The organism is Paraburkholderia sp. BL6669N2 (genome assembly GCF_003387275.1).
Lineage (GTDB): Bacteria > Pseudomonadota > Gammaproteobacteria > Burkholderiales > Burkholderiaceae > Paraburkholderia.
In genome coordinates, this window is the sequence record NZ_QUNA01000002.1 from 2,358,643 (window position 1) to 2,416,004 (window position 57,362).

At 63.1% G+C, this 57,362-nt stretch carries 52 protein-coding genes and 2 pseudogenes (2 of these 54 only partly in view); 26 read left to right on the plus strand and 28 right to left on the minus strand.

Annotated elements, in window-relative coordinates:
* From B0G80_RS33065 to B0G80_RS33075, 3 genes are all read left to right on the plus strand, one after another.
* On the plus strand, positions 1-121 hold the 3' portion of the coding sequence (locus tag B0G80_RS33065) for an acyltransferase (protein ID WP_258879104.1). The gene continues 1,037 nt to the left of window position 1, outside the view; 121 of the gene's 1,158 nt are visible here — the last part of the coding sequence; its start codon lies off the left edge, out of view; the stop codon is at positions 119-121.
* Positions 122-255: 134 nt separating this feature from the next.
* A complete protein-coding gene (locus B0G80_RS33070; RefSeq protein WP_408968734.1) occupies positions 256-390 on the plus strand; it encodes a hypothetical protein in 135 nt (44 codons plus the stop codon).
* A gap of 97 nt (positions 391-487) precedes the next feature.
* Positions 488-739, plus strand: coding sequence for a hypothetical protein (locus tag B0G80_RS33075; RefSeq protein ID WP_116122049.1), 252 nt, complete (start codon positions 488-490; stop codon positions 737-739).
* 88 nt (positions 740-827) lie between these two features.
* On the opposite strand, the gene B0G80_RS33080 is transcribed toward B0G80_RS33075, so the two are convergent.
* A complete protein-coding gene (locus B0G80_RS33080) occupies positions 828-2,732 on the minus strand; it encodes an AAA family ATPase (RefSeq protein WP_116122050.1) in 1,905 nt (634 codons plus the stop codon).
* A gap of 533 nt (positions 2,733-3,265) precedes the next feature.
* Between B0G80_RS33080 and B0G80_RS33085 the strand changes: the two genes are divergently transcribed.
* Together B0G80_RS33085 and B0G80_RS33090 are read left to right on the plus strand one after the other, a co-directional pair.
* Positions 3,266-4,291 (plus strand): nitronate monooxygenase family protein, encoded by a 1,026-nt coding sequence (locus B0G80_RS33085; protein ID WP_116122051.1) that lies wholly within the window; start codon positions 3,266-3,268, stop codon positions 4,289-4,291.
* 364 nt (positions 4,292-4,655) lie between these two features.
* Entirely contained in the window at positions 4,656-5,696 is a 1,041-nt protein-coding gene (locus B0G80_RS33090; protein ID WP_116122052.1) for an AraC family transcriptional regulator, read from the plus strand.
* 4 nt (positions 5,697-5,700) lie between these two features.
* Here the strand turns inward: B0G80_RS33090 and B0G80_RS33095 are convergent, their stop codons facing one another.
* Positions 5,701-7,026 (minus strand): MFS transporter, encoded by a 1,326-nt coding sequence (locus tag B0G80_RS33095; RefSeq protein WP_258879105.1) that lies wholly within the window; start codon positions 7,024-7,026, stop codon positions 5,701-5,703.
* Between the two features lie 457 nt (positions 7,027-7,483).
* On the opposite strand from B0G80_RS33095, the gene B0G80_RS33100 reads away from it, so the two are divergent.
* On the plus strand, positions 7,484-8,326 hold the full coding sequence (locus B0G80_RS33100; RefSeq protein ID WP_116122053.1) for a shikimate dehydrogenase: 843 nt from the start codon (positions 7,484-7,486) through the stop codon (positions 8,324-8,326).
* A 123-nt stretch (positions 8,327-8,449) separates the two neighbouring features.
* Positions 8,450-9,073, plus strand: coding sequence for an ATP-binding cassette domain-containing protein (locus tag B0G80_RS33105; protein WP_116122054.1), 624 nt, complete (start codon positions 8,450-8,452; stop codon positions 9,071-9,073).
* Positions 9,074-9,175: 102 nt separating this feature from the next.
* Here B0G80_RS33105 and B0G80_RS33110 read toward each other — a convergent pair whose 3' ends face one another.
* The 9 genes from B0G80_RS33110 to B0G80_RS33150 all read right to left on the minus strand — a co-directional run bounded on the left by B0G80_RS33110 (position 9,176) and on the right by B0G80_RS33150 (position 17,619).
* Positions 9,176-10,183: an NAD(P)-dependent alcohol dehydrogenase gene (locus B0G80_RS33110; RefSeq protein WP_116122055.1), complete on the minus strand. Its 1,008-nt coding sequence runs from the start codon at positions 10,181-10,183 to the stop codon at positions 9,176-9,178.
* Between the two features lie 209 nt (positions 10,184-10,392).
* Positions 10,393-10,707 (minus strand): antibiotic biosynthesis monooxygenase, encoded by a 315-nt coding sequence (locus B0G80_RS33115; protein WP_012427906.1) that lies wholly within the window; start codon positions 10,705-10,707, stop codon positions 10,393-10,395.
* Positions 10,708-10,867: 160 nt separating this feature from the next.
* On the minus strand, positions 10,868-11,827 hold the full coding sequence (locus tag B0G80_RS33120) for a hypothetical protein (RefSeq protein WP_116122056.1): 960 nt from the start codon (positions 11,825-11,827) through the stop codon (positions 10,868-10,870).
* Between the two features lie 153 nt (positions 11,828-11,980).
* A complete protein-coding gene (locus B0G80_RS33125; RefSeq protein ID WP_181920110.1) occupies positions 11,981-13,537 on the minus strand; it encodes a tetratricopeptide repeat protein in 1,557 nt (518 codons plus the stop codon).
* Between the two features lie 136 nt (positions 13,538-13,673).
* Positions 13,674-14,009, minus strand: a complete 336-nt coding sequence (locus B0G80_RS33130) for a copper-binding protein (RefSeq protein ID WP_116122057.1) — start codon at positions 14,007-14,009, stop codon at positions 13,674-13,676.
* A gap of 55 nt (positions 14,010-14,064) precedes the next feature.
* Positions 14,065-15,360: a multicopper oxidase family protein gene (locus tag B0G80_RS33135; RefSeq protein ID WP_116122058.1), complete on the minus strand. Its 1,296-nt coding sequence runs from the start codon at positions 15,358-15,360 to the stop codon at positions 14,065-14,067.
* Between the two features lies 1 nt (position 15,361).
* Positions 15,362-16,774 carry a TolC family protein gene (locus B0G80_RS33140; RefSeq protein WP_116122059.1) on the minus strand — a complete coding sequence of 471 codons (1,413 nt, stop codon included), beginning with the start codon at positions 16,772-16,774 and terminating at the stop codon, positions 15,362-15,364.
* Complete coding sequence (locus B0G80_RS33145) at positions 16,771-17,070, minus strand: hypothetical protein (RefSeq protein WP_116122060.1); 300 nt, start codon at positions 17,068-17,070, stop codon at positions 16,771-16,773. Before B0G80_RS33145 ends, B0G80_RS33140 begins: the two co-directional genes overlap by 4 nt.
* Before the next feature lie 99 nt (positions 17,071-17,169).
* A complete protein-coding gene (locus tag B0G80_RS33150; protein ID WP_116122061.1) occupies positions 17,170-17,619 on the minus strand; it encodes a hypothetical protein in 450 nt (149 codons plus the stop codon).
* A gap of 151 nt (positions 17,620-17,770) precedes the next feature.
* Between B0G80_RS33150 and B0G80_RS33155 the strand changes: the two genes are divergently transcribed.
* Complete coding sequence (locus B0G80_RS33155; RefSeq protein WP_116122062.1) at positions 17,771-17,968, plus strand: heavy-metal-associated domain-containing protein; 198 nt, start codon at positions 17,771-17,773, stop codon at positions 17,966-17,968.
* 30 nt (positions 17,969-17,998) lie between these two features.
* Complete coding sequence (locus tag B0G80_RS33160; protein WP_116122063.1) at positions 17,999-18,394, plus strand: DUF305 domain-containing protein; 396 nt, start codon at positions 17,999-18,001, stop codon at positions 18,392-18,394.
* A gap of 31 nt (positions 18,395-18,425) precedes the next feature.
* Here B0G80_RS33160 and B0G80_RS33165 read toward each other — a convergent pair whose 3' ends face one another.
* A complete protein-coding gene (locus B0G80_RS33165; protein WP_116122064.1) occupies positions 18,426-19,475 on the minus strand; it encodes an AraC family transcriptional regulator in 1,050 nt (349 codons plus the stop codon).
* Between the two features lie 228 nt (positions 19,476-19,703).
* Here B0G80_RS33165 and B0G80_RS33170 point away from each other — a divergent pair, with 228 nt between their 5' ends.
* Positions 19,704-20,540: a class I SAM-dependent methyltransferase gene (locus B0G80_RS33170; protein WP_116122065.1), complete on the plus strand. Its 837-nt coding sequence runs from the start codon at positions 19,704-19,706 to the stop codon at positions 20,538-20,540.
* A gap of 241 nt (positions 20,541-20,781) precedes the next feature.
* Here B0G80_RS33170 and prpF read toward each other — a convergent pair whose 3' ends face one another.
* From prpF to prpC, 3 genes are all read right to left on the minus strand, one after another.
* Positions 20,782-21,969: a 2-methylaconitate cis-trans isomerase PrpF gene (prpF, locus tag B0G80_RS33175; RefSeq protein WP_116122066.1), complete on the minus strand. Its 1,188-nt coding sequence runs from the start codon at positions 21,967-21,969 to the stop codon at positions 20,782-20,784.
* Between the two features lie 111 nt (positions 21,970-22,080).
* Complete coding sequence (gene acnD, locus B0G80_RS33180) at positions 22,081-24,678, minus strand: Fe/S-dependent 2-methylisocitrate dehydratase AcnD (RefSeq protein WP_116122067.1); 2,598 nt, start codon at positions 24,676-24,678, stop codon at positions 22,081-22,083.
* 328 nt (positions 24,679-25,006) lie between these two features.
* Entirely contained in the window at positions 25,007-26,176 is a 1,170-nt protein-coding gene (gene prpC / locus B0G80_RS33185; RefSeq protein ID WP_106282512.1) for a 2-methylcitrate synthase, read from the minus strand.
* A gap of 219 nt (positions 26,177-26,395) precedes the next feature.
* Here prpC and prpR point away from each other — a divergent pair, with 219 nt between their 5' ends.
* Positions 26,396-28,381, plus strand: a complete 1,986-nt coding sequence (prpR, locus tag B0G80_RS33190) for a propionate catabolism operon regulatory protein PrpR (protein WP_116122068.1) — start codon at positions 26,396-26,398, stop codon at positions 28,379-28,381.
* On the opposite strand, the gene B0G80_RS33195 is transcribed toward prpR, so the two are convergent.
* From B0G80_RS33195 to B0G80_RS33245, 11 genes are all read right to left on the minus strand, one after another.
* On the minus strand, positions 28,338-28,793 hold the full coding sequence (locus B0G80_RS33195; protein WP_116122069.1) for an AraC family transcriptional regulator: 456 nt from the start codon (positions 28,791-28,793) through the stop codon (positions 28,338-28,340). The genes prpR and B0G80_RS33195 overlap by 44 nt on opposite strands.
* Positions 28,790-29,959, minus strand: a complete 1,170-nt coding sequence (locus tag B0G80_RS33200; RefSeq protein WP_116122070.1) for an FAD-binding oxidoreductase — start codon at positions 29,957-29,959, stop codon at positions 28,790-28,792. The genes B0G80_RS33195 and B0G80_RS33200 overlap by 4 nt, the downstream gene beginning before the upstream one ends.
* Positions 29,956-31,362, minus strand: coding sequence for an NAD(P)/FAD-dependent oxidoreductase (locus tag B0G80_RS33205; protein ID WP_116122071.1), 1,407 nt, complete (start codon positions 31,360-31,362; stop codon positions 29,956-29,958). The genes B0G80_RS33200 and B0G80_RS33205 overlap by 4 nt, the downstream gene beginning before the upstream one ends.
* A complete protein-coding gene (locus B0G80_RS33210) occupies positions 31,347-31,661 on the minus strand; it encodes a (2Fe-2S)-binding protein (protein WP_116122072.1) in 315 nt (104 codons plus the stop codon). Before B0G80_RS33210 ends, B0G80_RS33205 begins: the two co-directional genes overlap by 16 nt.
* Positions 31,658-33,502 carry an ABC transporter ATP-binding protein gene (locus B0G80_RS33215; RefSeq protein ID WP_116122073.1) on the minus strand — a complete coding sequence of 615 codons (1,845 nt, stop codon included), beginning with the start codon at positions 33,500-33,502 and terminating at the stop codon, positions 31,658-31,660. Before B0G80_RS33215 ends, B0G80_RS33210 begins: the two co-directional genes overlap by 4 nt.
* A complete protein-coding gene (locus B0G80_RS33220) occupies positions 33,502-34,452 on the minus strand; it encodes an ABC transporter permease (RefSeq protein WP_106282519.1) in 951 nt (316 codons plus the stop codon). The genes B0G80_RS33215 and B0G80_RS33220 overlap by 1 nt, the downstream gene beginning before the upstream one ends.
* A complete protein-coding gene (locus tag B0G80_RS33225; RefSeq protein WP_106282520.1) occupies positions 34,449-35,402 on the minus strand; it encodes an ABC transporter permease in 954 nt (317 codons plus the stop codon). The genes B0G80_RS33220 and B0G80_RS33225 overlap by 4 nt, the downstream gene beginning before the upstream one ends.
* Positions 35,403-35,484: 82 nt before the next feature.
* Positions 35,485-37,101 (minus strand): ABC transporter substrate-binding protein, encoded by a 1,617-nt coding sequence (locus tag B0G80_RS33230; protein WP_106282521.1) that lies wholly within the window; start codon positions 37,099-37,101, stop codon positions 35,485-35,487.
* Positions 37,102-37,195: 94 nt separating this feature from the next.
* Positions 37,196-38,470: an FAD-binding oxidoreductase gene (locus tag B0G80_RS33235; protein WP_116122074.1), complete on the minus strand. Its 1,275-nt coding sequence runs from the start codon at positions 38,468-38,470 to the stop codon at positions 37,196-37,198.
* Between the two features lie 44 nt (positions 38,471-38,514).
* Positions 38,515-39,183: a haloacid dehalogenase type II gene (locus tag B0G80_RS33240; RefSeq protein WP_116122075.1), complete on the minus strand. Its 669-nt coding sequence runs from the start codon at positions 39,181-39,183 to the stop codon at positions 38,515-38,517.
* A 281-nt stretch (positions 39,184-39,464) separates the two neighbouring features.
* Positions 39,465-39,653: a hypothetical protein gene (locus B0G80_RS33245; RefSeq protein ID WP_116122076.1), complete on the minus strand. Its 189-nt coding sequence runs from the start codon at positions 39,651-39,653 to the stop codon at positions 39,465-39,467.
* A 278-nt stretch (positions 39,654-39,931) separates the two neighbouring features.
* Between B0G80_RS33245 and B0G80_RS33250 the strand changes: the two genes are divergently transcribed.
* From B0G80_RS33250 to B0G80_RS33265, 4 genes are all read left to right on the plus strand, one after another.
* Complete coding sequence (locus B0G80_RS33250) at positions 39,932-40,804, plus strand: GNAT family N-acetyltransferase (RefSeq protein ID WP_116122077.1); 873 nt, start codon at positions 39,932-39,934, stop codon at positions 40,802-40,804.
* A 5-nt stretch (positions 40,805-40,809) separates the two neighbouring features.
* Complete coding sequence (locus B0G80_RS33255) at positions 40,810-41,736, plus strand: glyoxylate/hydroxypyruvate reductase A (RefSeq protein WP_116122078.1); 927 nt, start codon at positions 40,810-40,812, stop codon at positions 41,734-41,736.
* A gap of 183 nt (positions 41,737-41,919) precedes the next feature.
* The gene (locus B0G80_RS33260) at positions 41,920-43,317 is read left to right on the plus strand and encodes an aspartate aminotransferase family protein (RefSeq protein WP_116122079.1); all 1,398 of its coding nucleotides are present in this window, start codon (positions 41,920-41,922) and stop codon (positions 43,315-43,317) included.
* Between the two features lie 52 nt (positions 43,318-43,369).
* Positions 43,370-43,867, plus strand: a complete 498-nt coding sequence (locus tag B0G80_RS33265; RefSeq protein ID WP_011491802.1) for an Lrp/AsnC family transcriptional regulator — start codon at positions 43,370-43,372, stop codon at positions 43,865-43,867.
* A 52-nt stretch (positions 43,868-43,919) separates the two neighbouring features.
* Here the strand turns inward: B0G80_RS33265 and B0G80_RS33270 are convergent, their stop codons facing one another.
* Complete coding sequence (locus B0G80_RS33270; RefSeq protein ID WP_116122080.1) at positions 43,920-44,876, minus strand: LysR substrate-binding domain-containing protein; 957 nt, start codon at positions 44,874-44,876, stop codon at positions 43,920-43,922.
* A 147-nt stretch (positions 44,877-45,023) separates the two neighbouring features.
* On the opposite strand from B0G80_RS33270, the gene B0G80_RS33275 reads away from it, so the two are divergent.
* The 5 genes from B0G80_RS33275 to B0G80_RS33295 all read left to right on the plus strand — a co-directional run bounded on the left by B0G80_RS33275 (position 45,024) and on the right by B0G80_RS33295 (position 49,799).
* Positions 45,024-46,106, plus strand: coding sequence for a tartrate dehydrogenase (locus B0G80_RS33275; protein ID WP_116122081.1), 1,083 nt, complete (start codon positions 45,024-45,026; stop codon positions 46,104-46,106).
* Between the two features lie 33 nt (positions 46,107-46,139).
* Positions 46,140-47,129: a succinylglutamate desuccinylase/aspartoacylase family protein gene (locus B0G80_RS33280; protein WP_116122082.1), complete on the plus strand. Its 990-nt coding sequence runs from the start codon at positions 46,140-46,142 to the stop codon at positions 47,127-47,129.
* Between the two features lie 34 nt (positions 47,130-47,163).
* A complete protein-coding gene (locus B0G80_RS33285) occupies positions 47,164-47,508 on the plus strand; it encodes a cupin domain-containing protein (RefSeq protein ID WP_106282531.1) in 345 nt (114 codons plus the stop codon).
* 409 nt (positions 47,509-47,917) lie between these two features.
* A complete protein-coding gene (locus B0G80_RS33290; RefSeq protein WP_116122083.1) occupies positions 47,918-49,276 on the plus strand; it encodes an MFS transporter in 1,359 nt (452 codons plus the stop codon).
* A gap of 196 nt (positions 49,277-49,472) precedes the next feature.
* On the plus strand, positions 49,473-49,799 hold the full coding sequence (locus B0G80_RS33295) for a hypothetical protein (protein ID WP_116122084.1): 327 nt from the start codon (positions 49,473-49,475) through the stop codon (positions 49,797-49,799).
* A 126-nt stretch (positions 49,800-49,925) separates the two neighbouring features.
* Here the strand turns inward: B0G80_RS33295 and B0G80_RS33300 are convergent.
* Positions 49,926-50,362 (minus strand): annotated as a pseudogene (locus B0G80_RS33300) (beta-galactosidase); the annotation flags it as partial.
* 468 nt (positions 50,363-50,830) lie between these two features.
* Between B0G80_RS33300 and B0G80_RS47380 the strand changes: the two are divergent.
* The 6 genes and pseudogenes from B0G80_RS47380 to B0G80_RS33320 all read left to right on the plus strand — a co-directional run.
* A pseudogene (locus B0G80_RS47380) lies at positions 50,831-51,778 on the plus strand (contractile injection system protein, VgrG/Pvc8 family); the annotation flags it as partial.
* 113 nt (positions 51,779-51,891) lie between these two features.
* Positions 51,892-53,250 (plus strand): type VI secretion system Vgr family protein, encoded by a 1,359-nt coding sequence (gene vgrG / locus B0G80_RS47385; RefSeq protein ID WP_258879247.1) that lies wholly within the window; start codon positions 51,892-51,894, stop codon positions 53,248-53,250.
* Positions 53,251-53,272: 22 nt separating this feature from the next.
* Complete coding sequence (locus tag B0G80_RS33310; protein WP_181920111.1) at positions 53,273-54,769, plus strand: M23 family metallopeptidase; 1,497 nt, start codon at positions 53,273-53,275, stop codon at positions 54,767-54,769.
* A 906-nt stretch (positions 54,770-55,675) separates the two neighbouring features.
* Positions 55,676-56,065, plus strand: coding sequence for a hypothetical protein (locus B0G80_RS45495; RefSeq protein WP_147309949.1), 390 nt, complete (start codon positions 55,676-55,678; stop codon positions 56,063-56,065).
* 126 nt (positions 56,066-56,191) lie between these two features.
* The gene (locus B0G80_RS33315) at positions 56,192-57,160 is read left to right on the plus strand and encodes a hypothetical protein (protein ID WP_147309950.1); all 969 of its coding nucleotides are present in this window, start codon (positions 56,192-56,194) and stop codon (positions 57,158-57,160) included.
* Positions 57,157-57,362, plus strand: the beginning of a protein-coding gene (locus B0G80_RS33320) for a hypothetical protein (protein WP_116122087.1). Its footprint extends 463 nt past the window's final position; the window shows 206 of its 669 coding nt (coding positions 1-206); its start codon is at positions 57,157-57,159; its stop codon lies beyond the right edge, outside the window. Before B0G80_RS33315 ends, B0G80_RS33320 begins: the two co-directional genes overlap by 4 nt.

Genomic DNA, 57,362 nt, shown 5'->3' on the forward strand with positions numbered 1-57,362 from the left:
GCTGATCGAAGAGCCGATCCTTCGTTTGAAGACGCGGCCTGCGTCGGCGACGTCGCCTTCGCGTCGTGAGCGGACAGAGCATTCGTCGAGGAATGACAGCACCGCATCCGACGCAGCCTGATCCAGGCGCGACTTACGTTTTCAATTGCAAGCAGCGCAACTGGGGGCACGGTATCGTGCGGCCTCGGTTAGCAGGCAGCTTCGGATCTTGCGTGGCACGCGGGCACCGACCTGGCGATCTCCGCCTGGACGAGCGTGCCGGTGATCGCGGGCGTGCTGCTGGTGCGCCCCTCGCGCCATCGCTTGCCGCCCTCCGCATTCCGGATTCTGGTACTGATGTTCGTGGTGGCCGCCGCCGTGCAGATGATCTGGAAATCCGGCGGCCTATAGGTTTGCACGGTTAGCGCGCGTTCGAAATGGGCCGTGGTACGCGCATTGCTGCACAACGGTGTACCCCAATCAACCGGAGAGCCCGTCGTGGCAAACCATGGCCAATTCCCCGAACGAGCAAGAGCACGAGCCCGCGCGTCAGCCCGAGGAAGATCCCGGCAGGCCGCCCACCGAGGTTTCCAAGCCAATCGGCGACGCAATCCCCACGCCGGTCGAACCGGGTCTCGATCAACCGCTGCCGAAAAAAGGCGAGACGCCGCCGCCCGCTGACGAAGCCGATGGCGAGGCACTCGGCGACACCGAGACGCCTCCGGGCGTCCCAGAGCCCGGACCATCGGATTTCGCGTAGTCGTAGATAGTGCCGGTCAATAAAAAAGCGGCGCCATTAACTGGCGCCGCCCATTGATTGTGATCGAGGCAATCAGCCGATCATTCGTTCAAGCCGCTTCCGGCTCGTGAACGATTTTCAATGCGCTCTTGTGTTCCCTGATCAGCCGGTACACGGTTTCTCCAGGCACGGTCTCCTGCTCTAGCAATTCGTCCGCAATCGCGCGCAGCACCGGCTCGTACGCATGCAGCAAGCCGTAACACAGTTGGTTCAATTCCTTGAGCAGCACATTCGCGTGCTCGATAGCGCTCTTCATCTGCAGACCCGCGTACTGCGACGGCAGCGCCGCGAGGCTGAACAGATCGCCGTCGCTGTTGAAACCGAATTTCGACACCATGTCGAGGCTGATGCGCGACGCTTCCTGCAAATCCGAAGCGGCGCCGCTCGATGCTTCGGAGAACGTCAGAATTTCCGCGTTGCGGCCGCCGAGTAACACCTGGATTTCGTTACGGATCTCAGTCTCGCGATACAGGTGTTTGTCTTGCGCTTTTGTGATCAGCGCAACGCCGAGCGCACCGCCGCGCGGCAAAATCGTGACCTCTTCCAGCACGCCCGTGCCCAGCAACGCGGCGACGAGGCCATGCCCCGCTTCGTGCACGGCGATACGGGTGCGTTCGTCTTCGCTCAGCGCGCGCTCGGCGCCGCTCACGTCGCCGATCCGTGCGATCTTGATCGCTTCCATGAAATGCTTCGAGGTGATTTCGGTGTCGCCCACCTTGCGCGCGACGAGCCCCGCCTGATTCACCACCATCGCGACCGTTGCCGGCGACAGACCCGTGGTGAGGCGCGCCAGTTGATCGTAGTCGATGTCGGCGGCTTTCGACTTCAGCTTCTCCGCGTAGAAACGGAAAATCTTCGCGCGGTCTTCGCGATCGGGCAAACGGACCTGCACGGTGCGATCGAAGCGGCCCGGCCGGCGCAATGCCTCATCGAGATTGTCGGGGTGATTGGTCGCCGCGACGATAATCACGCCTTCGTTCGAAGCGAAGCCATCCATTTCGGCCAGCAGTTGATTGATGATGCGGTTGCTCTCGGCTTCCACCGGACCGCTGCCCGTATCCGTGCGCTTGGCGAGCCCGTCGGCTTCGTCGATGAAGATCACCGTGGGCGCATTCTTGCGCGCCAGTTCGAACAGATGCTTGACCTTCTGGATGCCGACGCCGTAGTACTTCGCGCTGAAATAGCTGCCCGTGATCGAGATGAAGTTCGCGCCGCACTCGCCGGCCAGCGCCTGCGCAAGCCGCGTCTTGCCGACGCCGGGGCCGCCCACCATCAGAATGCCGCACGGCGCGCGCACGCCCATCGACGTGAACTGCTTCGGGTCGGAGAGATAACCGCGAATGTCCGCGAGCGCCGCCTTTGCTTCGCCCGCGCCGATCACGTCGTCGAAACGCAGTGCGGGCGCCCTCGCGAGCAGCGTCGCGCCGCCACGCATTTCGCGGCGCATGAACCACACCATGCCGCCGACCAGCAATAACGGCAGCAGCACGCTGATGGCGTCGCGCACCTGATCGAACGCCTGCACCCAGCGCGCGCCGCCGGTTTGAATATCCGCATCGGGAAGCCAGACGAGTTGATAGGCGGCGGCTTCGTCCGTCTTCGGCTCGCCGAGCAGCAGCGCATGCGAGAACGTCGCGTTGTGGTCGGTGACGAAGTATTTCGTGCCGTCGCGCTTCGAGATCAGAATCGCGTTGGGACTCACGCCGATCGCGGCAACCTTGGCGTCGTGAATATCGCGCAGCATTTGCGAGGCGTCTTTCTCTTCATGCGTCCATGCCGAGGAATCGTGGCGCATCTGGCTCGCAACGCCGGTCAACGCAGGCGCGACCTGTGCCGCTCGCTGCTGGTAATGCCACACGCCGAAGGCGAGCAGCACTGCGATAAGCGCCGCCGCCACCGAGGTGGCGATCTTGCGCGTGCGTCTTTTACCAAGCGAATTGTTTCGCGGCTTCATGAGTCACTTCCAAAAACGGGCTCAAAGCGAGCCCCGATACTTGTCAAAGTTCAGATGGGCAGAGGTTGGCGGAGGGGAATCGACTGATGCGACACCATGCATGACTGGAAGACAGGACAGCCAACCATACGTCCCTTTTTAACGACGTGCCCACGGCCAGTATGCCGTGCCGCCGCTTCTTCCAAATCGCAGAAAAGGCCTAGTTCTACCGTCTATCCGGCGTTTTCGAGCCGCCAGATTTTGGGGAGCGAGCGCTATGTGCAGCGCGCGATGAGACTGCTCCCGGTGCACAGTTTATCAGCGCTAAATTCATTGCGTATTCCGCATATCTACTATTAACCGCTCCCTATTTAAAAGCGGTCAGAATTACTGAATATAGTCTCGTCATGCTCGCTTATCCTCCGACGAAAAATGCCCGCTGCCGCCGCGTTCATCTGCATCTACTCTAAAAAGACCGCTGCGGATGCAGGTTCGCCGCGGCGAGCTGCACAATCCTGTGCATCACCGCGACGCCACACGATGGGAGGACTGCCATGCACGACAACACGCCGGTATTCGACACAGCGCTGACCCGTTTGCTCGGTTGTCGGCATCCCATCATTTCGGCCGGTATGGGCGGCCCGGCGCGCGCGGAGTTAGCGGTGGCCGTTTCTGAAGCCGGCGGCTTCGGTCTGCTCGGCATGGTGGGAGAAGCGCCGGAAGTGATCGAGTGCGAAATCGCCGCCGTGCGCGCGACGACGAACCGGCCGTTCGGCGTCAATCTCATTCCTTTCCGGACGGAGCCCGCGCTGCTCGATGCGCAACTCGACGTGTGCCGCGCGGCGCAGGTGCCGGCCATGTGCTTCTTCTGGGACGTCATGCCTGACGTGGTGAAACGGGCTAAAGATGCCGGCGCGCTCGTCCTCTGGCAGGTCGGCTCGCTCGACGAAGCGCTCGCCGCGCAGCAGGCCGGCGTGGACGCAATCATCGCGCAAGGCGTGGAAGCCGGCGGCCATGTGCGCGGACGCATCGGCATCATGGCGCTGCTGCCGGAACTCACGCAGCGTTTGCGCGTGCCGGTGGTGGCCTCGGGCGGTTTCGCGACCGGTGGCGGCCTGGTTGCCGCGCTCGCGCTCGGCGCGGTGGGCATTCACTGCGGCACACTTTTCGTCGCCACGCATGAATCTTTCGCGCACGACTATCACAAGCAACGGATCGTCGACGCCCGAGCGGGCGACACCGTGCATACCGACATCTACGCGATCAACTGGCCGCCCGGCTCGCCGGTGCGCGTGCTGGCCAACAGCGTGACGCGCGAGGCCGGCGGCCATCTGTTCGGCAATCAACCGCACGTGTTGCCGCGCGAAGAAATCGCACACGACGACCAGGGGCCGATCTACAAATTCAGCACGGTCTCCCCGCTACGCGACACGGTGGGCGATCTGGAAAAAATGGCCTTGTTCGCGGGGGAATCGTCGGCGCTGGTCGAGCGGTGCGCGTCGGCGGCGGAAGTTATCGACCGGCTCATGAACGAGGCGGCGGACGCAGCGGAGCGGGTCCGCGCCGCAGGTGTGCATTGACAGTCAGGTGATGGGAAGGTGCGACGAGCCTCTTCGGGCCCGTTCGCATCGTCGCCACTTGCTCTCTCAGGTTCTGCTGTTTTTTATTGGCTTTTATTAGCTTTTGTTAGCGATACCGGCCTGCATCGATCTGGTTCTCCTCGGCTCGGCGCTATATCTGCGCGCAGTTTCGATTCCCATTCGGGCGGCGGCCGACTCCCTGCCACGCCGTCAGCGAAAACGATCTGCATCTGATCACGCAACATTAATGCAGGTTTTTTGTTAGGCTTGACCGTCCGTCTCACATTCGGACGTCGGCGCGTGAAATCCCGCATGCGCGCCGCAGCCCCACCGAAACACATTTCCCGCTTGCAGCAACCGATTAATGAACCAGCGTACTCCGCCGCACCATGTGGCCGCGGCCGCCGCGGCCAATTCGCGCTCCGCCACGTCGACGAGCCGTTTCAGCACGCACGGACTGGCGCCCGACGAACAATTCCTCGCCTGGCGCCGTCGCGTGGGGCATGTGGTCGACGCGCCGCCGTCGAAAGCGCAGATTGCGGGGGGATTTCGCGGCGAAATCGATTTATACGCGGTCGGCGGCATGGTTTTTACCGACTGCCGCACCGATTCGATGCTGCTGGAGCGCTCGGTAGCCCGCGTATCCACCGATTCGCGGCGCGACTACGTGTTTCAGCTCTTCGTGGAAGGGGAAATTGGTCACGTCACCGGCATGCACAAAAAGCGCAGCGCGCCGGGCTCGGTGGCAGGCATTGTCGCGTTCGATCTGAACCAGCCGTTTCGCGCCGAACGCCCGGACTGCCGCCTTCTGAGCCTGTTCGTACCGGCCGCGGTGGTGGACGAGGCATTGCGCGACGGCGCGTCGATTCACGGCCGCATCGTCCAGCAAGGCTCGCCGTTGACCGGCGTCGTGTTGGATCACATGACGGCGCTCGCCCGCGACATTGCGCGGCTCGATCCGGCCAGCGCCATCCATGCGTTGCAGGCGGGCACGCAATTGCTGATGGCCACGTTTCGCAAGGAAGCGCGCCTGAGCGGCGCCGGCCGCGCCGCGCTGCAGGCCGCGGTGATGGGCCGGGTACGCCGCTATATCGAGGCCAATCTGCACCAGGGCGACCTCGCGCCGACCAGCGTGGTTCAGGCGCTGCAACTCAAGCGCGCGACGATCTATCGCTGGTTCGAGCACGAAGGCGGACTCGGCGCCTATATCCGCAATCGACGTCTGCGCGAGGCGGCGGACGAACTAGTCCGTTATCCGCATCTGCAGGTCGCGGAAATTGCTTTTGGACTCGGCTTTCAGAGCGCGTCGGACTTCACCCGCGCGTTTCGCCGCGCATTCGGGATGAGCCCGCAGGACATGCGCGCCCATGCCTTCGTCCTGCAGCAGTTGCACGACGCGGCCTAGCGCGTCAGGCAGGCGACTGCGACGCGCTGGCAGCGCACGCGTCCGGCTCGGACTCCGCCTCTGGGAACGCCTCCGGGAACGCCTTCAGCGCGATCAGCGTTAGCGCGGCGGCGCCCATCAGATACCAGGCCGGGATCATCGGATCGCCTGTCCGGTTGATGAGCCACGTCACCAGAAACGGCGAAAATCCGCCGAACAGCACCACGCCAAAACTGTAGATCACCGACAGTCCGGCCGCGCGCCGGTGAGCTGGGAACGCCTCCATCATCAGCACGGAAGCGGCGCCGGCATTGTTCACCGCGAGCGCCACGTAAGCCGTGATGATGACGAGCGCCGCGAGATCGCCCGCACCGTGTGTCAGCGCCCAGAACGCGGGCCATGCCGCCGCCAGCGAGGCGAGAAGCGATGCGTACTGCAGCGTCTTGCGGCTCGCGAGCCGGTCGGCCGCGCGCGCGATCAGCGGCGTCACGAGCAGAATCACGACGCCCGAAAGGCACGCTGTCAAAAGACTGATGGTCGGCGGCCGGTGCAAGGTACGCACCAGATAGGCCGGCATGTAGAACACGGTGATATAGATGCTCACCGAAGGCGCGGCCATCATCAGAATGCCGCAAACGAGCGGGCGCGTATGCTCCGCGAACAGCCGCCGCGGACTGAGCCGGGTGCGCTCCTGCGGCGCGGCCGTCGGCATGCGGCGGCGCAGATACCAGCCGACCGGACCGATCAGGCCGCCCACCACGAACGGAATCCGCCAGCCCCATTCGTGCACGGCGGCGGGCGACAGGAGCGCCGTGGTGCCCGCCCCGACCAGCGCGGCGGCGAAAGCGGCCGCGCCCTGACTGGCGCCGCGCCAGCTCACCATGAAACAGCGGTGCTGATAGCCGGCCGATTCCATCAGCGAGGCCGACGCCGGGCCGATCTCGCCGCCCGCCGCGAGCCCTTGCATCAGGCGCGCGAGCACCATCAGCACCGTCGCCGCCGGGCCGATCGACGCATAGCCCGGCAGGCAGGCGATCAGCCACGTGCCGAGCGTCATCAAGGCGAGCGATACGGTGAGCCCGGCTTTACGGCCGCGGCTGTCGGCAATATGGCCGATCATGAGCGCGCCGAGCGGGCGCATCACGAAACCCGCGCCGAAGGTGGCGAGCGACAGCAATAGCGACGACGCCGGATTGTGCGACGGAAAGAACAGATTGCCGATCACGACGGCCGAAAAGCTGTAGACAGTGAAGTCGTAAGCGACGAAACCATTGCCGATTACGATGGCGGCGACGATACGCCTGAGTTCGGCGCGGGACAGCGGGACCGCTTTGCCGGCAGCAGTGTGCATGAGTGACTGTCGACGCATGTCGAGGTATTCAGGAAGGTTATGGAAGAAACGCGAGTTGCCTGTTCGACTTAACGGCGAGGTATCACGCTGCACTTTTATGGGTCCGGGCCTTGGGTCTCGCACAGACTCACGCGCGCCGCCAGTAAGCAACGCAGCCAGAGGCTCAAGCGGCTTGCGGCCGTCCCTTGCGCTTCGCGCTCGACCGCTGCACCACGGCCGCGACCGGCGCCACGCGCAGACTGCGTTTGAAATACGGCGAACTCATACCATTCCACAAACGCGAAGCGCAAGATATTTCTGCATTCATGGAGGAATGGCGATGCGCGTACTGATGTCAGGAGGAAGCGGTTTTCTCGGGGGAACCGGTCCACGGACCGTTCGCGCAGTACATACTCAAGCAAGATCGCCCGGCATCGCGGCATGACGAAAGCCAGGCAACACTCTGGAGACAAACAACATGACACAATCCGACGCCCCCTCTTTTTCCGCCTCGCTGGATGAAGGCCTCAGCGGCGCCACGCGAGTGGTTTTCATCGTCGGCGATCCGATCGCGCAGGTCCGCTCGCCGTCCGGCGTGACCATCGCTTTGCGCGCGGCCGGACGCGATGCGGTGGTGGTGCCCGCTCACGTCGCGCCCGCCGATCTGCCCGCATTTTTTGCGGGCGTGACGCCCATGCGCAATGTCGACGGCGTGATCATTACCGTGCCCCACAAGTTCAGCGCCACCAGGTACTGCGGCTCGCTCACCGAGCAGGCGAGCTTTCTCGGCGCGGTCAACACGTTGCGCCGCACGGCGGACGGCAACTGGCACGGCGGCATGTTCGACGGCACCGGTTTCGTGGCGGCGCTCGTCGATGCCGGTTGCGATCTGCGCGGCAAACGTGCGCTGCTGGTCGGTGCGGGCGGCGCGGGCTCCGCGATTGGACATGCGCTGGTGCAAGGCGGCGTGGCGTCGCTCGACGTGCGCGATAACGATGCCGAACGCACGGCGTCGCTGATCGGCCGGTTGAACGCGCTCGGCCCAGGTGAAGTGCGCGGTGCGGCCGCTTCCGTGGATGCCAATGCGTATGACGTGGTCGTCAATGCATCGCCGCTCGGCATGCGTGCAGACGACCCGCTGCCCATCGACGTATCGCGTTTGCCGGCCACGACATTCGTCGGCGATGTGGTGACGAAACCGCCGCTTACGCCGTTGATCGAAGCCGCCCGCGCGCGTGGATGCCCGACCGTGACAGGCACGCAAATGTTCGGCCGCGTGTGCGACCGGATGGTGGCGTTTTTGCTGGATGCCGCTCGGTAAGCGAAGCTTCGGACGCGACAGCGTCCACGGCCCACGCTGCTACACTTGCGCGACGCCAACCTGTAGAAGACATCTGCCGCGCGATTCAACGCGGCCGGTCGTCTCCTGACTCACGCTCCAACCATGCTTCGATTCGAAAACCTCGGCAAACGCTACGGCGAACGCCTCATCTTTGAGGCACTGCATTACGACACAGCATCAGGATGCGTCGCGTTGAACGACGAATCCGGCAGCGGCAAGTCGACGTTGCTCGGCATCCTCGCGGGCACAATCGAACCCGATAGCGGCGAGGTGTGGCTCGGCGGCCATTCGCTGCGCAGTGCACCGCGGGCCGCGCAATCCGTGCTCACCTACGTGCCCGAAGACTGCATGCCTTGTTCGGATCAGACCGGTCGCGAGTATCTGAACACGGTGGCATCGGCGCGAAACACCGCTGTCACCGCCGGCGCGTTGACGCTCGCGGACCGCTTCGGTCTCACGCCGCATTTCGACAAACGCTTCGAGCAGATGTCGTTCGGTACGCGCAAGAAGTTTTTCCTGACGTCGGCCGTGCTTGGCGACACCCAGGTGCTGATCGCGGATGAACCCGTCGGCGGACTCGACGCCGCCGCCCGCGCCGTGCTGGTCGATCTGTTCAAGACCCTGGCACAAACACGCACGGTGTTTTTCTCGAGCTACGACGAGGTCTTTACGAATGCGTGCGAAGCGCGCAGTGTCAACTTCGCCGACTTGGGAAAGCGTGCCTGACACGCTTGCATGCCCTTGCATGCCCTTTGCAGCCCCTGCAGCGACATGGACAACGCGAGTGAAACCGGCACGCCGGCATTCACTCGCACGCGCTAACGGTCCTCAAACCGCCACGCAAATCTTCCCGAAGTGAGCGCCGGATTCCTCGTGCGCAAACGCCTCGCCGAGTTTCTCCAGTTCGAACGTGCTGTCGATCACCGGCTTGATGCCGGTCACCTCGAGCGCGCGGATCATGTCGCGCTGATCCTGACGGCTGCCGACGATCAAGCCTTGCAGGCGCTGCTGCCGCGCCATCAGCGCCGCGGTCGGCACCGGTCCTGCGCGTCCGGTCAACACGCCGATCAGCGCGATATGGCCACCTATCCGGCACGCGGTGATCGACTGCGGCAAAGTGCCCGGCCCGCCCACTTCGATCACATGATCGACACCGCGGCCACCGGTCAGCGAGCGGACCTGCTTGCCCCATTCCGGGTTCTCGCGATAGTTGATCGTATGGTCCGCTCCGAGTTCGCGAAGCCTCTCGAGCTTCGCGTCCGACGAAGACGTCGCGATCACCGAAGCGCCCATCGCTTTAGTGATCTGCAAGGCGAAAATCGACACGCCGCCGGTGCCGAGCACGAGCACCGTGTTGCCGGCCTTCAACTGACCATCCACGACGAGCGCGCGCCATGCGGTCAGCCCCGCTGTAGTCAACGTTGCGGACTCGGCGTGGCTATAGCCGCGCGGCGCATGTGTGAAGTAGTGGCTCGGCAGCACGACGGCTTCGCGTGCATAGCCGTCGACGCCGTCGCCGGGTGTGGTCGTGAAATCGGCGATGGCAGGCGGCCCGTTTTCCCAGAACGGAAAGAAGCACGACACCACGTGATCGCCCGCTTTGAATTCCGACACGCCCGCGCCGACTGCCTCGACGACGCCCGCTCCGTCCGCCATCGGAATCCGCCCTGCTTCAGCAGGCAGATTGCCGCTCACCACGCCATAGTCGTGAAAGTTCAAGGAGTTCGCTTGAATGCGCACGCGAATCTGGCCCGCCGCGGGCTGACCGGGATCGGCGATGTCGACGACCTGGAGATTGGCGACGGTAGCGGGCGAACCGATTTTGACGGCTTTCATGTTTTCGTTCCTCTGAGAGTTGCGCCGGCGCGCGACGCGACGCGTCGCGGCGAAATGCTCGCAAAAGAATACCGCAAGGCTGCTCAGCGTGTAGTCGAGGCGCGCACCGGCTAACGCCGGCCAAGCGCTCGCTGAAAGCGCATTATCAACGGGGGAGCCCCTTCACGACGCCCGTGAATGACACGGGGCGCGTCGCGAACGTCATGCATTCATTTGACGGTTTGAATGACTTCGAAGCCTTCGAATTCCGGATGCCCGAGATAGAGCACGCGATTGTCGCCGCCCGCGTTGCGATGCGCGGCGCGAAAGGCATCGGATTTCGTCCACGCCTCGAAGGACGCGTAGTCCTTCCAGATCGTATGGCTGGAATAGAGAACGTGATCGTCCTTCTGCGGACCCTTCAGAAGATGAAATTCCACGAAACCCGGCACCTCTTTCAGATGCGTATCGCGCGTGGTCCACAGATGTTCGAAAGCAGCTTCGGATCCGGGCGTCACTTTGAAACGGTTCATGGCAATGTACATGCTGAAGGCCTCTTTGCAGTCACGATGTATCTGACGGGTTTGCCGGACTCGAACGAATCGTTCCGGCAAAACCGTCAGGCGGCCTTTTATTATATGCGTGCTACTCGTCGTACCCATGTCACGACTGCGATACGGCCAACGCACCCGACACCGTCCGCGTTCAGGCCGCCTTGTCCTGCGCCACCTGTTCGAGCCATAGCCGGCTGTCGGGAAACCAGAATGCGTCCGGCCGCGGCGGCGACACGAGTTTCACCGGCAGCGACGGATTGAATATTCTGGACCATGCCGACAGATACGACGGCGTCTTCACCAGATACCCGCAACGGGACAACAGCAGACTGGAGACCAGCGCTTCGCGGCCGATTTCGAGTCCCGGATAACCGCTGAAATGAATGGGCATATTGCCGTACGCGAGGAGTTTCGCGGGCGCCACTTTGACCGGCCTGGAAAACGGCCACACGGCGAAGTAGTCGAGAAACGCCTGTTCGTCGCTTGAAACGAAAACGTTGCTCAAGTGCGGGTTTTCAGCAAGTGTCGTTTCTATTTGGCGGCAGAAATCGCTCCATGAAACCGGGATGGCTTCCAGCGATTTGTCCGTGCCTCTGAAATGCGCACCAAGTGTAGACGCGCCGATCTCTAGCTTGCCGCAGATCGCATCGACTTCATCGACGATATGGGCGGCTGGGCGGTAATGTGCGAAGAATAGTTCGCTGGCGCTCTTGAGTTGAAGCTGAGTCTCATAGCGTTGACGAAACCCTAACTGGACCAGGTCGCGAACCGTCGACTTTCTCACCTTGTGCGCAAGCGATGCCGCCGCCTCGCCATTCACGGACTCGAAGAAGGAAGAGAACCAGTCGATGGTTCCCTCTGCGTCTCCGTAGAGACCGCCGCGTGCGCTGATGCACGGCGTCAGAGACTTCTCATCGCAATACATCAGAATAAACAGGACCATCTGCATCACGGAGAAGAAACCAGAGTTCTCCTGAATTTCAATGGCAAAGATTCCCCTGTTTAACCGCTGTGTGGCATGAAGCGAGATGCGACGCGGTGTGGCAACGGAATGCTTGAACCCCTCACTGCGTCGGATCTGTTTCGCCCGATCGACTACTTTTCTTAGCATGCCCGGCTCCTAATGGAATCTAGGTATTTTTAATTTCGCACGCGTCTATGCATGAAGAAGTTCACGACGCCCGAGCATAACATCTGCGAAGCGCGCGGCGAGTAAGTTCGGCCCGTCTTCGTGAGCTAACGCACAAAGGATCGGTAAGACTTCCTAGACTTTGCGCCCGGTCGAGCGGCGCAAAGCATCGGCGACGCGTTCGAGCACGCCGTCCCAGTCACCGCGTTGCGACTGCGTGAAGAGCCGCGCGCTGGCGTACCAGGGGCTATCGTCGCGATCGCGCAACCAGCGCCAGCAACCGGCGAAGCGGTTGAGCAGCCACACCGGCTTGCCCATTGCCGCGGCCAGGTGTGCAACCGAAGTGTCGACGCAGATCACCAGATCGAGGTTGTCGATCAGCGCGGCGGTATCGGCGAAGTCCGTCACGTCGTCCATCCAGTCCGTCAAACGCGCGTTGCATGTTGCGTCGGCGCGCTTCGCGGGGTCATCCGTCTTTTGCAGACTGATCCAGCGCACATCGGGCAACGCGAGCAACGGCGCGATCTGCGCTGGGGTCAAGCTGCGTGCCCTGTCTTCCGTTAGACCTGAATGGCCACCTGCCCACACCAGGCCGACGCGCGGCAACCCGGCATCGGGCAACATGGCAAGCCGCGCGCGCCATGAAGCGGAGCGAGCGGCATCCGCATGCAGATAGGTGCCGGTGGGAATGTTGTCGAGCCGCGTGCCGAACGCCATCGGCAGCGACATCAAAGGACAATGCCAGTCCCAGTCGCTCAGGTCGGACAAGCCGTCGTCGAGCATCACAAGGCCCGGCAAATGCGCGAAAGATTCTTCGTACAAGCGCCGCAACGACGGCGGGCATATGTAGCCGACGCGCGCAAAACGTTCCAGCGCCATCGGCAGATAACGCACGAACTGCAGGCTGTCGCCATGGCCCTGCTCCGGGATGACAAGCAGACGCGCGCCGTATGCGGGCCTTCCCTGGCTGGCGTTCAGGATGTCCAGGCGCTCGCCCTTCCATTGAGGCAGGGGCAGCGTCGGACGCGCCGATACGGGGCGCCCGTCAGCATCCACGAAATTGGCCCAACGGTCTTCGAAATACGGCCAGGCCTCTTCATAACGGCCGGCGGCCAACAGGACCTGACTGAGGCTGGCACGCGCGCCGAGGTAGGACGGCGCGAGCGCGATGGCTTGCCTGAGATGCCGTTCGGCTTCATTCAGCGAGCCGAGATCCTTGAAGACCACACCCAGATTAGCAAGCGCTTGTGGATGGTCCGGCCGGAGTTCGAGCAAGCGACGGTAGACCACAGCGGCATCTTCGGAACGTCCCAGCACTTGGAGGATTACCGCCATGAAGAAGCAGAGCGGCAGTGACGCCGGTTCGAGCGCGAGCCCGCATTCGGCCGTTTGCAAAGCGCTTGCATACGCACGCAGTTTGATCTGGATAATACATAAGGTGCCGTAATACGCCGGGTGCGAGCGCACTTCGAGCGCGCGTTCGATCCAGCTTTGGGCCGACTCGAGCTGATTCGATGCGAGCGCAACCAGCCCATGCGTATGCAACGCGTCCGCATGTCCGGGGTCTTGCCCGATGACTCGGTCGAGGAGCGTTCGGGCCGTGTCGAACTCGCCTGCCAGGCGAGCCTGCTCGGCCTGATTGAACCAGGCATCAAGGGTTTCTTCGGATGGCAAAGCGGGATGGGTCGGCATGTTCGGCGCAATAAGAAAGACGGCGTCGTGTCGCGGGCGATGCTGCCTGCCGCGCGACACTGTGTGCGCGGATTATCCTTACCGCTCATCGGCCAGTCTGTAGGACCGCTCCGAAACGCCCGTCACGCGAAGCGCGCTACCGCTTCTCCAGTTTCACCACCGTCAGTGCTCCGGCCACCTCGTCGGCGATGAAGTCGATCGTGTCGCCCGGCTTGACCTGCGCGAGCATCGCCGGGTCCTTGACCTTGAATACCATCGTCATGGCGCCCATGCCGAGGTTTTCCAGCGGCCCATGCTTGATGGTCAGCTTGCCGGCCGCCGCGTCCACTTTCCTGACTTCGCCATGCGACATCGCCGTTTGCGCATCGGCGCTCGCACTCATTGGCGGCTCACTCGCCTCACCCGCCGCGTACGCCGGCGCGGAAATCATCACCATGCAACCCAACACCATTGAAGCCAACCGATTCTTCATCTCACACGCTCCCACGTTAAATACGATCCGCACGGCCAGCCCGCGACCGTCGACGTCAACCAGCCGGCAACTCGCCGGTATATTCATAAGCCACCGTTCCCTTCGGATGCCTGAACCAGCCCGGGTCGCGGTAGTCGTTGCGGCCCAGCCCCTCGCGCACTTTCACTACCGTAAACATGCCGCCCATTTCGAGCGCGCCGAATGGGCCCGTGCCGGTCATCATCGGCAATGTGTTGTCGGGGAGCGGCATCTCCATCGCGCCCATCGAGCCCCCCGTGCTGCCCATCGCCATGTAGTCGGGCACCAGCCGGTTAATGCGTTTGGCAAGGTCTTGCTGCGGCACGCCTATCATGTTCGGAACCTTATGCCCCATCGCGTTCATCGTGTGATGAGACTTGTGGCAATGAAATGCCCAGTCGCCGGGACGATTCGCGGTGAACTCGATAGCGCGCATCTGCCCGACCGCGACATCGGCGGTCACTTCGGGCCAGCGCGCGGACGGCGGAATCCAGCCGCCGTCCGTGCCCACCACTTCGAAGTGGTAGCCGTGCAGATGAATCGGGTGATTGGTCATGGTCAGATTGCCGACGCGGATCCGCACGCGATCGCCCGCGCGCACCGGCAATGAATCGATGCCAGGAAACACGCGCGCATTCCATGTCCACATGTTGAAGTCGGTCATCTCGTTGACACGCGGCGTAAAGCTGCCCGGGTCGATGTCGTAGGCGGACATGATGAACACGAAGTCGCGGTCGACCTGCATCACGCCCGGATCTTTCGGATGGACGACAAACGCGCCCATCATGCCCATCGCCATCTGCACCATCTCGTCGGCGTGCGGGTGATACATGAAGGTGCCGTGCCTCTCAAGCTGGAATTCATAGACGAAGGTCTTGCCCGGCGGAATGTGCGGCTGCGTGAGACCGCCCACGCCGTCCATGCCGCAGGGCAGCGACATGCCGTGCCAGTGGACCGTGGTGTGCTCCGGCAAGCGGTTGGTCACGAAGATGCGCACCTTGTCGCCTTCAACCGCCTCGATGGTCGGCCCCGGCGCCTGACCGTTGTAGCCCCAGAGGTTCGCGCTCATGCCCGGCGCCAACTCCCGCACCACCGGTTCGGCAATCAGATGAAACTCCTTCCAGCCGTTCTTCATGCGCCATGGCAGCGACCATCCGTTGAGTGTGGCAACCGGCGCGTACGGCCGGCCGTTTGACGGCGCGCGCGGCGGCTGCATGGAGGACGTGGCCATCGAGGGTGCTTCGGGCAGCGACGCGGCGCCGGCCTTGCTCACCAGTGCGGCTCCCAGCAAAGCGGCGCCCGAGCCGCTCATAAAATGTCGACGTGACACCATGTCATTGACCTTTGGATTCTTCGGATTGGGTGGACGACGCCGCGAGCGCGGTCATCGGCAAACGGCCGCCGACCGCCTGTTGCAAATCGGTCTGCGCGAGCCAGTAGTCCTTCAGTGCGTCGATAGCGCTATTCACCGCGCCGATCTGGTCGCGCGAATCGGCGAGCAGTTCGAACACGCTCGCGAGCATGCCGTTATAGCGGAGCAGCAGTTCGTCGGAGATGGTTTTGCGGATCGGCACGACTTCGTCGCGATAGTGCTTCGCGAGGCCGTAGCCGGACACGTAGGTTGAATACGCTTCGCGCACTTCGGAACGCGCGTTGATGGCGGTCCCGGCGAGGCGATTCGCCGACTGCATATAGATCGCTTTAGCGCGCGCCACTTTGGCGCCGCCCCAGTCGAAAAGCGGAATCTCCACACTGATTTCATAGCCCTGCTCGCGTCCGTCGGAAGTCGTGAAATTGTTTTGATAGCCGACGTCCAGCACGTTGATGAAACGCGTCGCCTTGCTCAATCCCAGTGAACTCGCGACGCTTTGCGTTTGCAGTTTCGCGGCCTGAATATCGAGCCTGTTTTGCATCGCAAACGTTTCCAGATCGCGCAACTCGGGGCGTGTGGCAGGCAGATCCGGCAGACGTTCGGGCAATGCGTATTGCGCTTGCGAACCCCACAGGCCCATTACGCGAGTGAGCTTTTCTCGCGCGGACGCCGACTGCTGCCGCGCTCGTGCCACTTGCGCCATTGCATCGGCGTAGAAGGCCTGCTCGCGCGCGTAATCGAGTTGGCTGAAGTTGCCGGCCCGCTGCATGCGCCGTGCGAGTTCGGTGCTGGCCTCGGCCGAGTCCTTCACCTGCTCCGCGTAGGCGGCCGACTGCTTCGCAGCGACTGCGCGGATGTAGGCGCGCCGTGCATCGGCGGCGACGTCGAGCATGGCGTTGGCGGCTTGCAAGCGGGCCAGTTCGAAACGACGGCTTTCGATGCGCGTCGTCAACGGCATCGTCAACACGCGCAACATGCCGAGCGTGAACGTGCGGCTGATACTCAGGTCGTCGCCACCGCGCGTGCGGCTAAACGAGAAGCCGGGATTCGGCAAGCGTCCCGCCTGAACGAGGTCCGCCTCGGCGATGCCCAGTTCGCCGTACGAAGCCTGCAAACCGCAGTTGTTCAGAAGCGCGATCTGGACAACCTCGTCCATGCCGAGCGGCGCGGACAGCAGTTCCTGTGTGCGTAGGGCAACGGCATTCCGGTCGTCCTCGGTCTTGATCAGTACGGCGTCTTTACCGAGTCGCTCGGATGCGGCGCTCGCCACAGTGCCGAAACCGCCGTCCTTCGAAAACGTCGCGCAGCCCGCGAGTAAAGTCACCGCGATGGACATGGCCACGGTGCGGGTGGCGGGAAACAGGCACGGCCTCATTTCGCCGCCCCTTCACGATGAGAACTGTGAGCGTCTTCTTCGGCCTCAGCGGTGCCCGAATGCAGCGAGCCATGGCTCGCTCCAGAGCGGCCCGCTGCATGCGTCACCGCCCGGTTGAGCGCCGGCCAGCTCGCCGCCTGCTGCTCACGGTATGGCCGATAGTCGGCCAGGACCGACGGCGTATCGAGCGCAGGCACGGATGCCGCCGGATCGGCCGGGTCGGGGAATATGGATATAGCGTACGCAAGCGCCGGCAGACATGCTGTCGCGCCGAGCGCCACAATGAACGTTCGCATGAATCGTCTCGTCAAGTACGGCCACGACGCACGGCACACGGCCGTCCATCGGGGCGGAATGAAACAACGGGAACCACGCAGCGTGAGGCTGCGAGAGAACTAGACGAGAGAGATGCGAGGAGGCCGTTCGACGCCGCCGGTCAGAAACGACGCGACGCGCACAGCGGGAGCCAGGGGAACAGCGAAATGAGCCGCGTTGCCGGACAGGGACGCAAGCGGCGTGACGGGCAGCGCGCCGCCGAAACAGCACGACGCGCAAGTGGAGCATGCGTGCGCATGATGCTCGCCGCCCGCGGGACTGTGATGCTGAAGATGAGCCCCGGCGTTATTGTCGGCGTGGTCGGCTTGTTCGGCCAGCATCGCGGCCTGGTCGTGATGATGGGTCATTGCACCGGTTGCCTGCTGGCGCGCGGGTGCCGCATCGCCCACGGAATGCGAGGACCCGCATTTCATGGAGACGGCCGCGAACGACTGAACCGGTAGGCTCAGCACGAGCAGCACGACGATGAAGAGTTTGCGCCAGTAAGACATGGGTACGGAGTCTAGCATGCAGATTTGCAAAATCGTAAGGCTGAAACGATGCCGCGCATGATGGCTTTGCGTGCGCCGATACGATTTTTACCAGCGACGAAAACCTGCTTGACCTTACCGCCGTGGGAAGGTCCACGCTCGAGTCATGACTTCTCATTGGAGGTAGGAAATGGAATTCGACGTCCCGGATATGTCCTGCGGCGGGTGCGCCAACGCAATCAAGCGTGCAGTCACGAGTCTCGATCCCGCGGCGAGGCTCGAAGTCGATGTCCCCGTTAAAATCGTCATGGTTAAGTCGACGCTGGCGGCCAGACAACTCATCGAGGCCATCGAGGCGGCGGGTTTTCATCCGTCGCCGCGAGGCTGACGGACACCCTTTTCCCAACGGACATTCACTATGAAAAAACTTCACGCCTTTCGTGCCCTTTGCCTGTTCAGCGGCTTTGCATTTGCTGTCGCGACCGCGCCTGTCCACGCCCAGCAACCGGCCGCCATGCCTGGCATGGACATGTCGAAGTCGGCGGATGCCGGCACCGGCGACGCGACGCAAGCCTTCAAGGCCGCCGACGACAAAATGATGCGCGACATGAGCGCCGACTATACGGGCAACGCCGACAAGGACTTCGTCGCGCACATGATTCCGCATCATCAAGGGGCGATCGAAATGGCGCAGGTCGAGTTGAAGTACGGCAAGGACCCGGAATTGAAGCGGCTGGCCAGAAACATCATCAAGGCGCAGCATGATGAAATCGCGTTCATGAAGAGCTGGCAGGCAAAGCACGGGGTGAAGTGAGGACGGCGCACTTGATAGCGCGGCTGGCGCTCTAGGCGCCTCGATCGTCGAACGATCCGTCCATGGCGGCGGCCGCCGCGCCGGCAGAGCCCGCAGAAGTGGCAGCCATCTCGCCCCGGCTCCTCCGCCACCCGGCCGGCGGCATTCCGAACTCGCGCTTGAAAGCCCGATTGAACGCCGCCTCCGACTCATATCCCACCTGGTCCGCCACCGCCGCCAGCGACTTTGTCCCAACACGCAACTCCTGCGCGGCAATCTGCAAACGCCAATGCGCGAGATACTGCATAGGTGGCTGACCGAGCAACTGCGTGAATCGCTGCGCCAGTGCGGAGCGGGACAAGCCCGCTTTGCGCGCCAGTTCATCGACCGTCCACCCGTGTGCCGGCTGCGCATGCATCAACGCAAGCGCACGACCGACGAACCGGTCTCCCACACCGGCGAGCCAGCCCTTCCGATCGGACGGCAGCGCGTCGATGCAGCGTCGCACCGCCTCCACGAAGAGCAGCTCCGATAGCCGCGCGAGAACAATCGCACTGCCCACTCGCCATTCCGCCGCCTCAGCCGCCGCGAACCGTAACGACGATTCGAGCCACGCGGACTGCGGGTCGTTGCGCATGTCGACTTTGAAGATGCGAGGCAGCGCGGACAGCACCGGATTGCTCAACGTGTCGTCGCACGCGAGAAAGCCGCACACCAGACGCGTGTGGTCTCCACCCCCGCCGTAGCGAAGCGCCATTAACTGTCCCGGAGCATTGCGCAACTGATTCTCGAGCAGTTCGCCAGTGGGTCCGGGCGCGATGTCGAGCGAACTGCCGAGCAGATGCGCTTCGCCTTGCGGCACGACAAGCAGTTCGCCGGCAGCCACGTAAATAGCGGAGTCAGGCTCGTCAGGGAGAGAAGCCCAGCAGCCTCCCTCCGTTATCAGATGGTAGGAGACGATACGTTCGGCCGGAGGAAGGAAGCTGCCGCACAACGCCGCGTCAGCCTGGCCGTACAAACACCAGGGTGCGGTGAAGTCGCCATTTAAATACACGGCGCCACCAAGGCGAACCAGGCGGAGCACGTCAGAAAGAGCGTCCATCGTTGTCCACGAACTTCGGCGTCCTGCGCAAAACATCTGGACGCCCGGTCATTCACCGATTTAACAGTCGCACCGATACTAGCATCCATGCGAATCCCTTACAACAATGCTAAGGAATCTTGAATGAATAGAACACTTAACCGCAATTAAGGAGGTACCACATGAATTTATAAACCCTGGCGCAATAACACTAGCGTGCATCGCACAACTTTTTCTCTGGAGCATCTCATGTCTGAAGTCCAATCTTCTTCATCACAAACCTCCGAATTCGCTGACGTCAAAGCGCGCCAGCACGCCGCGTGGGAAACGGGCAATTACGCCGTGGTCGGCACAACGCTACAGATCGTCGGAGAAAACCTGTGCGAAGCACTCGACTTGCGCGCCGGCAGCCGCGTGCTCGATGTCGCGGCGGGAAACGGCAACGGCACGCTCGCCGCCGCGCGCCGCTGGTGCGACGTCACCTCGACCGACTATGTGGCCTCGCTGCTCGACGCGGGAAAAGCTCGCGCGCATGCGGAAGGTCTGACAGCGGTGCAGTTCCGCGAAGCCGACGCCGAAGCGCTGCCCTACGCGGACGCCTCGTTCGATGTCGTCATGTCGACCTTCGGCGTCATGTTCACGCCCAATCAGGAAAAAGCGGCCAGCGAGCTGGCGCGCGTATGCAAACCCGGCGGCAAGATCGGCCTCGCGAACTGGACGCCGGATAGCTTCGTCGGCCAGGTGTTCAAGACGATCGGCAAATATCTGCCTCCGCCGCCTGGTCTCAAGTCGCCGGCGCTGTGGGGCACCCGGGCGCGGCTCGACGAGCTCTTTCATGGCAGTGTGCGCACTGTCGCCGTGACGAGCCGCGAATTCATGTTCCGATACCACTCGCCGGCGCATTGGCTCGAGGTCTTTCGGACCTACTACGGCCCGATGAACAAGGCATTCGCCGCGATGGACGGCGAACGGCAAGCGGCCTTCCAGCTCGATCTGATGACGCTGATGGAAAGCCGCAACCGGTCCGGCGACGGGACGCTCGTACTGCCCAGCGAGTATCTCGAGATCGTGATGGTGCGGCAATGAACGGGGTCGGCCGCGTACTGGCCGGCGCGGCTGTCTACCTTTTCGATCGATGGCCACAGGCCAGCGCCGTCGGCTTGCGGTGTATGTCGCTAGCTTTCGGCCTGCCGCTGTTTTCGTCAGTTTGTTTCTTCGGTCTTCGGTTCGTTCTCGCCAGCTTCGGGCTGATGTCTTAGGCTTTGCCGTCGCATCAAAACCCGTCTTTTTCCGGCTTCGTCCGTTGCGGACGAAGCCGGACGTTCGCTCAGCGCTCCTGCGGCACGCGCACCCAGCCTTCCATCAGCACCCGCGCGCTGCGGCTCATGATGGCCTTGGTGACGGTCCACTCGCCGCCGCGCTCGCTTGCCTCGGCGCCGACCCGCAACGTGCCCGACGGATGACCGAAGCGCACCGATTCTCTGGCGCCGCCACCCGCCGCGAGATTCACCAGCGTGCCGGAAATCGCCGCCGCCGTGCCGATCGCTACGGCTGCGGTGCCCATCATGGCGTGATGCAGCTTGCCCATGGACATCGCCCGCACCAGCAGATCGACATCGCCCGCGCCAATCTGCTTGCCGCTCGACGCCACATACGCGGCCGGTTTCGCGACGAACGCAACCTTCGGCGTATGCTGGCGCGTGGCGATCTCGTCGAGGTTCTTGATGAGCCCCATGCGCAACGCCCCATGCGCGCGGATCGTCTCGAACATCGCGAGCGCCTTGGCGTCGCTGTTGATCGCGTCCTGCAACTCCGTGCCCTTGTAGCCGATCGATTCCGCATCGACGAAGATGGTTGGAATGCCCGCGTTGATCATGGTCGCCTTCAGCGTGCCCACGCCCGGCACGTCCAGATCGTCCACCAGGCTGCCGGTCGGGAACATCGAGCCGCCCGCGCCCTCTTCTTCCGCGGCCGGATCCATGAATTCGAGCTGCACTTCCGCGGCCGGAAACGTCACGCCGTCGAGTTCGAAAGCGCCGGTTTCCTGCACGGCGCCATCGGTCATCGGCACGTGTCCGATGATCGTCTTGCCGATATTCGCCTGCCAGATGCGCACGACAGCCACGCCGTCGCGCGGAACGCGGCTCGGGTCGACGAGACCCGCGCTGATCGCGAACGGCCCGACCGCGGCGGAGAGATTGCCGCAATTGCCGGTCCAGTCGATGAACGCCTTATCGATCGATACCTGCCCGAACAGGTAATCCACGTCGTGATCGGGCCGGCGGCTTTTGGCGATGATCACCGTCTTGCTGGTGCTCGATGTCGCGCCGCCCATGCCGTCGATCTGCTTGCCATACGGATCGGGGCTGCCGATCACACGCATCAGCAGCGCGTCGCGCGCGGCGCCGGGCACCTGGGCCGCTTCGGGCAAATCTTGCAGGCGGAAGAACACGCCCTTGCTGGTGCCGCCACGCATGTAGGTGGCTGGAATTTTGATCTGGGGTTGGTAGGCCATGAAAATCTTGTCCTGATGTGGGCGGGTGACATGGCGTAGCGTGCCGTGTCACCCTGTCCCGCGTTGTAGCATTCGCCGCTTCAGGTGAAGCGATCCGAAAAACCAGCCACCTCAAGCCGCCTTCTTCGACGACTCGAGAAAGTCCTGCGCAAAGCGTTGCAGCACACCGCCGGCTTCATAAATGGAAACCTCTTCGGCGGTGTCGAGCCGGCACGTCACCGGCACCTCGACCCGCTCGCCGTTCCTGCGATGAATCACCAGCGTGAGGTCCGCGCCCGGCTTGCGCTCGCCGACCACATCGAACGTCTCCGTGCCGTCGATTGCCAGCGTGAGCCGGTTCACACCGGGCTTGAACTCCAGCGGCAGCACACCCATGCCGACCAGATTCGTGCGGTGAATGCGCTCGAACCCTTCGGCGACGATTGCTTCCGCGCCGGCCAGACGCACGCCCTTCGCGGCCCAGTCACGCGACGAACCCTGGCCATAATCGGCACCGGCAATCACGATCAGCGGCTGCTTGCGTTCCATGTAGGTTTCGATCGCTTCCCACATGCGCGTAACCTTGCCCTCGGGTTCGATGCGCGCGAGCGATCCGGCTTTCACCTTGCCGTCTTCAAGCACCATCTCGTTCTTCAGCGTCGGGTTCGCGAACGTGGCGCGCTGCGCCGTCAGGTGATCGCCACGGTGCGTCGCGTAGGAATTGAAGTCCTCTTCCGGCAAGCCCATCTTCGCCAGATATTCGCCGGAAGCGCTATCCGCCAGAATCGCGTTGGACGGCGACAGGTGATCGGTCGTGATGTTGTCGCCGAGCACGGCGAGCGGACGCATGCCTTTCAGGGTGCGCTCACCGGCAAGCGCGCCTTCCCAATACGGCGGACGGCGAATGTACGTGCTCATCGGGCGCCAGTCGTAGAGCGGATTGGCTTTCTCGCCTGTATCGACGGAAACCGCGAACATCGGTTCATACACCTTGCGGAATTGCTCGGGCTTCACGCTCGACGCGACGATCGCGTCGATTTCCGCGTCCGACGGCCAGATGTCCTTCAGCGTGACGGCGTGGCCGTCGGCATCGATACCGAGCACGTCTTTCTCGATGTCGAAACGGATCGTGCCCGCAATCGCATACGCCACCACCAGCGGCGGCGAAGCGAGAAACGCCTGCTTCGCGTACGGATGAATGCGGCCGTCGAAGTTGCGGTTGCCCGACAACACGGCGGTCGCATACAGATCGCGCTCGACGATCTCCTTCTGGATCGCCGGATCCAGCGCACCCGACATGCCATTGCACGATGTGCACGCATACGCGACCACGCCGAAGCCCAGTTGCTCCAGTTCCGGCAACAGCCCGGCCTCTTCCAGATACAGCGTGACCGCCTTCGAGCCCGGCGCGAGCGAGGTCTTCGCCCACGGCTTGCGAGTCAGTCCGCGCCGGTTCGCGTTGCGCGCGAGCAAACCCGCGGCGATCATGTTGCGCGGATTGTTGGTGTTCGTGCAGCTCGTGATCGCGGCGATGATCACCGCGCCGTCCGGCATCAAACCCGGCTCGTTCTCCACCTTGCCGCTGATGCCGCGCGCCGCCAGTTCCGACACCGGCAAACGGCGATGCGGGTTGGACGGCCCGGCCAGTGTGCGCACCACAGTCGACAGATCGAACTTCAGCACGCGTTCGTATTCGGCATTAACGAGGCTGTCTGCCCAGAGGCCGGTTTCCTTCGCATAGGTCTCCACCAGCTTGACGAGTTCGTCGTCGCGGCCGGTGAGCTTCAGATACTTGATGGTCTGTTCGTCGATCGAGAACATCGCGGCCGTGGCGCCGAATTCGGGCGCCATGTTGGCGATCGTCGCGCGGTCGCCAAGCGTCAGATTAGCCGTGCCCGCGCCGTAGAATTCGAGGTACGCGCCCACCACTTTTTCCTTGCGCAGGAATTCGGTCAACGAGAGCACCACGTCGGTCGCCGTGATGCCTTCGGCCGGCTTGCCCGTCAGTTCCACGCCGACGATATCCGGCAGGCGCAAATACGACGCGCGGCCCAGCATCACGCTTTCCGCTTCGAGCCCGCCCACGCCGATCGCGATCACGCCGAGCGCGTCGACCATCGGCGTATGCGAGTCGGTGCCGACCAGCGTATCCGGAAACGCCACGCCGTCTTTCACCTGCACGACCGGGCTCATGCGCTCCAGGTTGATCTGATGCAGGATGCCGTTGCCCGGCGGAATCACGTCGACATTCCTGAATGCACGTTTGGTCCAGTTGATGAAATCGAAGCGGTCTTCGTTGCGGCGATCTTCGATCGCGCGGTTCTTCGCGAACGCGTCCGGATCGAAACCGCCGCACTCGACGGCCAGCGAATGATCCACCACGAGTTGAGTCGGCACCACCGGATTGACCAGCGCCGGATCGCCGCCTTGCGCGGCAATCGCATCGCGCAGGCCGGCAAGGTCGACGAGCGCCGTCTGGCCGAGAATGTCATGACACACCACGCGCGCCGGGAACCACGGGAAATCCAGTTCGCGCTTGCGTTCGATGATCTGCCTGAGCGACGCGGTCAACGTGACCGGATCGCAACGGCGCACGAGGTTTTCGGCCAGCACGCGCGACGTGTACGGTAGCTTGTCATAAGCGCCGGGCTGGATCGCGTCGACCGCGGCGCGCGTGTCGAAGAAATCGAGCTGGGTGCCGGGAAGGCGTTTGCGGTTTGCAGTATTCATGGCGTAGGGGACAAGACAGTAATGATCCGGGGACGATGGCGGCGGCCGATCAAGATCGGCGGCCCCTTTTTTATGGCGTTTCCCTGGCGGGCCAGTCAGGCAGCACGTGTAGTTTAGCGCGCGGCAGCATGCCGGTCGGGTTTGCAGGCGGCCGCGCAAACGCGCCGCAAAAAACGGCCCTGGCTTGGGGTTTCAGAAAGCCAAGGCCCAACTTCATTGCGCCGCGCTCTTTAGACGCAATGGAGGAGAAACGCTTACCAGCGTGCGGTTATGCGCTCACGCGATCGACCGCGATGAAGACGCCAATAAAGGCGGCTTCAAAGCGGTCTCAAACACGCTTGGCGAGCGGCACGAACGGCAGGTCGTCGGGTCCGGTGTAATTCGCGCTCGGGCGGATGATCTTGTTGTCGACGCGCTGCTCGATGATGTGCGCGCTCCAGCCGGCCGTGCGCGCGATCACGAAGAGCGGCGTGAACATGGCCGTGGGCACGCCCATCATGTGATACGAGACCGCGCTGAACCAGTCCAGATTGGGGAACATCTTCTTCGCCTCCCACATCACCGACTCCAGCCGCTCGGCGATATTGAACAGCTTGCTGTTGCCGGCCTCCTTCGAGAGCTTTTTGGCGATTTCCTTGATGACCTTGTTGCGCGGATCGGAGATCGTGTACACCGGATGGCCGAAGCCGATCACCACTTCCTTGTTCTCGACGCGCTTCCTGATGTCGGCTTCGGCTTCGTCCGGCGTCTGGTAGCGCGACTGGATCTCGAACGCGACTTCATTGGCGCCGCCGTGCTTCGGTCCGCGCAGCGCACCGATCGCGCCGGTGATGGCCGAATAAATGTCCGAGCCCGTGCCGGCGATCACGCGGCCCGTGAACGTCGATGCGTTGAATTCGTGCTCGGCGTACAGGTTCAGCGACACATGCATCGCGTCGACCCATGCCTTCGACGGCTCCACGCCGTGCAGCAGATGCAGGAAGTGGCCGCCGATCGAGTCGTCGTCGGTTTCCACCTCGATGCGCTTGCCGTTGTGCGAGTAGTGATACCAGTAAAGCAGCATCGAGCCGAGCGAGGCCATCAGCTTGTCGGCGATGTCGCGCGCGCCCGGCAGGTTGTGATCGTCTTTCTCCGGCAGCACGGTGCCGAGCACCGACACGCCGGTGCGCATTACGTCCATCGGATGCGCGGCGGCCGGGATCCATTCGAGCGCGGCCTTGACGTTGGCGGGCAGCCCGCGCAGCGCCTTCAGCTTCGTTTTGTACGCGGTCAGTTCGGCCTGGGTCGGCAGCTTTTCGTGCACCAGCAGATAGGCGATTTCTTCGAATTCGCAGGCGCTCGCGATATCGAGAATGTCGTAGCCGCGGTAATGCAGGTCGTTGCCGGTCTTGCCGACCGTGCAGAGCGCCGTGTTGCCCGCTGTCACGCCGGACAGGGCGACGGATTTCTTCGGTTTGAATGCGCCCGCGTTGGGCGTGCTGTTGTCTGCTTCGCTCATGAGTTTGTCTCCTGATGCATGGTGGATGCTTTTGAACGCAGCCTGAAACGCAAAGAACGGGCCAGCTGCTTCGACGCGCGCTAAGTGCCTGATTTCATGAGAGACATGCGATCGCATCGACGGGCATTCAATTTCACAACTGAAATGCTGATTTCAAATCAGAAACGGATGCGCGCATAATAGACGCACTTCACCCGCCTCTTCGCGAGCCGCCCTCCCTTGAGCACACCTCTTTTCGAACCCGCCCAGCGCCCCCGCATCTGGGCCGTGAGTATCAGCCGACTGCGCGATCTGTTCTTCGATATCGCCGGCGAATACGTCGAACGCGCGGACTTGCGTATCGTCTCGCACGGTTTCGAAGACGCCGTGCGCGAGATCGACGCCGCGGGCGCGGGTCGTCCGGACGTGGTGATTGCCGGCGGCTCGAACGGCGCGTATCTGAAGACGCGCGTGTCGGTGCCGGTGGTGCTGATCAGCCCGACCGGCTTCGACGTGATGCATGCGCTCGCGCGGGCGCGACGCGACGGCGCAAAGGTCGCGCTCGTCACACACGGCAATACGCCTGACGAAGTGCGCCGCTTCGTCGCCGCCTACGCGCTCGACGTCACGTTCGCCTCGTATCAATCGGCGCAGGACGCGGAGAGCGTCGTGCTCGATCTGCGCGATCGCGGCATCGACGCGGTGGTCGGTCCTGGCATGGTCACCGATCTCGCGGCGAATGCCGGCATGGGCGCGGTGTTTCTGTATTCGCGCGCGTCGGTGCGCGCGGCCTTCGACACCGCGCTCGAAGTCGCGCAAGCCACGCGGCGCGAAACGGTCCGGCGTCAACGGCTCGACAATCTGCTGCAGCATCTGCGCGACGGCGTCGTCGCGCTCGACGCGCAAGGCCGCGTCGAAGCGATGAACCAGCGCCTTGCCGCCGTGCTCGGCCTCGACGCGGCGAAGGCCGTGGGCCGCGTGCTGCTCGAACTCGCGCCCGATCTCGCGGGCAGCCTGCCGGACGCCGACGGCGACACCTTGTGCACGGTGCGTGGCGTGAGCTATGTCGTGCATCGCGGGCCACTGGCGAGCAGCGGCGCGGCGGCGGGCACGGTGCTGACGTTTCAGGAATCGCGCGCGGTCGAACGGCTCGACCGGACCTTGCGCTCGCGCCAACGCGTGCAGCAGTTCAGCGCGCGTTACCGGCTCGACGATATCGTCGGCGCGTCCGAATCGATCGAACGCGTGCGCGCGCTCGTGCGGCGCTACGCGCGCTCGGACGCCACTGCGTTGATTCTCGGCGAAAGCGGCACGGGCAAGGAGATGGTCGCGCAGAGCATGCATCAGTTGAGCGCGCGGCGCGACTTCGCCTTCGTCGCGATCAATTGCGGCGCGTTTCCAGAGGCGCTGCTGGAGAGCGAACTGTTCGGCTACGAGGAAGGCGCGTTCACCGGCGCGCGCAAGGGCGGCAAGGCGGGGCTGATCGAAGTGGCGCACCGTGGCACGCTGTTTCTCGATGAAATCGGCGAAATGCCGCTGTCGCTGCAAAGCCGGCTACTGCGTGTGCTGCAAGAGCGTGAAGTGGTGCGGCTCGGATCGACTGAGCCGACGCGGGTGGATATTCGCGTGGTCGCGGCAACGCATCGCGCGTTGACCGAGGGGATCGAAGCGGGCAGCTTTCGCGCGGACCTGTACTACCGGCTCAACATTTTGAGCATCGCGCTGCCGCCGCTGCGCGAGCGGCCGACCGATCTTCTGCCCCTCGCCGTCGAACTGCTACTGCAAGCCGCCGCGCGCGAACCGAGGCTCGCGGCGCGCCTGCCGGACGCGCCCGCCGCCCGGCGCCTGCTTGCCGCGCTCGCCGAGCCGCTCAAGCGCTACGCGTGGCCGGGCAACGTGCGTGAATTGCAGAACGTGATCGAACGGATCGCGGTCGAACTCGCCGATGCGAATGCCGAAGCCGATGCGGACGCGGGCGCGACGTCGGAACACGCCGCCGAACCCGTTCTCACCCGCGACATGCTGCGCACGGTCGCGCCTGAAATAATCGAGCCGCACGCGCGCACGAAAAAAGCCGCGCTGACCCTGCGCGAACGCAGCCGTCACGTGGAAGCCGACGAAATCCGCGCCGCGCTCGCCGCGCACGACGGCGATCGCGACGCGGTCTGCGAGGCGCTCGGCATCAGCAAGACGACGTTATGGCGGAAGCTGAGCGCGACGCAGTAGGCGTACCGCTCAAGTTATTCAAGCCGCTAGCGCCACTCAAACCGCCAGCGCCATTCGCTGCGCTCGCCCCACCGTGCCGCGCCGCATTGGCTGCGGCCCGCGCGATGAACATGCTGGGCGTCATGCCGCAGCATCGCTTGAAATGGCGGCCGAAGTGGCTTTGGTCGAAGAAACCGACCTCCGTCGCCACCACCGATCCCGGCACGCCTTCGAGCAGCAGCGTCTGCGCGCGCTGGATCCGCAGCCCGCACAGATAGCGGTACGGCGATGAGCCGTATTGCTGCCGGAACACCGTGGCGAAACGCGACACGCTGAGCGCGGACAGCGCGGCGAGTTGGGCGAGCGTTACCGGTTCGTCGAAATGAGCTTCGATGAAAGCGCGGGCCGCATTGAGGCTGATGGACTGTTTCATGACGTCACGATGGTCGAGCGGGCCGCCGGTTGCTTCGTGAAACGCTGGATGGAAAACGCGTCGAGAGGAATCGCCGTGCTGCCCGTATCGACGAGTTCCGCCAGCGTTTCGCCGACGCCCGGGCCGATCTGAAACCCCGAGCCACTGAAGCCGAACGCGTAGAACAAACCGTCGATCTGACCGCTCGGACCGATCACCGGCTCGCTGTCGGGCAGATAGCTTTCCACACCGCTCCACACGCGAATCACATGCAGCGGCGCCAACGCGGGCACGAGCCGGCGCATTTGCGCGAGTTGCCGCACGGTGTTGATCGGCACCACGGAAGCGCGGCTCGTCACGGCGTCGGCGGGACCGGCAGGACCGCCGCCGACGATGATGTTGCCGCGCGGAATCTGGCGAAAATAAATGCTCTCTTCCTTGATCGACGTGAACACGCCCATCGACGACTTGGACACGTACGGCACCGGCTCCGTCACGCACATTTGCGGTCCGCGCACGGTGAGCGGCGCGGATTCGCCGAACTGTTCGGTCAGCCGGCACGCCCACGCGCCGGCGCAGATCACGAGTTGCGCCGCCCAATACACGTCGCCGCGCGCGCTTTCCACGCGAAACCGGCTACCGTCTTTTTCGACGCGCACGATCTCCGTGTCCTCGATCACCTGCGCGCCCAGCCGGGCCGCCGCGCGGCCGAACGCGGGCGCGGCGAGGCGCGGATTGGCGTGGCCGTCGAGCGGAGAGATCGAAGCCGCCAGCACCTCGCGGCCGAGAAACGGAAAGCGCCTGAACAGCGCTTCGCCGTGCAGCACTTCGAGTTCGAGACCGTAGGCGCGGGCGTCGATCGCGTACTGGTCGAAATTCTCCACGTCCTTCTGGTGGTAGCACACACGCGTATGACCCGACGGCAGAAACTCGATGTCCTCGCCGAGCAGTTCCGTGGAGCGTTGCCAGGTCCGCAGCGCGCGGTTCGCCATCGCCAGTTGCGACAACGCACGGCCCTGACGGCGAACGCCGCCGAAGTTCACGCCGCTTGCCTGCTGGCCGGTGAGTCCGCGTTCGAGCAGAATCACCGAACGGTTGCGCTGGCGCAGGAAGAACGCTGTCGTCGTTCCCACGATGCCGCCGCCAATCACGATCACATCGGCTTCGTTCGCGGTCGTCGCGCTCATTCGATCACCTCGTCGCTCACCGCTTCGGTCACTGCTTCGCGCACTGCTTCGGTCAACGCCACCGGCAGCGGTTTGACCGGCGCCTGGCCGCGCAGCCGTCCCACTGAAGACAGCGGCACGCACGCCGCAGCCGCAATGATTTCCGCGCCCGCGTGGCCGCAATAGCGCCCCTGGCAACGACCCATGCCGACGCGCGAAAACGCCTTCGCGCGATTGGCCTCTTTAGCGCCGGTCGCGCGCACCACGCGACGCAACTCGCCTGCCGTGATCGTTTCGCAACGGCAGACAATCGTTTCGTCCGGCAGCGAAGCGGCGAATTTCGCCGGCCACGGAAACGCTTCACGCAAGCCCGCGGCAAAACGCGTAAAGCGCGCGAGTTCGGCGCGCAAGTGCTCCACGCCGTCGACCGGCAGGCCGTGATCCTGCAAGGCGGCCAACGCCGCGAGACGGCCCGACCGTTCCGCTGCGTCCGCGCCGCGCACTCGCGCGCCGTCGCCTGCCAGATAGACGCCTTTGATGCTGCTGCGGCCATCGGGGTCGATTTGCGGCAGCCACTGCCGAGCGGTCTCGTCGAACAGAAAGCGACAGCCGGCAAGGTCCGCGAGTTGCGTCTCGGGCCGCAGGTGATAGCCGAGCGCGACGGCGTCGCACTTGAATTCGAGGCGCTTGCCACCGGGCAATTTCACCTCGACGGCGCTCACGCCGTCTTGCGCCGAGCCTTTGATTTCGAGCGGCACTACGCCGCGATGAACCGGCACGCGTGCGTCGGCCAGCACGCGCGTCAATGCAATGCCTTTTCTGAGTGCGGCGGGAATCGCCAGCAAACGCGGCAATGCGGCCACGCGCTGCATGAAGGTCGAAGTGTCGAGCACCGCGGCAACCTGCGCGCCCGCTTTCACGTACTGCGCGGCCACGAGGTACAACAGCGGGCCGCTGCCCATCATCACGATGCGCGAGCCGATCACGCAGCCTTGCGACTTCAACGCGACCTGCGCGCCGCCGAGGCTATAAGTGCCGGCCTGATGCCAGCCCTTGACCGGCATCAGCCGATCCGTCGCGCCGCTGCAAACGATCAGCGCGTCGAACGCGAGCTCGTGATACCGCGTGCCACTCACCAGATGCACTGTGTTCGGCGAAATGTTCCAGACCAGCGTTTCCGGCAAATAGTCGATCCTGCTTTTCAACGCATCGAAGCTCTCATGCAGCGACGTGGCTCGCTCGGCCTCGGTGCCGTAGAGCGTCTCGTAGCTGCGCGAAAACCCTTCCGGCTGACGCCGATAAATCTGCCCGCCGTCGCGGCGCCCTTCATCGATCACCACGGGCCGCAGCCCCGCTTCGACGAGCGCCTGCCCGGCGCGCACACCCGCCGGGCCGGCGCCGACGATGACTACGCGCGGGGCCATACACCCTCCCCGGCTTCCGCCAGCTTCGTGACGATCGACATGCCGGGCAGCGCCGGCGTGCTGCACGCGCGCACGCGCTCGCCTTGCGCGGTCCACACCCAGCAGTCCTGGCAAGCGCCCATCAGACAGAAACCGGCGCGCCGGCCGTCGCCGAATTCGGAGTCGCGCAACGTACGCGTGCCGGTGAGCAGCGCGACCATCAGCGTGTCGCCTTCGGCGGCCTCGCGCACGACGCCGTCCACCGTGATCGGAAAGGTCTTGCGGCCCGTTTCCGCGACGCGTACAAATCGTCCGCTCATGCCGCGGTCGCCTCCACGGTCTGCAGGCGGTTCAATTCGGCGGCCGGATGGTGGCACAGAATCTCCGCGCCCGAAGGTAGCTTCTTCAACGAAGGCGGCGTTACGTTGCATTTGCCGTCGATACGCACCGGACAGCGCGCGCGGAACGAGCACAACTCGGCAATGTCGGCGCTCTCGCCCATCGCCGGCAAGGCGGTCGCGACAATGTCGCGGCGCGCGTCGAGCCAGCCGGGTTTCAAGGCCGGCACCGAATCGACCAGCAGACCCGTGTACGGGTGATACGGCGGCGCCGCCAGCACGTCGCGCTGCCCTGCTTCCACGCGATGCCCCGCGTACAGCACGATCACTTCGTCGCAGATCGCGCGCACCGTCGAAATATCGTGGCTGATGAACATGTACGACACGCCCAGTTCGCGGCGCAATTCGGCGAGCAGATCGAGAATCGCCGCGCCGACCACCGTGTCGAGCGCGGAGGTCACTTCGTCGCACAGAATCAAGGCAGGATTGGCAGCGAGCGCGCGTGCCAGATTCACGCGCTGCTTCTGGCCCCCGGAGAGTCCGGCCGGCGTACGCTTGGCGATCGAAGCCGGCAGCTTCACCAGATCGAGCAACTCCAGCATGCGTTTTTTTGCGGCCGAGCCGCGCAGATGGTGATAGAACGCCAGCGGCCGCCCCAGAATATCGGCAATCGAATGGCTCGGATTGAGCGCCGTATCGGCGTTCTGAAACACGATCTGGATCTGCCGATACTGCTCCGGCGTACGGCGGGAGATTTGTGCGTGCAACGGCTCGCCGTTGAACAGCACCTCGCCGCGCCCGCGGTCGACCAGCCCCGCCACCACGCGCGCGAGCGTGGTCTTGCCGGAGCCGGATTCGCCGATCACGCCGAGCGTGCTGCCGCGTGGAATCGACAGACTGACGTCGTCGAGCACGCGCACGGCAGGCACGCCTTGCCGGTCGATCCGTCCATAGCCCGCCGACAGCCCGCGAATCTCCAGTAGCGGCGGCACGTGTTTGCCGAGATTTGGCGGCAACGTCAGCACGGCTTCCGGACGCCGCGTCGCGGCCAGCAATTGACGCGTGTACGCATCCACGGGCGCGTCGAGCACTTGCGCGACCGCGCCGTTCTCCTTCACCGCGCCGCCGTTCAACACGACGATGCGGTCGGCCATCTGCGCGACCACCGCCAGATCGTGCGACACGTACACGGCCGTGGTGCCGAGTTCGCGAATCACCTTCTTGAAGGCCGCAAGTACTTCGATCTGGGTGGTGACGTCGAGCGCGGTGGTCGGCTCGTCGAACACGACGACGGCCGGATCGGTGATCAATGCCATCGCGGCCATCAAGCGCTGCAACTGACCGCCGGATACCTGATGCGGATAGCGCGCGCCGATCGTTTCCGGCGCGGGCAGCGCGAGCGAGCGGAATAGTCCGATCGCTTTGGCGCGTGCGGCATCTTTCGTCATCAGGTGATGCAGCAGCGCCGGCTCGATGACCTGATCCATGATCGTGCGCGCCGGATTGAAGCCGGCCGACGCGCTCTGCGCGATGTACGCGACGGTGCGCGCGCGCAACGCGCGGCGTCCCTTCGCATCGAGCGACAACACCTCGAGCTCGCCGATGCGCACCGACCCGCCGCTGATCTCGCAGCCCGGGCGCGCATAGCCGAGCAGCGACAGCGCGATGGTGGTCTTGCCCGAACCGGACTCGCCGATCAGCGCGAGCACCTCGCCCTTCTTCACCGAAAAATCGACGCCCTTGACGATCTCCGTCACCGGCCCCGGTGCGGCACCCGCGACGACTCTCAGGCCCTTTACTTCGATCATGTCCCGCTCAGCCATCACGCACCTCCCTGCTTGCGGTTGCGACGCCGCAAGTTGTCGATCAGCAGATTCATGCCGATAGTCAGCGTCGCGATCGCGACGGCCGGCATCAGCACGGCGGGCGCGCCTTCCGACAAGCCGCCGATGTTCTCGCGCACGAGCGAACCCCAATCGGCGTTCGGCGGTTGCACGCCGAGGCCGAGGAAGCTCAACCCGCTCAGCAGCAGCACGATGAACACGAAACGCAGGCCGAAATCGGCGAGCATCGGATGAATCATGTTGGGCAGCACCTCGACCCGCGCGATATAGAAGATGCCTTCGCCGCGCGCGCGGGCCACCTGCACGTATTCGAGGCTCATCACGTTCACCGCGAGCGAGCGCGAAATGCGGAACGCGCCGGGAATGTAGGCGGCCGCGGCGACCGTCGTCAGCATCGGAATCGACGACCCGAACGCGGCGATCACGACGAGCGCGAGCACCTTGCTCGGAATCGAAATCAGCGCGTCGAACAGGCGGCTCAGAACTTCATCGACCACGCGGCCCGAGACCGCCGCGAGCAGGCCGAAGAACGTGCCGATCACGCTGGCGAGCACGGCCGCCGCGAGCGCGAGGCCGACGGTATAGCGCGCGCCGTAGAGAATCCGGCTCAGCATGTCGCGGCCGAGATAGTCGGTGCCAAGCGGGTACGCCGCGCTGTAACGGCCAAAAATTTCCGTCGAGGTCAGCGCACCGCCTTTGTACGGCGCGACCAGCGGTCCGATGAACGCGACCAGCAGCCAGAACGCGACCATCAAGAGACCGATCAGGCCGAGTACCGAGAAGCGGTGCACGAGGCGTTTGAACACGCCGTGTTTCAGCGGCGCGACTTCGACAGGCGCGGGCTCGACGACCACTTCGTCGCGGCGCACGTCGTACAGCTCGGTGCCGGCGTGAGGAACATGGTGGGGATTGGTAGGTTGGCTCATCATCGACGCAGCCTCGGGTTGGATACGATTTGACACAGGTCGGCGATCAGCACGAGCGCGAGATACGCCGCGCAGAACACCATGACGCAACCTTGCACGAGCGGCATGTCGCGGTTGGTGACCGCGTCGACCATCAGGCTCGCAAGACCCGGATAGTTGAAGATCGATTCGACGATCACCACGCCGCCGAACAGATACGACAGACTCAGCGCCACGGCGTTGGCAATCGGCCCGACGGTGTTCGGCAACACATGCCGCCACACCACGCGCACCGGCGAGGCGCCCTTGAGCAAGGCCATTTCCACATACGACGAGTTGAGCTGATCGAGCACCGCGGCGCGCGTCATGCGCGCCATCTGCGCGACGAGCACGCAGCACAGCGTCATCACCGGCATCGCGTAGATGCGCAGCAGCGCGCCGAACGAATGCACTTCCGACAGATACGACAGGGCCGGCAGCCAGCGCAGCTTGACGGCGAAGATCAGCACGGCGATCGTCGCGATCAGGAATTCCGGCACGGCGACCGTGGAGAGCGTCAGCACATTCAGCGTACGGTCGAGCAGCGAGCCGCGGAACATCGCCGACGAAATGCCGATCAACAGCGCCACCGGCACGGACACCACCGCCGTCAGTCCGGCGAGCACCAGCGAGTTCGGCAGGCGTGTAGCGATCAGTTGACTGACGGGCAGATTGTTCGACAACGACGTGCCGAAGTTGCCGCTCACCACGTGAAGGAGCCACACGAAGTAGCGTTGCAGCGCGGGCTGGTCGAGGCCGAACTGATGCCGCAGAGCGGCTACGGCTTCGGGGGTTGCCGCCTGGCCGAGCGCCTGTTGGGCCGCGTCGCCGGGCAGCAGCCCGGTGATCGCGAACACGACGGCGGACACCAGCAGCAGCGTGAGCAGCGCGAGGCCGAGGCGCGCGGCGATGAGACGTTGCGCATGTGCTTTCATCGAGAATCGCCTCCATTGCAGTTGAAGCCGCGCACCGCCGATGAGGCGGCGCGCGTGTTGCAGGGCGTGCCCTGAGTCGGGCTCAGGTTTCGAGCCAGACGTTTTCCGCGAACATGAAGCCCATCAATCCGGCGAGCGGAATCGAACCGAGACCCTTGAGCTTGTTCGTGTACGCGTCGAGCGAACTCTGGAACAGCGGAATGCCGGTGCCGCCCGTTTCATGCACCAGCACCTGCATGTCGCCGTAGATCTTCTTGCGCTTGACGTCGTCCGGTTCGCCACGCGCCTGGACCAGCAACTGGTCGAACTTCGGGCTCTTCCAGTTCGCTTCGTTCCACGGTGCATCCGACTTGTAGAACTGCGTGAAAATTACGTCGGCGCTCGGCCGCGCGTTGACATTGCCGAAACCCAACGGATGCTTCATCCAGTGGTTCGACCAGTAGCCGTCGGCCGGCACGCGCGACACCTGCAGATTCAGACCCGCTTGCGGCGCGACCTGCTGAAGGAACATCGCCATTTCAACCGAGCCTTCGGCCGCCGGCGACGCGAAAATCTGGATCGGCGCGCTGCCCACCTTGGCCTTCTGGAAATGGAACTTCGCCTTGTCCGGGTCGAAGGCGCGCTGCGGCAAGCCGGCCAGGTAGTACTTGTTGGTCGGATCGATCGGCTGATCGTTGCCGATCGTGCCGTAACCCTGGAAGATCGCGCGGCGCATCTGCTCGCGGTCCTGCAGGTACATCATGCCTCGCCGAAAATCGTCGTTGCCGGTAATGCCGCCTTCGTCGCGGACCACCAGGTCGGTGTACAGGCCCGTTTTCGTCTCCAGCACGGAGTAACCGCCGGCGCCTTTGATCTGGGCGGTCGAACGCGGGCTCACCGAGTTGATCAGTTGCACGTCGCCCGAGAGCAGCGCGTTCACGCGCGCCGACTCGTCGCCAATACCGATCAGCTCGATTTCGTCGAGGTGCGGCATGCCCGGCTTCCAGTACTTCTCGTTCTTCACGCCGACCGTGCGCACGCCTGGCGAAAATTCCTTGACCTTGAACGGGCCAGTGCCGATCGCCGTTTTGAAATCCTTGGTGCCGTCCTTGATGATCTGGAAATGCGAGGTGGCAAGGATCACCGGCAGATCGGCATTCGGACCTTCCAGCGTGATGGTCACTTCGTTCGGGCCGGTGGCCTTCACTTCCTTGATCTGATCGGCCAGCGTCTTCGCTTTCGAAGCGGTGGCCGGATCCTTGTGGCGCATGATCGAATAGACCACGTCGGCCGGCGCGAGGGCTTTGCCGTCGTGGAACTGCACGCCATTGCGCAGCTTGACGACCCACACGGTGGCGTCTTTCGTGTCGAGCGAGGTTGCCAGCGACATCTTCGCGCCGAGATGCGAGTCGAGTTCGGTCAGGCAGTTGTAAAACATGAAGCCACGCACGTAGTCTGTGCCGAGCGCGCCCTTCGCGGGGTCGAGCGTATCGGCCGCGGAGGCGGACTGCGTTGCCACGCGGATCTTGCCGCCCTGCTTGGGCGTGGCTTGCGCCAGGGCCTCACCGCTCGCGGTCAGAAGGCCGGCGCCTGTCACCGACATCATCCCGGCTGCGGCCATCGCGCGCAGCACGCCGCGCCGCGATGCACCTTTGGCGGTCAACCGCTCCAACTCGGTGCCGAGACCAAGAGCGCCATGTTGCGAGTTTTCCTTATTCATCGAACTTCTCCGCGAGGTAGAGCTATGGGGTTGAGCAGGCGTGGCTGCGTTTTTTTAACTGCCGGGTGTAAGTGTCAATCCAACAACGAAACCATCAGTAGAAAATGTCCTTGATACGGTAATACGTGCCCACCAGCGGCAGAAACCAGGGCTTGCCGGTATGCCCGGGAATCGCGGGCCACTCCGACTCGCGCCACGGGTTCTGGTCCTCGTGGCCGTCCATCACGTCGGCCATCACCTGGCCCATGTGCGTCGACATCTGCGTGCCGTGGCCGCTATAGCCCATCGAGAAATAGATGCCGTCGTGCTGCCCGGCGTGCGGCAGACGGTCGGCGCTCATGTCCACCAGACCGCCCCAGCAATAGTCGATGCGCGCGCTCGCGAGCATCGGGAACATCCCGGCGAGGCCTTCCTGCAGGATGCGTCCGCTCTTTGCATCGGACGGGCGTTCGGACGCCGTGAAGCGCGCGCGGCCACCGAACAGCAAACGCGAGTCCGGCGTCACGCGGAAATAGTTGTGCATCAAACGCGTGGTCGTGTACGCGCGCCGGTTGGGGAACACTTGCGCCAGCAACTCGGGCGACAAGGGTTCCGTCACGACGATGAACGAACCGATCGGTGCGAGGCGCCGCCGATACCAGCCGAACGGACCGTGCCGCGACGGACCTGTCGCGATCAGCACCTGCCTTGCGCGCACTTCGCCGCGCGCCGTGGTGATCCGAAAGCCACTGCCGTCTTTCACGATGGCGGTGACCGCCGCGTTCTCGTACAGCTTTGCGCCGCGCCGCACCGCCGCCTCGGCGAGACCGACCGCGAACTTGCCCATGTGCATCTGGCCGCCGTGCCGTTGCAGCAGCCCACCGTGAAAACTGTCGGACTGGATTTCGCTGCGAATACGGCTGCGGTCGATTAGTTCGATATCCGTATCGACTTCACGGCGAATCGCTTCCGCGGTCTTCTCCAGATGCGCGAGGTGATGCGGCTTGGAGGCCAGTTTCAGCTTGCCGGTCGCGATGTAGTTGCAGTCGATGTTTTCCTCGCGGATCAGCCGCTCGACCGTATCGACCGCATCTGAAAACGCACGGTAGCAGGCGCTCGCGCGCTCCACACCGAGTTGCGCGACCAGCGCGACGAAGTCCTGCGCGACACCGGTATTGACCTGCCCGCCGTTGCGACCGGACGCGCCGCCGCCAATGCGGCCGGCGTCGAGCACGGTCACCGCGGCGCCGCGCTTGCCCAGCGCCTGCGCCGCCGACAGCCCGGTGAAGCCGCCGCCGATCACCACCACGTCGGTCTGGCCGTCGACCGGACCCTCGCACGCCGAAAGCAGGGGCGGTGCGGTGTCGAGCCAGTAGGAATCGAGCTTCATCCGGTCTGTCCTTGAGATGGGCAATGAGCGTGAAAAACCGGCGCTTACAGGCCGAGTTCCGAAGCCAGATGCGGAATGTCCTGGACCTCGTAGTACTGGTAATACGGCGTGGACGGCTCGTGGCCGCGGTTGACGAAGACCTTGTGCTTGATGCCCATGTCGTGCGCGGTCATCAGGTCGTAGCGCAGGCTCGACGATACGTGCAACACGTCTTCCGGATTGCAGTTGAGCTGGTCGAACATGTATTCGAAGCCTTGCATGCGCGGCTTGTACGACTGCGCCTGCTGGGCGGTGAACACCTTGTGGAACGGCGCGCCGAGCTTGTCGACGTTGCTCTGGATCTGGTCGTTCGAAGCGTTCGAGAGAATCACCAGCTTGTACTTCTTCGCCAGACGAGCGACGCCTTCCGGCACGTCCGGATGCGGGCCCCAGGTCGGCACGGCTTCATAGATGCTCTGCGCACCCGCTTCGTTGAATTCGACGTTCACGCGCTTGCACGCGCGGCGCAGCGCATTGACCACCACGTCGCGATACGGCTTCCATGCACCGAGCACTTCATCGCGACGATAGCCCGCGTAGAACGCGACGAGCTTTTCGAGGTCTTCACCGCTCAGCAAGTGGCCGTATTGTTCGCGCGTCATGTCGGCCATGCGGAATTTCGTCAGCGTGCCGTAGCAGTCGAAGGTGATGTATTTCGGTTCGAATTCGATCATGGTGCAGTCCTATCGTGATGGTGAACCCGCTGTCGGAGTTCATTGGCGGAAACCGCTTTGCGTGAGACCGGAGCAACGCGTCAAAGCGCACGCCGGTCGACTAAACTCAATTTCTGTTAAAGATTTAATCAGCGCAAAAACATAGATGTTCCTGATTAGTGCGCTGCTGGTGACACAAACATTGCGTTTTAACGCCGCTGACAGCACAGAATGCGGCGTTCGGGCTGAAAGCCTTATCCCGCCTGGATTTGCGGCCGGCGCGCGAGGCGTGCATCGCGCGTTCAGGCGCGCCGCTCGATCAGCACGCTTTCGAACCGCAGGCTGGCCTCGTAAGCGTGGCGGCCGGGATTCCTGCCGCCGCCGAAGCGCAGCGTCGCGCCCGGCTTCAACTTGGCGAAGGTCTCGCCGATGCGCTCGGCCAGCGGTTCGGCAAGACTTTGCTCGACGTCGTCCGGATTGAAGCTGTCCATGAGCAAGGTTTCCTGGGTGACTGGCCGGTGGTCCGCGCGGTGCGTTTCGTGAATGCTTGCGCCATGACAAAATCGTAGAGCCGCGGGCCTGACATATATCGCCGACAAAATTCGCCTCGCAGCAGAAGTTACCTGTAATGCGCACCCAGACCTGGCGTTTTGCATCGAATTTCGATGCGGCCCTGTCCGTGGGCCTCGATAAAAAGATCGTCCTAGTCACACCGCGCACCGGATGACACAGTGACGGCGTAAGCCTTCAGTCAATCAGGGAGTACGGCGTGTCCGATTCGATTACCTATAGACGCTTCACCCTCGACGACATTCCCGCCGCGCACGCGTTGACGGTCGAACTCAAATGGCCGCATCGCGCGGACGACTGGAGATTCGTCCTCCAGCTGGGCGTGGGTTTCGTCGCGGAAGACGCGAGCGGCGTGATCGGCACGGCCCTATGCTGGAAATACGGCGCGCAGCGCGCCTCGCTCGGCATGGTGATCGTGTCGCCGCAAAGCCAGGGGCGCGGCATCGGCAGAAAGCTGATGGAACTGGTGCTGGAAGAACTGGGCGGCCGGGTTACGTTCCTGCACGCCACCACCGCCGGCCAGCCGCTTTATGAAAAGCTCGGCTTTCGTGCCGCGGGCACGCTCGACCAGCATCAGGGCGCGGCGTTTCAGCCGCCGCTCGTATCGCTGCCGCCGGGCGAGCGTTTGCGCCCGCTCGGTTCGAGCGATACGGCGCGCCTGGTCGAACTGGCGTCGCGGGCCAGCGGTCTGGATCGCGGCGAAGTCTTGCCCGCGCTGCTTGACACCGCCGATGGCATCGCGCTCGACCGCGATGGCGAACTGATCGGCTTCGCGCTGTTCCGCCGCTTCGGCCGCGGCTTTGCGATCGGTCCGGTGGTCGCGGCCGCCTCGGAGGATTCGAGCCGCGCCAAGGCGCTCATCAGCCACTGGCTCGCGCTGAACGAGGGCGTGTTCGTCCGCGTCGATACGCCCAGCGATAGCGGTCTCACGGAGTGGCTGGAAGAGTTGGGCTTGCCGCGCGTGGACACGGTCGTCAGAATGGTCCGCAACGCCACGCCGGGCGAGCCCGCGAGCGCCGGCCAGGACTCGCATTACCTGCAATACGGCATCATCAACCAGGCAATCTTCTGACCGACATGGCCTTCCTCTATAAAGCCGATCCGGCGCGCGGCGCGCAGTGGGCGAAACTCTTCGCGCAGAAAGCGCCTGAGCTGCCGTTCCATATCTGGCCCGATCTCGGCGACCCGGCCGCGATCCGTTATCTCGCCGCCTGGCAGCCGCCCGAAGATCCCACGCGCACCTTCCCTAATCTGGAGGTCGTGTTCTCGGTCGGCGCGGGAATCGATCAGTTCGATCTGTCGGGCGTGCCGGAGCATGTGCCTGTGGTGCGCATGATCGAGCCGGGAATCGTCGAAGGCATGGTCGAGTACGTCACGCAGGCCGTGCTGACGATTCATCGCGATCTGCTCGACTACGGCCTTCAGCAACAGCAGCAAGTCTGGCGCGAGTTGCCGCTCAAACCGGCCAGTCAACGCCGCGTGGGCGTGCTCGGGCTGGGTGTATTGGGCACGGCCGTGCTGGAGCGGCTGCGGTTGTTCGGCTTCGACTGCGCGGGATGGAGCCGTTCGGGCCGCGAGATAGAAGGCGTGACCTGTTATGCGGGCGAAGACGCGCTGGATGCGTTTCTCGCGCGCACCGATATCCTGATCTGCCTGCTGCCGCTCACGCCCGCCACGCGCGGGCTGCTCGACGCGGCGTTGTTCGCGAAGCTGCCGCGCGGCGCGTCGCTGATTCAAACCGGTCGCGGTCCGCATCTGAATCAGCAGGATCTGCTGGCGGCGCTCGAGAGCGGCCAGTTGCACAACGCCATTCTCGACGTGACCGATCCCGAGCCATTGCCCGCTGGTCATGCGTTGTGGACACATCCACGCGTGCGCATCACGCCGCATATCGCCAGCGCGACGCGGCCCGAAACCGCCGTTGAAGTCGTGCTGGAGAATCTGCGCCGCCATCGCGAAGGCGTGCCGATGGTCGGTCAGATCGACCGCGCGCAAGGCTATTGAGGGCAGTACCGCGCGAAACGCCCGCGCGGTGGTGCTTTTCAGCGTCCGCAGCAGAAAATGCCAAGACAGCGCATCAAAACGCGTCGTGCGAGCTTTTCAGGCAATTGTTTAGGTAAGCGGGCGATCGCCGCTGATCAGTAGTATGGAACGGTCAACAGCCCCTTCCGCGACGAGATACCCATCATGCCGATTCAATCGCTCATCGAAGCCGACCGCAAGCATCTGATTCACCCGGTCATCAACTACCGCGCGCACGAAGCACGCGGCGTCACCGTCCTCGAATCCGCCAGCGGCGCGTTTCTGCGCGACGCGGTCGGCAACGAATTGCTCGACGCGTTTTCCGGACTCTGGTGCGTGAACGTGGGTTACGGCCAGCAGAGCATTGTCGACGCCGCTGCCGCGCAGATGCAGAAACTGCCCTACGCGACCGGCTATTTCCATTTCGGCTCGGAACCGGCTATCGAACTCGCGCAGAAGCTGGTCGAAGTGTCGCCCGCTTCGCTGCAACACGTGTACTTCACGCTCGGCGGGTCCGACGCGGTCGATTCGGCGCTGCGTTTCATCACGCATTACTTCAACGCCACGGGGCGGCCGTCGAAGAAGCACATCATCGCGTTGCAACGCGGCTATCACGGCTCGTCGACGACCGGTGCCGGTCTTACCGCTCTGCCCGCGTTCCATCGCAACTTCGATCTGCCGCTGCCGAACCAGCATCATCTGCCGTCGCCGTACGCCTACCGCAGCGATTTCGCCGACGACGCCGCGCTGATCGCCGCCTCGGTCGCAGCGCTCGAAGCAAAGGTGACCGAGCTTGGCGCCCACAACGTCGCCGCGTTCTTCTGCGAACCGATCCAGGGTTCGGGCGGTGTGATCGTACCGCCGGTCGGCTGGCTCAAGGCCATGCGTGAAAGTTGCCGCAAGCTGGGCATTCTGTTCGTCGCCGATGAAGTCATCACCGGTTTCGGCCGCACGGGTCCGCTGTTTGCCTGCCAGGGCGAAAACGTCGAACCGGATCTGATGACGGTCGCCAAAGGCCTGACCGCGGGCTATGCGCCGATGGGCGCCGTGCTGATGTCGGACGAAATCTATCAGGGCATCGCGGACGGCGACGCCGAAGCCGTGGTCGGCCACGGCCATACGTATTCGGCGCATCCGGTGAGCGCGGCGATTGGCCTCGAAGTGCTGCGCCTCTATCACGAAGGCGGCCTGCTCGCGAACGGCGTGGCGCGCGCGCCGCGTTTCGCGCGCGGCCTCGATGCACTGCTCGCGCATCCGCTGGTGGGCGACTCGCGGCATCGCGGCCTGCTCGGCGCGCTCGAACTCGTCACCGACAAGGACAGCAAGGCGGGCTTCGACCCGGCGTTGAAACTGTCCGACCGGATCGCCGCCGCCGCGTATGAAAACCGCCTGATTTTCCGTGCGTTCGGCGACAACATCCTCGGCTTCGCACCGGCGCTTTCGTACACCGAGGCCGAGTTCGATCTGATGTTCGAACGGCTCGAAAAGACCCTCGACGACGTTCTCGCACAAGCCGATGTGCGCGCCGCGTTGAAGGTCAAAACTCATGCCACTGCATGCTAGAGTAGAGGGCCATCCCAGCCCCCACCACGATCGCCGGAGCGACAACGTTACGATGAGCAGCGACTGCAAGCTAGACCGGATTGACCTGCGCATACTTTCCCAGTTGCAGAAGAAAGGCCGCATAACCAACGTCGAGCTTGCCGACGCGGTCGGGCTGTCGCCCAGTCCTTGCCTGATCCGCGTCAAGCGTCTGGAGAAAGCCGGCTACATCATCGGCTACGGCGCGCAGATCCAGCTCGAAAAGCTCGGCGACGTGCAGATCGTGTTCACCGAAGTCACGCTCGCCGATCATCGGCGGGAAGACTTCATCAAGTTCGTGAATGCGATTCGCGACGTCGACGAGATTGTCGAGTGCCATCTGGCAAGCGGCGGTTACGACTATCTGCTGAAGTTCGTCACGCGCAGCGTGAGCCATTACCAGAGCATCGTGGAAGGACTGCTGGAACGCGATATCGGCATCGAGAAGTACTTCAGCTACGTGATCATCAAGTCGCCCTTCGTGAAGAGCCATTACCCGCTCGAAACGCTGTTCTCGCAGAATCATCACTAGGCATTGCTTTGTTGTGACCGGCCGGATCTTGCCGTCGTTCAGCGTGCAGTATTCAACGTTCGGCAACGCCGGCCATGTTCGCGCCGGCCGCATCGTCGCCCGGCGCATTGCCTTGCGCGAATTCCTCGCTCAGAAAGTCCACGCAGACGCGCACCTTCGCCGACTGTGCGAGGCGCGCCGGATACACCGCCCACAGGTTCGCCGGTTGCGTGACCTCGGGCAACACCTGCCGCAACTGACCGCTTTCGAGCAGCGGCCGCACGTCCCACATGGAACGCAGCACGATGCCGCGTCCGGCCAGCGCCCACTCTACCGCCACTTCCCCGTGATTGGTCGACAACGGTCCGGTGACCTTGATCGACACCGGCTCGCCGCGCACCGTCAAACGCCACAGCCCAAACGGATGGTCGCGTTCCTTGATCGCGAGACACGCATGCGAGGACAGCTCGGCAAGCTGGCGCGGCGCGCCATGCCGCGCGATGTAATCGGGCGACGCGCACAACACGCGATGATTCGACGCGAGCCGCCGCGCGATCAGATGCGGAGCGATCTCGTCGCCGATCCGCACGTCCAGGTCGAAGCCCTCGCCGCCGACATCGACGAGGCGGTCGAACAGATCAAGCCGCACGCTCAGTTGCGGATAGCGCTCGGAAAAGCGCGCGAGCGCGGGCGCGACGAAGCGCCGGCCAAAGCCGAAGCTGCTGGAAATACGCAGCTTGCCGCCGGGAATGCGGCGCGTGGTGGAGACGTCTTCCACGAGCTGATCGACATCGTCGAGAATCTTTTCGGCCCACGTGTAGACGCGCTCACCGGCTTCCGTGATCGCGACGCGGCGCGTGGAACGGTGCAATAAACGCGTACCGAGCGTAGTCTCGAGCACGTTGATGCGTTTGCTGACATACGCCGCGGACACCGACAAGGCTTCCGCCGCCGCGCTGAAACTGGACTTGCGCGCTACTTCGCAGAACACGCGCAAATCGCCGAGATCGGGTGAGGGAACGGCGTTCATGGGTCGATTGCTCGCACCTGAGTTTGTACACGAATCGTGCACAGTGGCTTAACTAAAGCGACTATTTTAGTCTCAAACAGCGGGAATAAAATAGCCGTTATCGAATCGTCCAGAAGCCCCAACAGAACCCAAGCGGAGGAGCACAACATGTCGAAGAAATATCGGATCGCAGTCATTCCCGGCGACGGCATCGGCGTTGAAGTCATGCCGGAAGCCATCCGCGTGCTGGAGGCGGTGAAAACGCGCTTCGGCATCGAGCTGGAGTATCAGCACATTGAATGGGCGAGCTGCGAGTACTACGCGAAGCACGGCAAGATGATGCCGGACGACTGGAAAGCGCAACTGCAATCGGCCGACGCGATCCTGTTCGGCGCGGTCGGCTGGCCCGACACCGTGCCCGACCATATCTCCCTGTGGGGGTCGCTGCTCAAGTTCCGCCGCGAATTCGACCAGTACATCAATCTGCGCCCGGCGCGCCTCTTCGCCGGCGTGCCTTCGCCGCTCGCCGGCCGCAGCGCGGGCGACATCGACTTCTGGATCGTGCGTGAAAACACCGAGGGCGAGTACTCGTCGGTGGGCGGCGTGATGTTCGAAGGCACGGAGCGCGAATTCGTGCTGCAGGAATCCGTCTTCACGCGGCACGGCAGCGAGCGCGTGCTGAAGTTCGCATTCGACCTCGCGCAGCGGCGCGAGCGCAAGAAGATCACCGTTGCCACCAAGAGCAACGGCATCGCGATCAGCATGCCGTGGTGGGACAAGGTTGCGGCCGGCATCGCGGAGCAGTATCCGGACGTGACGTGGGACAAGCAGCACATCGACATTCTGTGCGCGCGCTTCGTGCTGAACCCGGATCGCTTCGACGTGGTGGTGGCCACCAATCTGTTCGGCGACATCCTGTCGGACCTCGGCCCCGCCTGCACCGGCACGATCGGTCTCGCGCCGTCGGGCAATCTGAATCCGGACCGCAAGTTTCCTTCACTGTTCGAACCGGTGCACGGCTCGGCGCCGGACATCGCCGGCAAGAACATTGCCAATCCGATCGCGATGATCTGGTCGGCCGCGATGATGCTCGATTTCCTCGGCAATCACGAGGGCAAGGAGCGCGAGGCGCACGACGCGATCCTCGCCGCCATTGAAGCAACGCTGGTGGAAGGCCCGCATACCGGCGACCTCGGCGGCAAGGCGAACACCACCGAAGTCGGCCAGGCGATTGCGGCAAAACTCGCCTGAGTCTTTCGTTCACTTTCTGCCAGGACAACTCGCATGAGCATGGAAGCCTACCCCATCGAAGTCGAATTCCCCGATATCTCGGCGCACGAACAATCGGCGTCCGGCATCGCTTACGTGCATACGTTCGATTCGGGCGCGCCGGGTCCGCACGTAATGATCAACGCGCTGACGCACGGTAATGAAGTGTGCAGCGCGATCGTCGTCGACGAATTGCTGCGCCGTGAGTTGCGGCCGCGGCGCGGGCGTCTCACGCTGGCGTTCGCCAACGTCGACGCTTATCGGAGTTTCGATCCCGCGCAGCCGGATGCGGCCCGCTTCGTCGATCAGGACTTCAACCGCGTGTGGACCGCCGCGATGCTCGACGACACCTCACGCACGTCCAGTGAACTGGAACGCGCGCGCGCGATGCGGCCGGTGATCGACGCTGTCGACGCCCTGCTCGATCTGCATTCCATGCACGAGAAGAGCAAGCCGCTGATCGTGGCGGGACCGCTGCAAAAAGGCATCGATCTCGCCGTGCGGCTCGGCACGCCGGCCACCGTGATCTGCGACGAAGGCCATCCGGAAGGCCGCCGCATGCGCGACTACGAAGGTTTCGGCGATGCGGCCAGTTCGAAGAACGCGCTGCTGATCGAATGCGGGCAGCATTGGGAACAGAGCGCGGTTGCGGTCGCGCGCGACACCACCGCGCGCTTCCTGCTGCTCGCCGGCGTGATCGACGAAGCGGACCTGCCGGAAGGTTGGCTTGCTCCGCTGCCGCCGGTACAGCACATCGTCCGCGTGACGCAGCCGGTGGTGGCCACCAGCATGGATTTTCGTTTTGCGGCGCCGTACACGGGTCTCGAGATCTTCGCCGAGGCCGGCGCCGTGATCGGCTGGTCCAACGGCGAGCCGGTCACCACGCCCTACGACAACTGCATGCTCGTCATGCCTTCGCTGCGGCAACTGCGGCCCGGGGTGACCGTCGTCCGGTTAGGCAAGATCGAGCAGACCGTGACGAACACCCAAGCCAGCGGCCAATAAAGCGGCCCGTGCAGACTCAAAAGGTAACGTGAAGATGAAGGTACAGCAGCTCAAGCAAAGCGTGAATCTGCAGAATCTCGAAGACTGGGGCAAGGTGGGATTGCCCGGTACGACGCCAATTCAGGTGTCGGGCGTGCAACGCGTTATCAAGGGCAGCGAAGCCGTCGATACCGGCATCTTCGAATGCACCGCCGGCACCTATCGCCGCTCGATCAAGCAGGCCGAGGTGATGCACTTCATTGCGGGACGCGGACGCTTTACGCCCGATAACGAAGAGACCATTCACTTTCAGAGCGGCGATACGCTCTTTTTCGAAGCTAATACAGAAGGGCTCTGGGAAGTCGAAGAGACGATGCGCAAGGTCTACGTCATCTTCTGAACGCCGCGTCATAAGTTGCACCGAGCGCCGGCCTGCACCGCGCCAAACCGATAAGGCCGGCGCTCCGCCCCCTCTCTTGCCCCACCTCCCAACGCGCGCCTCGACCATTGGGTTCCGTCGCGCCGCCTCCCAGCGCTCCCCGCCTTCCCATGCACGTCCGCGACAGCGTCGGGTAATCCCGCGTTGCTCCCATGTTGCCGTCTTACTTACAATTCAGCTTCGTTCGCACATAGAATCTACGTTCTTATTATGAACATTTACGCGTTGTGGCCATTCCCTGCGGTCTCTGCGGCGTAATCGGTTCGCCGCGGCATGGGCGTCGCACGGCTTCTAAAACGGCGTCCGATCGTATAAAAAGAAAAGGCTCGTTCCCGCGAGCCTTTGCTTATCCGGCAGTGAGGAGACCATCATGAACCGCAGCACGGCTGTGAACGTTCAAGCATTTATCAACGAACATCCCTTTTCGCCGTTCCAATGGCTCGTGTTCTCCATGTGTTTCATCATCGTCCTGCTGGACGGTTTCGACACGGCCGCGATTGGCTTCATTGCGCCTTCGCTGATCGCTGAATGGGGCATCACCAGACCGGCGCTCGCGCCCGTGCTGAGCGCGGCGCTGTTCGGCCTCGCCTGCGGCGCGCTCGGCTCGGGACCGCTGTCCGACCGGCTCGGGCGACGTTCCCTGCTGCTCGGCTCGGTGCTGCTGTTCGGCGTGGCGTGCCTCGGCTCCGCCTTCTCGACCAGCATCGAACAACTGACGACACTGCGCTTCATCACCGGCGTCGGTCTCGGCGCGGCCATGCCGAACGCCGTGACGATGATGGGCGAATACTGCCCGGACCGCCGCCGCGCGACGGTGATCAACCTGATGTTCTGCGGCTTTCCGCTCGGCGCCGCGTTCGGCGGCTTCCTCGCGGCGTGGATGATTCCGCATTTCGGCTGGCGCAGCGTGCTGCTGCTCGGCGGCATCACGCCGCTTCTGCTTCTGATCGTGCTGGCGATCAAGATGCCGGAATCGGTGCGCTACATGGTGGCCAATAACAAGCCGGTCGAGCGGATTCGCGCGGCGCTCGCGCGCATTTCGAGCGAAGCGGCGCAAGCGGGCAGCTTCATCATGACCGAAACGGCGCCGCAAACCGGCGGCAAGGGTGCGGCGGTAGTGCTGTCGCGCTCGTACATCATCGGTTCGGTGATGCTGTGGATCACCTATTTCATGGGTCTCGTGATCTTCTACGCGTCGATCAACTGGATGCCGATCCTGCTGAAAGACGCCGGACTCACGCCGCAACGCGCGACACTGATTTCCGCGCTGTTCCCGCTTGGCGGCGTGGGCGCCGTGCTGTGCGGCGTGCTGATGGACCGCTTCAACGCGAATCGGATCATCGCGGCCTGTTACGCGTTGACGGCCGTGAGCGTGTACTTCATCGGTCAGGCAGTGGGCAATGTGGGCGCGCTGGTGTTCATCGTGTTCGTCGCGGGCGTGCTGATGAATACCGCGCAATCGTCGATGCCCGCCCTCGCCGCCGCGTTCTACCCGACCGAAGGCCGCGGCACGGGCGTGGCGTGGATGCTCGGCATTGGGCGCTTCGGCGGGATTGCCGGCTCGTTCCTCGTGGCCGAACTGACGCGTCGCCATTTTTCGTTCGCGGGCATCTTCGCCATGATCGCGGTGGCGGGTCTGATTTCGTGCGTGGCGTTGCTGATCAAGCAGGCGGCGCGGCCGCATGTGGCGAACGTGGGTGCGCCGAAGGCGGAGTCGTTCGGGCATTGAGCGGGTGAGTCGAATGCGTACCTAATCGACTCAAATCATGAGTCGATTAGCTCCCACGAGGCTGAACGGCCGGGTACACGTGAATCTGAGGCCGGATTCGGCATAAAGCTGTTGTCCCTGACAGTGAAGGGTTCGTGACTTTCCCGATAAACTACGCGCTTGTTGACCCGTGCCCATCTACCACAGGATTCAGGGAATGAAACGCGTAGTCGTATCCGCGCTGCTTGCGGCGTGCCTCGCGCAGCCGGCCGTTCAAGCCGTTGCGCAAACCGTCAGCGATCAATGCTTTGCGATCGGCGATATCGCCGGACAGGTCGCCTCCTGGCGCGCGCACAAAAAGACCAGGGCGCAAGCGCTCGAGCAGGCGGCCAAGTATTACAACGATGCGGCTGACCGGCAGGCGGTCAACGCCATCATCGAGAAGATCTACAGCCCGGACGTGCCGCGCATGACGCCGGATCAGGCCAGCATGGCGTTCACGTCGGATTGCGCGAATCGTAAGGCGCAGACGCCCAGGCAGTAGCGCCTGCGGTTGCAAATGCCTCTAGCGTTTGCGCAGCGCATCCTGCTACGTCAGCGCCTTGCCGTGACAACGCACTGACAACTCTGGTCGTTGCCGGGTCGGTTCTGTCGATCGACCAACAGGTTCAAGCGCCCTGCCACGCGCAAACGTCAACCAAACCATGCCTTTCGCCGGCACCGGATTCCACGGCGCCCAGTTGACCGGACCGGCTTGCTGGCCCATCACCCAGAAACGGCCGACGCCGATCGCCCGATAGCGGTCATGGTCGAACGCGGAAACCGGGATGCGCGTGCGCGCATAACGCGCCTTCTGCTCGTCGGGCAGCGCGACGGATTCCGTGCGTGCGATCGGATAGCTTTCCCACGCAGTGACATCGAGCGCATTGTCCCTGGCGAAGCGGTAGTGATCGAAGGTCGTGAAAAAGCCCATGAAGTTGTGAAGCAAATCCGCCGACGGCGCATACTCGCGCAACACATCGATCTGCTCGCGATGAAACTCGCCACCTCGTCCGACATGAAGCGGCGGAAGTCGAGCAGATGAATCGGATTGGTGTCGGTGGGCGTGAGGTTATCCGTACCGTTGATATCCCTCGGCCTGCTATGCGAAATACCTATCTATTTTTTCTGTTTGACCGATTTTTACAGGTGTCTTATGTACGCCTACGAGGTGCCAATCTGATAATGAACGGGAGAATACTGGAGGCACAAAAGCGAATAACGGCGTCGCTAACGCTCCGACACGGGCGTCGTGCTGCATGACAGGCTGCCGCACAGTTCAGGTCTCTCGCGGAGTGCGTAACAGGCGGATTCCAGCGGTTTTAAAACAAGAACTTCCGGGGGGCAGCAAATGTCGTGGTCGACTCAACCGCGCACGCCGGACATTCCCGGCGACGCACTAACGCAAACCCTATTGAGGTGCGCGTGACCCAGTGGCTAACCCAGACACACACCGTCACGTTCAGCGATGCCGCGCTTCCCGAAATCGTCGGCGTCTCATACAGGAACAGGCAGTTCACCGAAAAGCGCGCGCCGATGCTGACCGTTCGTCGGGTCAGCGGACGCGAGGCGGTCGGTGAACTCTTCGAATACATCGTTGAGACAGCAGTCGGGAACCCGGACTTTCTGGAAGACCCCGAGAGCGCCGCGCAGATCGATCTTGAGCGCATCGTCGGCACAACAGGCACGGTGGCGATCCAGATCACCGGCATCGGCACCTTCCGCGCGGGCGCGACAGGCGATACCGGGCGCGCGAATGTCGGCGCCGATACTCGCTACATCAGCGGCGAAATCGTTTCGGCGCGGATCAGATGCGTTGAAGACCGCGCGGCGATTTTCGAGTTCGTGCTGCGTCCGTTTGTGTGGCGCGCAACGCTGAACTGCGATTCGCGCATCTTTCATGGTTCGGTGACCAAGGTACTCGAAGAAGTCCTGCAGCCTTATGTGGGCACCGTTGAATGGCGTATCGGCGGAATGTGGCCCGGCAAAGGCTACCCGCCGCGCGACATGATCCGGCAGGCGTGGGAATCAGACTGGGCATTCATATCCCGTTTAATGGAAGAGTTCGGGCTCTGTTACTGGTTCGAGCATCGTGACGACTTTCATTCGCTCGTCATTTCCGACCTGCTGAGCGGCTTCCGTCCGCACGGCGTCGCCTATGAAACACTTCGCTATCATCCGGCCGGCCGGATCGATGAGGAACATATCAGCGAACTGTCGGTGTCGTACACGCTGACGCCGGGCAGCGCCGAAGTCAACGACCACAACTACGCGGAGCCGCGACTTGCAAAAAGTCTCGCACCGAACCGCGAACGCTACGAAGACCTGCGCGGCACGGCGAGCCGGGACATCGAAATCTACGAACCCGCCGACTTCGCGCAGCCCGAGGCCCGGCGCACATTTGCCGACGCGAACGACGAGCGGGAGGAAGCCCGGTATCTTGCGCGGGTCACACTCGAAGCGAGACGCTGCCAGGGGCTGCGCGCAACCGGCAGGGGCCATCTTCAGGGGCTGCAGCCCGGGCGCACGTTCACGCTGACGGCTATCCGCAGCAGCGCGCGAACCGTGAATACATCGTTCTGCGCTCCACACTGGATATCACTGAAGTTGGCACGTCCTCAGGCGACTGGCGTCAGTACTCGGTCAACACGGAATTTGAACTGCAACCGGCGAACGAGTATTTCCGGCTGCCGCAGATCACGCCGAGGCCGCGCATGGACGGCTATGAATACGCGGTGGTGGTCGCGCCGCAGGACAATGAAATGTACATCGACTCGCGCAACCGGCTGCGTATCCAGTTCGACTGGGACCGTCAGGCAAAACTGGATGGCTCAACCTCGATCTGGGTGCGCATCATGAGCCAGTGGCAGGGTGGCGAGATGGGCGTTGTTGCACCCGGTCGCTCGGGTCAGATGGTGCTGGTCGCGCACGTGCACGGTGACCCGGACCGGCCTGTCGTCGCCGGATTCGTGGTGGACAGGTTCAACATGCCACCGTGGGCCCTGCCGGCCAACGCGGCGCTTAGCGGCATGCGCAGCAGCAGCCTTGGGTATGGCCGGCGCTCGAACCATCTTGCGCTGGACGATACGCCCGGCCGGATGCAGGCGCAGCTGTCGAGCGACCAGGCGAATTCGCGGTTTGTGGCGGGGCTCAATACGCGCATCGACGGCAACCGGGGGCGCACCGAGGCGCGCGGTGAAGGGATCGAGATTGCCACCGATGCGCATGCGGTGATGCAGGCGAACCGGGGCTTGCTCGTAACGACCGAGACGCGCGCGGGCGAGACGGTACAGCGGCTTACGCAGGCGCGGCAACAGCATGAGGACCTGTCACTGCTCGCGAAGCAGCACAACGTGCAGACGCCGCATGCCAGCCAGAGCGATGCGGCCAGCACGATCAGGACGCAGAACGGCGCGATCAGGGGCGGCGCCAGGACGCCGGAGAATCCATCGCCGGAGATGACGCGCCCGGACGTGGTGATTGCGAGTGCGGCGGATGTGGCGACCACGGCCGCAGACAGCACGCATATGGCGAGCGCGAATGATCACGCGGTGACGGCGGGACGGGACGTGAGTGTGTCGTCGGGACGTTCGCTGTTGGCGTCAGTGCGCGGCGCGATCAGCCTGTTTGCCTGGCAGCTTGGCATGAAGCTGATCGCGGCGAAGGGGCCCGTGGACATACAGGCGCAGAGCGACCAGATGGCGTTGGCGGCGCTAAAGGACATCACGATCAGCAGCACGGACGGCAGGATCGTGATCACCGCGGCAAAGGAAGTCTGGCTCGGTGCGGGCGGGTCGTATATCCAGATCAACGGCGGCGGGATTACCAACGGCTCGCCGGGACCGATTCTGGAGAAAGGCGCGTGGTGGGATGTGCCGGGCCCGGATGTCCAGTTGAGGACTTTCCCGCCTTCCGGTTCGGGCACGCCGACCGATGACCACATCCATTCGCTGTGAAAGCTTTCCTCCCGACAGACTCATGATTATCAGCCCACCCTTTCTTTCCGCAGCGCACCCGCAGCAGAATGATGCAATGATCACAGCGGACGCCGGCAACACGGTCGTCCCCGATGGGGACGTATGCACATCCAACATGCTGGAATGCGAGCCGGGCAACGGCGCCTATCCGGTCAGCCACAACCTGGGCTGGCATGGCGGCCCGCATCTGAGGGCGCCAGTAGAAGGCGGCGACCCGCTGCCTGTGCGGGCCATCGCAGACGGCAAGGTCGTGTACATGCGCAAGACCGACACGACCCACAAGCCGACGCTCCAGTATCGCAACGTGCGCACGGATGACGGCTGCGTGGTCATCCGTCACGACACCGAGATCGGTGAAGGCGAGAACGCGAAGATCACCTATTACTCGATCTACCTGCATATGCAGCAGGTGATGCCGACGCTCGCTGTCGGCAAGAAGGTCTACCGCAAGGACGTGGTCGGCACACCCGGCCAGATATACGGCCAGTATCCGCAGATTCACTTCGAGATCGTCTGCGACGAGGCGAACCTGAAAAAGATGATTGGACGCGCCCCGGGGCCGCTGGGCAATACCCAGGCGCGCAGGGATGCAGTGTATGGCGACATATGGTTCTTCATTCCTCGCGGCGCGAAGCTCTTTGCCAGTGAGCCGCACCCTTTCCGTGATGATGACAGCGCGCCGGCAATCGCGACGTTACACCCGCAGCCGTCTCTCGTACCGGCCGGAACGAGTTGTGATCTTGTCGTGCGCATGCATTACGAAAAGGATTGCACGCTGACGACCTACAGGCAGAACGTGGATCTGAGCTGGTCCGTGTGCGGTGCAATGCCTGCGGAACGGGATGCGGAATACGACCTGTACAGACGTGCCATGGCCCTGCATGGACGATTTACAGACAGTTCCCTGGCGGCGATTGCGGCAGGCATGCCCGTCGCCTCGCCGAGTGCGATCTTCGAGGTCCTGCGTTTCGGGTGTTGCATTGGTGACGAGATTCCTTATGGCGCGCGTCTGAATCACTGGCGCAAAGTGAAAACGCCGGACGGTGATGGGTGGATCAATCTTTCCAAAGCAGGCGTGCGGGTCTATAGCGATGCCGATTTCCCGGAGTGGGCCGGCTGGAGTTTCATTAACGATGATCCGACGCCCGACAGCCTGTGCGATTCGCCGACGATAAAGCGCTGGCTGGACGTCAATCATGCGGGGCATGTGAGCCACGCCGATGCGGTGAGTGCCCTCGGGATGGATGCGATCCGTCAGCGCATGGCGCGAGCCGTGTGCAGGTTTCCATCCGAGTGGAGTCGTGACGGACTGGCGGCGCGGTATAACTGGCTGAAGAGTCCGCATGAGGCATTGGCCAATCCGTTGTCGGATGAGGCTTTCAACAGGCTGATGGAGCATGCGCGCGATCTGGCTTTCTGGGAGACATCGGTGACCCTGATCTGCCTCATGCCAACGAAGTGTGGCATTTCCCGCCGACTGCGTTTATCAGAAACATGAAAAGTTGCAACTGGCTAAGCGTCGAAGAACTGGCGCAGTGCCTCCCTCGTCGGTCGTTGACCGGACAGATAAGCTGGAACGACGCGTATCAGCGGGCAATCGTGCATCACAAATCGGTGAACATGCTCCGTCGCAAATATCTTGGCGACAGCATGCCTAGACTACTACATTTCCTCGCTCAAACTTACATTGAAACAGGCGTCCTAAGTCTAATGAACGAGGGAGGCGCTGGCCACGGCAAGCCATATGGGCCATTCTACGGACGAGGCTACCTTCAGCTTACCTGGCCGAGTAATTACGAGGAATATGGAGTCTTCAGACATCTGCCGGACATCGTTGGGTTGACATATTCCGACGCACGGATTACCGCCACGAGCACACATGAGTGGTCAAACGGCGCAACACCCCGTCGTTGGTTTCCTCGCTTCGATCCTGTCACAATCGCTTCCAATCCTACTGACGCCGCGGAATCCGCCGGCATGTTTTGGGTTTCTAAGCATTTTAGAGGAAAGACAAACATTAACCGTGCCGCAGACCTTGACGTAGCCCCATCCGTTGTCGGCTTTATAAGCTGGCTAATTAATGGCGGTGCCTCAGGATACGCAAATCGCCAGCAGTTCGCGGCGTTGCTTCGCCGCGTCCTGACGGACGATACCAGTACCCTCCATGAGGAGACCATTACCTATCCCCCGTTGGTACCGTCGGGTCACCCCACGCTATGCCAGACGTTCCCGCCCGCGACCGTCCCGGCAACATCATCCATCCAAGTTAGCTATGTACCGCAAATTCCTTAGCATTGCCATTGTCGCAATCGGTTCTGACGTGCATGCAGGCGAGTTGGTTACGCTGCCGCGAGCGTGGCACGACTCCCATTACGCCTCCTGCTATCCTTCGTTGAGAGCCGGAATGTCAGACACATACGGCAGCCGTTTTGACGATGACGAGAATATATTGCAGTTTCGCCGTCATATTGGATCGCACGACTTTGTGATCGCAACCGACGCGACTTCTGGAACCAACGCTCAAAAAACAGTTTTTGAGCAACGTAATTCGAATAGTTGGTGCGTGGTTTTAACTTCGCCACCTGTAGCAGCCTTGGCTTCTGGTCCTGTCTCGGCGACATCGCGGCGTCCATTGACGTGGACGACCGTTACTCAAGCTTCCCCTGGTTTTCAGGGAGTGAAAGTTGTGTACAAGTGGAACTCCAAAGATCTGATCTACATGCCGCTCAGTTGTTACAAAGGCAGCGAAGGGCGTTGGAAGTCATTCGACTGTAACGATGCCTACCAAGAATAACCGCCCCAAAATCAAGCACTGTGATAAGGAAACCTAGTGAGCAATCTTATCCGACTCGGCGACACCACCGACCACGGCGGCGAAGTTATCACCACTTTATAGACACGATGCGCTACGGCGGGCGACTTGTGCAAATTTCCATCTGACTGGAGTCGCGACGGACGGGCGGCGCGGCATGAATGGCTGAAGAGTCCGCATGAGGCATTGGCCAATCCGTTGTCGGATGAGGCTGTCAACAGGCTGATGGACGATGCGCGCGATCTGGCTTTCCGGGAATACATCAGTGACCCTGATCCGCCTCATCCCAACGAGGTATGGCACTTCCCGCCGACTGCGTTTATCCGGCATTTCAGAGCGTGCGGATGGTTCAGCAAATCCGAGTTCAGCAGAATCTACCCTGCCGCAAATGCGGTTGCGATCGGCAAATATCTCGCCAGTATAAACAGGACGTTTAGCAAGTACTGTATCAGCCAAGGATTGCGTAAAGCTCACTTCCTCGGACAGTCCTCGGTCGAGTCTGGCCAACTTCACGACATGAGCGAGTTATATAACGGCGATCCTTTCGAGTATTTCAGGCGGTATGAGCGCGCGAAGAATTACATCGGGTGGCTAGGCAATGTCGAGTGGAACGACGGCGGAAAATTCAGAGGACGAGGATTTAAGCAACTGACAGGACGTGCAAATTATGGGGTTTATTTCCGATACCGGGGATGGCTTGCCTGGCAAGCAGTCGGGGTAACGTGGTGGCAGGACGCTCGATGGTGGGGTTTTAATCCGCCATACTCCTCCAGTCACCACGCGAACCTACTACCAATTCACAATCCGAATTTGGTTTCATCGCTCGTTGCCTCGCTTAAGCCGCCCGTTATCGATCATCCAGAGGTCCTCGCGGCTGATCCTCTGACCTCGATCGACACGGCTGGCTTCTTCTGGGCGAACAATAGACTTCTACCTATAGCCGACAGTGACGATGTGATTGCAATGACAAACAAGGTTCGCGGGGACCACGCACAGTCGCCTTCTCAATTTCCGGCGGACGCCCATTTCGATCAGCGTCAGTCAGAAACATCGAGAATCAAAGGAATTCTGCTATGAAAGAAATATGGGTTGGCATTTTGATTGCCTGTGCGCTTTTAATGCAGGCTAGTGCGCAGAACATTCAAGGAAGCTCGACGACAGTAGTTCTCGAGAACACCAAGGTTGTTTTTTCCTGTAGCGGATCGTCCGGCACTCAGGTCATCACAGCATCTGTGTCGGATGAGCATCTAGGTGATCGGCCACTAGTCGGGCCACAGCG

Excerpts from the sequence above, each read along its gene's own strand:
- B0G80_RS33145 (WP_116122060.1), bottom strand. The coding sequence starts at position 17,070 with ATGCGAACGTTCATTGTGGCGCTCGGCGCGACAGCATGTCTGCCGGCG.
- B0G80_RS33130 (WP_116122057.1), bottom strand. The coding sequence starts at position 14,009 with ATGAAGAATCGGTTGGCTTCAATGGTGTTGGGTTGCATGGTGATGATT.
- B0G80_RS33240 (WP_116122075.1), bottom strand. The coding sequence starts at position 39,183 with ATGATCGAATTCGAACCGAAATACATCACCTTCGACTGCTACGGCACG.
- B0G80_RS33105 (WP_116122054.1), top strand. The coding sequence starts at position 8,450 with ATGCTTCGATTCGAAAACCTCGGCAAACGCTACGGCGAACGCCTCATC.
- prpF (WP_116122066.1), bottom strand. The coding sequence starts at position 21,969 with ATGGCCTACCAACCCCAGATCAAAATTCCAGCCACCTACATGCGTGGC.
- B0G80_RS33090 (WP_116122052.1), top strand. The coding sequence starts at position 4,656 with ATGAACCAGCGTACTCCGCCGCACCATGTGGCCGCGGCCGCCGCGGCC.
- B0G80_RS33095 (WP_258879105.1), bottom strand. The coding sequence starts at position 7,026 with ATGCACACTGCTGCCGGCAAAGCGGTCCCGCTGTCCCGCGCCGAACTC.
- B0G80_RS45495 (WP_147309949.1), top strand. The coding sequence starts at position 55,676 with ATGTCAGACACATACGGCAGCCGTTTTGACGATGACGAGAATATATTG.
- B0G80_RS33295 (WP_116122084.1), top strand. The coding sequence starts at position 49,473 with ATGAAACGCGTAGTCGTATCCGCGCTGCTTGCGGCGTGCCTCGCGCAG.
- B0G80_RS33080 (WP_116122050.1), bottom strand. The coding sequence starts at position 2,732 with ATGAAGCCGCGAAACAATTCGCTTGGTAAAAGACGCACGCGCAAGATC.
- B0G80_RS33155 (WP_116122062.1), top strand. The coding sequence starts at position 17,771 with ATGGAATTCGACGTCCCGGATATGTCCTGCGGCGGGTGCGCCAACGCA.
- B0G80_RS33285 (WP_106282531.1), top strand. The coding sequence starts at position 47,164 with ATGAAGGTACAGCAGCTCAAGCAAAGCGTGAATCTGCAGAATCTCGAA.
- B0G80_RS33165 (WP_116122064.1), bottom strand. The coding sequence starts at position 19,475 with ATGGACGCTCTTTCTGACGTGCTCCGCCTGGTTCGCCTTGGTGGCGCC.
- B0G80_RS33085 (WP_116122051.1), top strand. The coding sequence starts at position 3,266 with ATGCACGACAACACGCCGGTATTCGACACAGCGCTGACCCGTTTGCTC.
- B0G80_RS33110 (WP_116122055.1), bottom strand. The coding sequence starts at position 10,183 with ATGAAAGCCGTCAAAATCGGTTCGCCCGCTACCGTCGCCAATCTCCAG.
- B0G80_RS33230 (WP_106282521.1), bottom strand. The coding sequence starts at position 37,101 with ATGAATAAGGAAAACTCGCAACATGGCGCTCTTGGTCTCGGCACCGAG.
- B0G80_RS33310 (WP_181920111.1), top strand. The coding sequence starts at position 53,273 with ATGATTATCAGCCCACCCTTTCTTTCCGCAGCGCACCCGCAGCAGAAT.
- B0G80_RS33135 (WP_116122058.1), bottom strand. The coding sequence starts at position 15,360 with ATGGTGTCACGTCGACATTTTATGAGCGGCTCGGGCGCCGCTTTGCTG.
- B0G80_RS33140 (WP_116122059.1), bottom strand. The coding sequence starts at position 16,774 with ATGAGGCCGTGCCTGTTTCCCGCCACCCGCACCGTGGCCATGTCCATC.
- B0G80_RS33245 (WP_116122076.1), bottom strand. The coding sequence starts at position 39,653 with ATGGACAGCTTCAATCCGGACGACGTCGAGCAAAGTCTTGCCGAACCG.
- B0G80_RS33220 (WP_106282519.1), bottom strand. The coding sequence starts at position 34,452 with ATGATGAGCCAACCTACCAATCCCCACCATGTTCCTCACGCCGGCACC.
- B0G80_RS33170 (WP_116122065.1), top strand. The coding sequence starts at position 19,704 with ATGTCTGAAGTCCAATCTTCTTCATCACAAACCTCCGAATTCGCTGAC.
- B0G80_RS33210 (WP_116122072.1), bottom strand. The coding sequence starts at position 31,661 with ATGAGCGGACGATTTGTACGCGTCGCGGAAACGGGCCGCAAGACCTTT.
- B0G80_RS33235 (WP_116122074.1), bottom strand. The coding sequence starts at position 38,470 with ATGAAGCTCGATTCCTACTGGCTCGACACCGCACCGCCCCTGCTTTCG.
- B0G80_RS33075 (WP_116122049.1), top strand. The coding sequence starts at position 488 with ATGGCCAATTCCCCGAACGAGCAAGAGCACGAGCCCGCGCGTCAGCCC.
- B0G80_RS33160 (WP_116122063.1), top strand. The coding sequence starts at position 17,999 with ATGAAAAAACTTCACGCCTTTCGTGCCCTTTGCCTGTTCAGCGGCTTT.
- B0G80_RS33225 (WP_106282520.1), bottom strand. The coding sequence starts at position 35,402 with ATGAAAGCACATGCGCAACGTCTCATCGCCGCGCGCCTCGGCCTCGCG.
- prpC (WP_106282512.1), bottom strand. The coding sequence starts at position 26,176 with ATGAGCGAAGCAGACAACAGCACGCCCAACGCGGGCGCATTCAAACCG.
- B0G80_RS33275 (WP_116122081.1), top strand. The coding sequence starts at position 45,024 with ATGTCGAAGAAATATCGGATCGCAGTCATTCCCGGCGACGGCATCGGC.
- B0G80_RS33280 (WP_116122082.1), top strand. The coding sequence starts at position 46,140 with ATGAGCATGGAAGCCTACCCCATCGAAGTCGAATTCCCCGATATCTCG.
- B0G80_RS33195 (WP_116122069.1), bottom strand. The coding sequence starts at position 28,793 with ATGAAACAGTCCATCAGCCTCAATGCGGCCCGCGCTTTCATCGAAGCT.
- B0G80_RS33115 (WP_012427906.1), bottom strand. The coding sequence starts at position 10,707 with ATGTACATTGCCATGAACCGTTTCAAAGTGACGCCCGGATCCGAAGCT.
- B0G80_RS33260 (WP_116122079.1), top strand. The coding sequence starts at position 41,920 with ATGCCGATTCAATCGCTCATCGAAGCCGACCGCAAGCATCTGATTCAC.
- B0G80_RS33265 (WP_011491802.1), top strand. The coding sequence starts at position 43,370 with ATGAGCAGCGACTGCAAGCTAGACCGGATTGACCTGCGCATACTTTCC.
- B0G80_RS33290 (WP_116122083.1), top strand. The coding sequence starts at position 47,918 with ATGAACCGCAGCACGGCTGTGAACGTTCAAGCATTTATCAACGAACAT.
- B0G80_RS33100 (WP_116122053.1), top strand. The coding sequence starts at position 7,484 with ATGACACAATCCGACGCCCCCTCTTTTTCCGCCTCGCTGGATGAAGGC.
- B0G80_RS33255 (WP_116122078.1), top strand. The coding sequence starts at position 40,810 with ATGGCCTTCCTCTATAAAGCCGATCCGGCGCGCGGCGCGCAGTGGGCG.
- acnD (WP_116122067.1), bottom strand. The coding sequence starts at position 24,678 with ATGAATACTGCAAACCGCAAACGCCTTCCCGGCACCCAGCTCGATTTC.
- B0G80_RS33215 (WP_116122073.1), bottom strand. The coding sequence starts at position 33,502 with ATGGCTGAGCGGGACATGATCGAAGTAAAGGGCCTGAGAGTCGTCGCG.
- B0G80_RS33270 (WP_116122080.1), bottom strand. The coding sequence starts at position 44,876 with ATGAACGCCGTTCCCTCACCCGATCTCGGCGATTTGCGCGTGTTCTGC.
- B0G80_RS33120 (WP_116122056.1), bottom strand. The coding sequence starts at position 11,827 with ATGCTAAGAAAAGTAGTCGATCGGGCGAAACAGATCCGACGCAGTGAG.
- B0G80_RS33150 (WP_116122061.1), bottom strand. The coding sequence starts at position 17,619 with ATGCTAGACTCCGTACCCATGTCTTACTGGCGCAAACTCTTCATCGTC.
- B0G80_RS33200 (WP_116122070.1), bottom strand. The coding sequence starts at position 29,959 with ATGAGCGCGACGACCGCGAACGAAGCCGATGTGATCGTGATTGGCGGC.
- B0G80_RS33205 (WP_116122071.1), bottom strand. The coding sequence starts at position 31,362 with ATGGCCCCGCGCGTAGTCATCGTCGGCGCCGGCCCGGCGGGTGTGCGC.
- B0G80_RS33125 (WP_181920110.1), bottom strand. The coding sequence starts at position 13,537 with ATGCCGACCCATCCCGCTTTGCCATCCGAAGAAACCCTTGATGCCTGG.